Annotated in this window: 52 protein-coding genes (2 of these 52 running past the window's edge); 26 read left to right on the forward strand and 26 right to left on the reverse strand. The window is 34.8% G+C overall.

The features are described 5' to 3' along the window. From BW932_RS07915 to BW932_RS07935, 5 genes are all read right to left on the reverse strand, one after another. On the reverse strand, nucleotides 1–1,700 hold the 5' portion of the coding sequence (locus BW932_RS07915) for a glycoside hydrolase family 97 protein (RefSeq protein ID WP_076386950.1). Its footprint begins 457 nt before the window's first position; the window shows 1,700 of its 2,157 coding nt (coding positions 1–1,700); its start codon is at nucleotides 1,698–1,700; its stop codon lies beyond the left edge, outside the window. A gap of 78 nt (nucleotides 1,701–1,778) precedes the next feature. Continuing rightward, entirely contained in the window at nucleotides 1,779–3,212 is a 1,434-nt protein-coding gene (locus BW932_RS07920; RefSeq protein WP_076386951.1) for a SusE domain-containing protein, read from the reverse strand. A 17-nt stretch (nucleotides 3,213–3,229) separates the two neighbouring features. Next, the gene (locus BW932_RS07925; protein WP_076387026.1) at nucleotides 3,230–4,342 is read right to left on the reverse strand and encodes a SusE domain-containing protein; all 1,113 of its coding nucleotides are present in this window, start codon (nucleotides 4,340–4,342) and stop codon (nucleotides 3,230–3,232) included. 27 nt (nucleotides 4,343–4,369) lie between these two features. After that, nucleotides 4,370–5,971 carry a RagB/SusD family nutrient uptake outer membrane protein gene (locus tag BW932_RS07930; RefSeq protein WP_076386952.1) on the reverse strand — a complete coding sequence of 534 codons (1,602 nt, stop codon included), beginning with the start codon at nucleotides 5,969–5,971 and terminating at the stop codon, nucleotides 4,370–4,372. 10 nt (nucleotides 5,972–5,981) lie between these two features. Next, nucleotides 5,982–8,711, reverse strand: coding sequence for a SusC/RagA family TonB-linked outer membrane protein (locus BW932_RS07935; protein ID WP_076386953.1), 2,730 nt, complete (start codon nucleotides 8,709–8,711; stop codon nucleotides 5,982–5,984). A gap of 478 nt (nucleotides 8,712–9,189) precedes the next feature. On the opposite strand from BW932_RS07935, the gene BW932_RS07940 reads away from it, so the two are divergent. Both BW932_RS07940 and metG read left to right on the forward strand, forming a co-directional pair. Beyond that, on the forward strand, nucleotides 9,190–9,396 hold the full coding sequence (locus tag BW932_RS07940; RefSeq protein ID WP_143745530.1) for a hypothetical protein: 207 nt from the start codon (nucleotides 9,190–9,192) through the stop codon (nucleotides 9,394–9,396). A gap of 68 nt (nucleotides 9,397–9,464) precedes the next feature. Beyond that, complete coding sequence (metG, locus tag BW932_RS07945; RefSeq protein WP_076386955.1) at nucleotides 9,465–11,498, forward strand: methionine--tRNA ligase; 2,034 nt, start codon at nucleotides 9,465–9,467, stop codon at nucleotides 11,496–11,498. 37 nt (nucleotides 11,499–11,535) lie between these two features. Here the strand turns inward: metG and BW932_RS07950 are convergent, their stop codons facing one another. After that, nucleotides 11,536–12,249 carry a class I SAM-dependent methyltransferase gene (locus BW932_RS07950; protein WP_076386956.1) on the reverse strand — a complete coding sequence of 238 codons (714 nt, stop codon included), beginning with the start codon at nucleotides 12,247–12,249 and terminating at the stop codon, nucleotides 11,536–11,538. A 104-nt stretch (nucleotides 12,250–12,353) separates the two neighbouring features. Between BW932_RS07950 and BW932_RS07955 the strand changes: the two genes are divergently transcribed. Both BW932_RS07955 and BW932_RS07960 read left to right on the forward strand, forming a co-directional pair. Next, nucleotides 12,354–12,827: an Mpo1 family 2-hydroxy fatty acid dioxygenase gene (locus BW932_RS07955; RefSeq protein WP_076386957.1), complete on the forward strand. Its 474-nt coding sequence runs from the start codon at nucleotides 12,354–12,356 to the stop codon at nucleotides 12,825–12,827. A gap of 9 nt (nucleotides 12,828–12,836) precedes the next feature. Then, nucleotides 12,837–13,694, forward strand: coding sequence for a DUF4349 domain-containing protein (locus BW932_RS07960; RefSeq protein ID WP_076386958.1), 858 nt, complete (start codon nucleotides 12,837–12,839; stop codon nucleotides 13,692–13,694). A 56-nt stretch (nucleotides 13,695–13,750) separates the two neighbouring features. On the opposite strand, the gene BW932_RS07965 is transcribed toward BW932_RS07960, so the two are convergent. The 4 genes from BW932_RS07965 to dnaA all read right to left on the reverse strand — a co-directional run bounded on the left by BW932_RS07965 (nucleotide 13,751) and on the right by dnaA (nucleotide 17,035). Then, the gene (locus BW932_RS07965) at nucleotides 13,751–14,128 is read right to left on the reverse strand and encodes a hypothetical protein (protein WP_076386959.1); all 378 of its coding nucleotides are present in this window, start codon (nucleotides 14,126–14,128) and stop codon (nucleotides 13,751–13,753) included. Between the two features lie 64 nt (nucleotides 14,129–14,192). Continuing rightward, on the reverse strand, nucleotides 14,193–14,891 hold the full coding sequence (locus BW932_RS07970; protein WP_076386960.1) for an SAM-dependent methyltransferase: 699 nt from the start codon (nucleotides 14,889–14,891) through the stop codon (nucleotides 14,193–14,195). An 83-nt stretch (nucleotides 14,892–14,974) separates the two neighbouring features. Continuing rightward, complete coding sequence (locus tag BW932_RS07975) at nucleotides 14,975–15,421, reverse strand: low molecular weight protein-tyrosine-phosphatase (protein WP_076386961.1); 447 nt, start codon at nucleotides 15,419–15,421, stop codon at nucleotides 14,975–14,977. 159 nt (nucleotides 15,422–15,580) lie between these two features. Continuing rightward, nucleotides 15,581–17,035, reverse strand: coding sequence for a chromosomal replication initiator protein DnaA (gene dnaA / locus BW932_RS07980; RefSeq protein ID WP_076386962.1), 1,455 nt, complete (start codon nucleotides 17,033–17,035; stop codon nucleotides 15,581–15,583). A gap of 133 nt (nucleotides 17,036–17,168) precedes the next feature. On the opposite strand from dnaA, the gene BW932_RS07985 reads away from it, so the two are divergent. Beyond that, nucleotides 17,169–17,579, forward strand: a complete 411-nt coding sequence (locus BW932_RS07985) for an acyl-CoA thioesterase (RefSeq protein WP_076386963.1) — start codon at nucleotides 17,169–17,171, stop codon at nucleotides 17,577–17,579. Nucleotide 17,580: 1 nt separating this feature from the next. On the opposite strand, the gene pepE is transcribed toward BW932_RS07985, so the two are convergent. After that, nucleotides 17,581–18,273, reverse strand: coding sequence for a dipeptidase PepE (gene pepE, locus BW932_RS07990; protein ID WP_076386964.1), 693 nt, complete (start codon nucleotides 18,271–18,273; stop codon nucleotides 17,581–17,583). A gap of 231 nt (nucleotides 18,274–18,504) precedes the next feature. On the opposite strand from pepE, the gene BW932_RS07995 reads away from it, so the two are divergent. Next, complete coding sequence (locus tag BW932_RS07995) at nucleotides 18,505–18,942, forward strand: hypothetical protein (protein ID WP_076386965.1); 438 nt, start codon at nucleotides 18,505–18,507, stop codon at nucleotides 18,940–18,942. A gap of 173 nt (nucleotides 18,943–19,115) precedes the next feature. After that, a complete protein-coding gene (pheA, locus tag BW932_RS08000; RefSeq protein WP_076386966.1) occupies nucleotides 19,116–19,955 on the forward strand; it encodes a prephenate dehydratase in 840 nt (279 codons plus the stop codon). Between the two features lie 166 nt (nucleotides 19,956–20,121). Here the strand turns inward: pheA and BW932_RS08005 are convergent, their stop codons facing one another. Further along, entirely contained in the window at nucleotides 20,122–21,399 is a 1,278-nt protein-coding gene (locus BW932_RS08005) for a replication-associated recombination protein A (protein ID WP_076386967.1), read from the reverse strand. Between the two features lie 101 nt (nucleotides 21,400–21,500). Between BW932_RS08005 and yidD the strand changes: the two genes are divergently transcribed. Together yidD and lgt are read left to right on the forward strand one after the other, a co-directional pair. Continuing rightward, nucleotides 21,501–21,737 carry a membrane protein insertion efficiency factor YidD gene (yidD, locus tag BW932_RS08010; RefSeq protein ID WP_076386968.1) on the forward strand — a complete coding sequence of 79 codons (237 nt, stop codon included), beginning with the start codon at nucleotides 21,501–21,503 and terminating at the stop codon, nucleotides 21,735–21,737. Between the two features lie 86 nt (nucleotides 21,738–21,823). Beyond that, nucleotides 21,824–22,693, forward strand: a complete 870-nt coding sequence (gene lgt, locus BW932_RS08015) for a prolipoprotein diacylglyceryl transferase (protein ID WP_076386969.1) — start codon at nucleotides 21,824–21,826, stop codon at nucleotides 22,691–22,693. A gap of 48 nt (nucleotides 22,694–22,741) precedes the next feature. On the opposite strand, the gene BW932_RS08020 is transcribed toward lgt, so the two are convergent. Beyond that, complete coding sequence (locus BW932_RS08020) at nucleotides 22,742–24,235, reverse strand: NAD(P)H-hydrate dehydratase (RefSeq protein WP_076386970.1); 1,494 nt, start codon at nucleotides 24,233–24,235, stop codon at nucleotides 22,742–22,744. Between the two features lie 312 nt (nucleotides 24,236–24,547). Here BW932_RS08020 and mscL point away from each other — a divergent pair, with 312 nt between their 5' ends. Then, on the forward strand, nucleotides 24,548–24,916 hold the full coding sequence (mscL, locus tag BW932_RS08025; RefSeq protein ID WP_076386971.1) for a large conductance mechanosensitive channel protein MscL: 369 nt from the start codon (nucleotides 24,548–24,550) through the stop codon (nucleotides 24,914–24,916). A 120-nt stretch (nucleotides 24,917–25,036) separates the two neighbouring features. On the opposite strand, the gene BW932_RS08030 is transcribed toward mscL, so the two are convergent. Beyond that, nucleotides 25,037–25,996: a D-2-hydroxyacid dehydrogenase gene (locus tag BW932_RS08030; protein WP_076386972.1), complete on the reverse strand. Its 960-nt coding sequence runs from the start codon at nucleotides 25,994–25,996 to the stop codon at nucleotides 25,037–25,039. Between the two features lie 3 nt (nucleotides 25,997–25,999). Next, nucleotides 26,000–26,401: an LNS2 domain-containing protein gene (locus BW932_RS08035; protein WP_076386973.1), complete on the reverse strand. Its 402-nt coding sequence runs from the start codon at nucleotides 26,399–26,401 to the stop codon at nucleotides 26,000–26,002. Nucleotides 26,402–26,703: 302 nt separating this feature from the next. Here BW932_RS08035 and idi point away from each other — a divergent pair, with 302 nt between their 5' ends. Beyond that, on the forward strand, nucleotides 26,704–27,213 hold the full coding sequence (idi, locus tag BW932_RS08040; RefSeq protein ID WP_076386974.1) for an isopentenyl-diphosphate Delta-isomerase: 510 nt from the start codon (nucleotides 26,704–26,706) through the stop codon (nucleotides 27,211–27,213). Nucleotides 27,214–27,395: 182 nt separating this feature from the next. After that, the gene (gene gcvT / locus BW932_RS08045) at nucleotides 27,396–28,475 is read left to right on the forward strand and encodes a glycine cleavage system aminomethyltransferase GcvT (RefSeq protein ID WP_076386975.1); all 1,080 of its coding nucleotides are present in this window, start codon (nucleotides 27,396–27,398) and stop codon (nucleotides 28,473–28,475) included. Nucleotides 28,476–28,737: 262 nt separating this feature from the next. Here gcvT and BW932_RS08050 read toward each other — a convergent pair whose 3' ends face one another. Further along, nucleotides 28,738–29,085: an arsenate reductase family protein gene (locus BW932_RS08050; RefSeq protein WP_076386976.1), complete on the reverse strand. Its 348-nt coding sequence runs from the start codon at nucleotides 29,083–29,085 to the stop codon at nucleotides 28,738–28,740. Nucleotides 29,086–29,154: 69 nt separating this feature from the next. Here BW932_RS08050 and BW932_RS08055 point away from each other — a divergent pair, with 69 nt between their 5' ends. After that, nucleotides 29,155–29,619 carry an acyl-CoA thioesterase gene (locus BW932_RS08055; RefSeq protein ID WP_076386977.1) on the forward strand — a complete coding sequence of 155 codons (465 nt, stop codon included), beginning with the start codon at nucleotides 29,155–29,157 and terminating at the stop codon, nucleotides 29,617–29,619. A 112-nt stretch (nucleotides 29,620–29,731) separates the two neighbouring features. Here the strand turns inward: BW932_RS08055 and BW932_RS08060 are convergent, their stop codons facing one another. The 7 genes from BW932_RS08060 to BW932_RS08090 all read right to left on the reverse strand — a co-directional run bounded on the left by BW932_RS08060 (nucleotide 29,732) and on the right by BW932_RS08090 (nucleotide 37,241). After that, nucleotides 29,732–32,230, reverse strand: a complete 2,499-nt coding sequence (locus BW932_RS08060) for a cation-translocating P-type ATPase (RefSeq protein ID WP_076386978.1) — start codon at nucleotides 32,228–32,230, stop codon at nucleotides 29,732–29,734. Nucleotides 32,231–32,516: 286 nt separating this feature from the next. Then, nucleotides 32,517–34,088 (reverse strand): ribonuclease Y, encoded by a 1,572-nt coding sequence (gene rny / locus BW932_RS08065; RefSeq protein WP_076386979.1) that lies wholly within the window; start codon nucleotides 34,086–34,088, stop codon nucleotides 32,517–32,519. Nucleotides 34,089–34,415: 327 nt separating this feature from the next. Then, nucleotides 34,416–34,703, reverse strand: a complete 288-nt coding sequence (locus BW932_RS08070) for a cell division protein ZapA (protein WP_076386980.1) — start codon at nucleotides 34,701–34,703, stop codon at nucleotides 34,416–34,418. After that, complete coding sequence (locus BW932_RS08075) at nucleotides 34,703–35,005, reverse strand: hypothetical protein (RefSeq protein ID WP_076386981.1); 303 nt, start codon at nucleotides 35,003–35,005, stop codon at nucleotides 34,703–34,705. The genes BW932_RS08070 and BW932_RS08075 overlap by 1 nt, the downstream gene beginning before the upstream one ends. Before the next feature lie 149 nt (nucleotides 35,006–35,154). Then, nucleotides 35,155–35,940 carry a type IX secretion/gliding motility protein PorT/SprT gene (porT, locus tag BW932_RS08080; protein ID WP_076386982.1) on the reverse strand — a complete coding sequence of 262 codons (786 nt, stop codon included), beginning with the start codon at nucleotides 35,938–35,940 and terminating at the stop codon, nucleotides 35,155–35,157. Nucleotide 35,941: 1 nt separating this feature from the next. Continuing rightward, nucleotides 35,942–36,661 (reverse strand): bifunctional demethylmenaquinone methyltransferase/2-methoxy-6-polyprenyl-1,4-benzoquinol methylase UbiE, encoded by a 720-nt coding sequence (ubiE, locus tag BW932_RS08085; protein ID WP_084566477.1) that lies wholly within the window; start codon nucleotides 36,659–36,661, stop codon nucleotides 35,942–35,944. 10 nt (nucleotides 36,662–36,671) lie between these two features. Continuing rightward, entirely contained in the window at nucleotides 36,672–37,241 is a 570-nt protein-coding gene (locus tag BW932_RS08090; RefSeq protein WP_076386984.1) for a hypothetical protein, read from the reverse strand. 101 nt (nucleotides 37,242–37,342) lie between these two features. Here BW932_RS08090 and BW932_RS08095 point away from each other — a divergent pair, with 101 nt between their 5' ends. The 4 genes from BW932_RS08095 (at nucleotide 37,343) to BW932_RS08110 (ending at nucleotide 40,578) form a co-directional block, all read left to right on the forward strand. Beyond that, nucleotides 37,343–38,410, forward strand: a complete 1,068-nt coding sequence (locus tag BW932_RS08095; protein WP_076386985.1) for a 3-oxoacyl-ACP synthase III family protein — start codon at nucleotides 37,343–37,345, stop codon at nucleotides 38,408–38,410. Between the two features lie 111 nt (nucleotides 38,411–38,521). Further along, entirely contained in the window at nucleotides 38,522–39,733 is a 1,212-nt protein-coding gene (locus BW932_RS08100) for a metallophosphoesterase (RefSeq protein ID WP_394333204.1), read from the forward strand. Nucleotides 39,734–39,751: 18 nt separating this feature from the next. Next, nucleotides 39,752–40,249 (forward strand): GNAT family N-acetyltransferase, encoded by a 498-nt coding sequence (locus BW932_RS08105; RefSeq protein ID WP_076386986.1) that lies wholly within the window; start codon nucleotides 39,752–39,754, stop codon nucleotides 40,247–40,249. Between the two features lie 86 nt (nucleotides 40,250–40,335). Beyond that, nucleotides 40,336–40,578 (forward strand): hypothetical protein, encoded by a 243-nt coding sequence (locus BW932_RS08110; protein WP_076386987.1) that lies wholly within the window; start codon nucleotides 40,336–40,338, stop codon nucleotides 40,576–40,578. Between the two features lie 81 nt (nucleotides 40,579–40,659). Here the strand turns inward: BW932_RS08110 and alaS are convergent, their stop codons facing one another. Then, entirely contained in the window at nucleotides 40,660–43,317 is a 2,658-nt protein-coding gene (alaS, locus tag BW932_RS08115) for an alanine--tRNA ligase (protein ID WP_076386988.1), read from the reverse strand. A 316-nt stretch (nucleotides 43,318–43,633) separates the two neighbouring features. Here alaS and msrA point away from each other — a divergent pair, with 316 nt between their 5' ends. Beyond that, complete coding sequence (msrA, locus tag BW932_RS08120) at nucleotides 43,634–44,290, forward strand: peptide-methionine (S)-S-oxide reductase MsrA (protein WP_084566480.1); 657 nt, start codon at nucleotides 43,634–43,636, stop codon at nucleotides 44,288–44,290. 145 nt (nucleotides 44,291–44,435) lie between these two features. Here msrA and BW932_RS08125 read toward each other — a convergent pair whose 3' ends face one another. Further along, nucleotides 44,436–45,095: a YceI family protein gene (locus tag BW932_RS08125; RefSeq protein WP_076386990.1), complete on the reverse strand. Its 660-nt coding sequence runs from the start codon at nucleotides 45,093–45,095 to the stop codon at nucleotides 44,436–44,438. Nucleotides 45,096–45,173: 78 nt separating this feature from the next. On the opposite strand from BW932_RS08125, the gene BW932_RS08130 reads away from it, so the two are divergent. Then, nucleotides 45,174–46,124, forward strand: a complete 951-nt coding sequence (locus BW932_RS08130) for an ABC transporter ATP-binding protein (protein ID WP_076386991.1) — start codon at nucleotides 45,174–45,176, stop codon at nucleotides 46,122–46,124. Nucleotides 46,125–46,319: 195 nt separating this feature from the next. On the opposite strand, the gene BW932_RS08135 is transcribed toward BW932_RS08130, so the two are convergent. After that, complete coding sequence (locus BW932_RS08135; protein ID WP_076386992.1) at nucleotides 46,320–46,652, reverse strand: zinc ribbon domain-containing protein YjdM; 333 nt, start codon at nucleotides 46,650–46,652, stop codon at nucleotides 46,320–46,322. Nucleotides 46,653–47,017: 365 nt separating this feature from the next. Between BW932_RS08135 and BW932_RS08140 the strand changes: the two genes are divergently transcribed. From BW932_RS08140 to BW932_RS08170, 7 genes are all read left to right on the forward strand, one after another. Beyond that, nucleotides 47,018–48,916 (forward strand): histidine kinase, encoded by a 1,899-nt coding sequence (locus BW932_RS08140; protein WP_159436424.1) that lies wholly within the window; start codon nucleotides 47,018–47,020, stop codon nucleotides 48,914–48,916. Between the two features lie 5 nt (nucleotides 48,917–48,921). Then, the gene (locus tag BW932_RS08145; protein WP_076386994.1) at nucleotides 48,922–49,647 is read left to right on the forward strand and encodes a LytR/AlgR family response regulator transcription factor; all 726 of its coding nucleotides are present in this window, start codon (nucleotides 48,922–48,924) and stop codon (nucleotides 49,645–49,647) included. Between the two features lie 140 nt (nucleotides 49,648–49,787). Further along, on the forward strand, nucleotides 49,788–50,714 hold the full coding sequence (locus BW932_RS08150; protein WP_076386995.1) for a T9SS type A sorting domain-containing protein: 927 nt from the start codon (nucleotides 49,788–49,790) through the stop codon (nucleotides 50,712–50,714). A gap of 140 nt (nucleotides 50,715–50,854) precedes the next feature. Continuing rightward, the gene (locus BW932_RS08155) at nucleotides 50,855–54,166 is read left to right on the forward strand and encodes a BACON domain-containing protein (protein WP_076386996.1); all 3,312 of its coding nucleotides are present in this window, start codon (nucleotides 50,855–50,857) and stop codon (nucleotides 54,164–54,166) included. A gap of 54 nt (nucleotides 54,167–54,220) precedes the next feature. Continuing rightward, complete coding sequence (locus BW932_RS08160; RefSeq protein ID WP_076386997.1) at nucleotides 54,221–55,426, forward strand: RsmB/NOP family class I SAM-dependent RNA methyltransferase; 1,206 nt, start codon at nucleotides 54,221–54,223, stop codon at nucleotides 55,424–55,426. A 373-nt stretch (nucleotides 55,427–55,799) separates the two neighbouring features. Further along, nucleotides 55,800–57,470, forward strand: coding sequence for an asparagine synthase B (gene asnB / locus BW932_RS08165; RefSeq protein ID WP_076386998.1), 1,671 nt, complete (start codon nucleotides 55,800–55,802; stop codon nucleotides 57,468–57,470). Between the two features lie 159 nt (nucleotides 57,471–57,629). Further along, nucleotides 57,630–57,671, forward strand: the 5' end (the start) of a protein-coding gene (locus tag BW932_RS08170; RefSeq protein WP_076386999.1) for an MFS transporter. 1,356 nt of this gene lie beyond the right edge of the window; the window shows 42 of its 1,398 coding nt (coding positions 1–42); its start codon is at nucleotides 57,630–57,632; its stop codon lies beyond the right edge, outside the window.

Consider the following 57,671-nt stretch of genomic DNA (forward strand, 5'->3'; position numbering starts at 1 on the left):
GTGTCTCCAGGAAAGTAATAATCGAGTTTAGTTTGGAAAATTCCTGGAGTATAATCCATCGGTCCACCCATAAATCTGGTAAAAGGTAAAATCGTTTGGTGATCGGGATTATTTCCTCCGAAAGCTTCGAATTCTGTTCCACGAGCTGCTTCTGCACCGATCCAGTTTGGATAAGTACGGCTTAAACCGGTTGGACGAATTGATTCGTGAGAGTTCACCATGATTTTGTAATCGTTGGCTTTTTCTACAATTCTTTGGTAATGATTGATGGTCCACTGGGAAAAATGATGTTCACCACGTGGAATAATATTCCCTACATAACCGGTTTTCACGGATTCATACCCGTATTTATTCATTAATTGAAACGCTGGATCTGCCCATCTTTCGTAATTTGCCGCCGAACCTGAGGTTTCATGATGCATCATCAATTTTATATTTTTGGAATGTGCGTAATCGTTCAACATTTTAAGGTCGAAATCTGGATACGGCGTAATAAAATCAAAAACAAATTCTTTGCTGTGACCGAACCAATCTTCCCAACCGGTGTTCCAACCTTCGATGAGCAAAGCATCGAAACCATTTGCAGAAGCGAAATCGATGTATTCTTTCACTTTCGTGTTGTTCGCAGCGTGTTTTCCATTGGGCGTTAGTTTAGAAAAATCTGTTTTCCCGATGTGCACATTATTCGTGGTGGAATAAGACCAGTTTGATTTTCCGATGATCATTTCCCACCAAACACCCATGTATTTTGTGGGATGAATGTAGGAAGTGTCTTTGTACTGCGTTGGTTCATTTAGATTAAAAATCATCTTCGAAGCTAAAACCTCTTCAGCTTTTGGAGAAACGATAATGGTTCGCCACGGAGAAACGGCGGGAGTTTGGATATACCCTTTTGCGCCTTGTCCATCCGGAGTTAAATGGGTTTTAAATTTAAAATTGGTCGCATCAAGGTCGAGATTTGAAGCTGCGTAATTGATCACGGCAGCTTCTGAAATATTCATATACAGTTGATCTTTCCCTTCTTTTTTCAACATTAAAGGCATTTGCACGCCATTTTTAATTAAAGTTTGGGAGGCATTTCCATCATAAGAAGTGGGCCATTTTGCAGGAACTTCGGAGAGATTGGAAGTTTGGGTTGGATATTCCTCGGAATCATAATCTCCGGCAAGCCACCATGCTTTCATATCGGTCGGCAAATCGATCTCGGAATCTTCCTCTTTAATGATAAAATAATTGAGATTTTTCTGTTCAGGAAATTCATATCTAAAACCCAAACCATCATTAAACAAACGGAATTTCACGACAATATACCGATCGTTTGCTTTTTGGTTTAAAGTTACTGCCAATTCATTATAATGATTAATATAGGATTTTTTTTCGCCCATTATTGGATTCCAAGTTTCATCTTTGGTATCAAATTTTTCAGCAGTTTTGGTGAAACCGTTGTCTAAATTTTTGCCTTTTTGATCTTTATTTTCAATTTCTGAGGCAAATTGAATATTTCCATCTTTTAAAAGCCTTAAACCTAACTTAGAGTCTTCAACCACTGTTTTTCCCTCATATTTTAAGTTATAGTAAGGGACTCCTGTTTTCAATTGAAAATTCATTTCAAATTTACCATCGGGAGATTTTAAAGATTGAGCATTAGAAAGAAAAGTTCCTAATAAAAGAAAAAACACAGAAGTTTTCAAATTTTTCATCGTACAAATTTAAGATTCATTAAAAATAAAAAAACTGCTGCTATAAAGCAACAGTTTCTTTGGATTATAACGCTTTTTTTATAGTGGCGTAAGTTTATAAGTTCCCAATTTAACGTTTGCTGTAATTTTATACATATTACCACCACCATTAAACTTGATATTGTCATTATCTCCTTTTGGTCCTAAGAACCCAGAGTTTCCACCAGTGTGAATATTTCCCCAATCTAGTTCTCCCCAAGATTGCTGACCAATAAATTTGAATTCAGAATTATCTGGAATTGCGATGGAATATTCATAAAGACCATCTCCTACTTGGTTCATAGGGATCGCTGTAGTTGGGTTCCAACCTTGTATAGAACCTACCAAATAAAGATCAGTTGGTAAAGTTGGGATCGCAGAAGGAGTTACAGTAATGTTTCTTGAATTTTGATCAATCGTTATTTTGTACATTCCAGAATCGCCAGTAAATTTAATATTTTCATTTCCCGAAGCTTGTAAATTACTAGACCAAGTTGTGAAATACTTGTAGCTATCATTAATACCTGAAGCATTTAAACTGTAGTTAATTGGATTCCAAGCTTGTTGACCAAGAAATCTAAATAAGCCATCATTTTGCAAATAGGTATAAATTTCTGAAATATTATTGTTATTTTTCAACAATTGCGCTTTTGTATCGCTCCAACCAACAGCTGTTCCATCACCAACTAAATAGAAATCTACGTAAGCTGGTTGATAAGGAGTTACTTTGAATAGAACAATTTCAGAAGTTTTTGAAATATTTCCACCTGCAGAAGTTGTTGCTGCTGTTACACGAACCTGAACTTCACTTGCAACGCCCACTGCTAAACCTAATTTTAAAGCAGCATCATTGAGTTGAAAGTTAGTCCATATCAATTCTTTCACATCTGTAGTTGTTCCACCGGAAACAAATGAAGTAGAATTTTTTGGAGCAATTTCTACGTTATAGGTTACTGGTACTCCATAATCATAATCAGTCCATTTTACGGTAGCTGCATTTACGTTAGGATTTGCAGCATCTAAAACAATTGCTTGACCAACTGTTGGACTTGTAATTACAGGAATTGCAACAGGATAAGGAGTAATTCCCACTGAAATCATGTTGGAAACATTGGTTCCCGAAATTACTCTAATGTAAAGTAAAGTTTGTGTATACGGCGAAAATCCTTGTTGTAAAAGCGCAGTGTTTAAAGCACTAATGGTACTTGTGTATGCATTTTTTGTGGTAGTTGCAAAAGTTACAGGTGTTTTGAAATCTGCGGTTTTAGAAAATTGTACCGTATAAGTTCCAGTTGCACCATTTGCTGCATCCCAAGTTAAACGGAAACTGTTTCCATCCATTGTAGGATAAAGGGTGTTGCTGCTCAAAGTTGTATTATACAATTTTATTGAACTTTCTGTGCTGGTCCAGTTTTTATCAGCTTCATCTCTACATGAGTTTAGAAGAAGTAATGGTAAAAACAATACCATTAAAATTTTAAATATATTTTTCATGTTAAATCTTCTTATTATTATTCAATAGTATATGTTCCTGCTTTCAGGTTCACGGTAATTTTGTAAGAACCACCATTTCCATTAAAAACGATATTTGAATTATCCTCTTTAGGACCTAAAAAACCAGAATTTCCGTTGTTGTTTTTTAGGATATTTCCCCATTCTAAGCTTGCGAATGCTTGTTGACCTAAAAATTTCATTTCCGTATTTGCACCTAAAGTAGTGGTCAATTCGAAAACGCCTTCTGATTTTCTAGTCATTGGAATTGCGTTTGCAGCATTCCATCCGTTCAAACTTCCTACTACATATAGATTCGGATATTCAAAACCTAGTGGAGAAGCGGTTGCATTGAGTGACTGTACTGCTCCATCAGCATTAATTTCTATTTTATAGATTCCAGCTGCGCCCGTAAATTTCATATTTTCACGATCAGAAAAAACGATGTTTGCGGAAGTTTGTTTAAAGTATCTACTTGCAGCATCTGTTCCAGGATTATCAATACTATAATTAATAGGACTCCAAGCTTGTTGACCTAAAAATCTGAAACTTTCTTGAGATAAGTAAGTGTAGATATAAGAAAAATTATCCATTTTGTATAAAGCTTGTGCCACTCCCGAATTCCAACCAACGTAAGAAGCTGCTCCTACGAGGAAGAAGTTTGGATATTCTAATGCATAAGGAGTAACATTTACAGTAGTTACATTGGAAACTGCCTTAATTTGATTAGCTCCTAAAGCAGAAATTACTCTTAAAAACATTTTTCCTTCAATGTTTTTTGTCAAACCAATCGTTTGTGCAGCCGTATTAAGCTGACTTACTGTATAAGTTGCCGTTCTAAGGGATTGTGCTACTGTTCCTAAAACATAAGGAGTTTTAAAATCCTTGTCTTTCGAAGCTTCAATTTTGTAATTCACTTCTACAGGTACCGTGTATGCAGCTTGAGTCCAAGAAACGTTAAGCGCAGGATTATCTGGATAATTTTTATCTAAAAAAATATGTTCTGCAGATAGATCCATTGCGATTGGTGCAGCACTATTGTCTACTTGTACTAATTCTCGGTTGTCACATGAAGTTAAGCCGATCATCAGAAGTAATGCAGCAAATGCATTAATGATATATTTATTTTTCATTTTGTAAAAAGTCATTTAAAATTAAAATTAATAACCCGTGTTTTGAACTAAGTTCGGATTAGCAATAATATCTTTTGCCGGAATTGGGTAAAGATTTCTGTAGTCTTCTACCGCTTGACCATCTTTTACACCTCCTTTCCAAGGCCATAAATAAGCTGCAGTAGTAAATTTGCCATATCGAACAAGATCTGTTCTTCTGGTCATTTCCCAACCTAATTCTCTACCTCTTTCATCAAGAATAAAGTTTAAATTAAGAGAAGCAACTGGTAATGCACCTGCTCTAGTTCTTAAAGCATTTACATATCCTAATGCAGTTGCCGCACTTCCACCACCTCCTCTGAGGTTTGCTTCAGCGTACATCAGATAAATATCTGCTAATCTGAACATTGGAATATCGGTATCTACAAAATTCCCAGAACCTTTAGTTGGTCCATCTTGTCCTTCTGCTCCTGTACTGGTAACATTTTTAAATTTCACGAACGGATATCCATTAGAAAAATTACCTAAATCTTCAATCTCCAAAGTTTGTTTATTGGTATAGAAATTTCCACGCAAATCGCTTGATCCGGCTCCACCGAAAAGGTTGACATACGCTTTAGTAGTTCTTAAACCAGACCAACCACCGTTGATTCCAAAAGATTTTGCATCCATTGTTCCACCTACTGAAGCATGTACCAAATAAGTACTACCACCGTATGATTGAGCTTTCAAACCATCAAAAACAATTGGGAAAATAACTTCTGGATTGTTTTTTTCGTTGTCTGCAAGGAATAAATCTTCGTATTTAGTTTTCAAACCATATCCACCACCAATTACTTTTTCGCAATAAGTGATACAGTCTTTACTTCTATCAACTCCGGTATACACTTTAGCATTCAAATAAAGTCTTGCTAAAAGTGACCATGCTGCAGCTTTATCTGCTCTTCCATAAGAAGATTTCGGAGCTTTAAGTTCATTTGAACAAGCTAATAATTCAGCTTCTACATATTTAAATAGATCTGCTCTCAAAATTCTTGGCGGAGGAGTAGATGATCCAACCGGCATATTGGTTTCTGTTGGAAAAGGTACATTTCCGAATAAATCTAAGGCATGATAATAAGCTAAAGCTCTTAAATATCTTGCTTCAGTTCTCATGGATTTTGCTTCGATCAAATTTGCTCCAGTAATATTATTAGCCGCTAATTTCTCATCGGTTGTATTACGGATAAAATCATTACAGAAAGCGATCTCTGTAAAAACTCTATAATAAAATGCACTTACATATTCGCTGGAAGCATCCCAATTCATTTTGTGAATGGATTGCAAAGTACCATCATTCCACGCAATTACTGCTTCGTCTGTTGACAAAACCTGCATGGTGAAAAGCTGTCTTGTATACTGTGAAAAGTTGGCATCAATACCATTGATATCGGGATTTCCGCCGCCGCCATCTTGACCACCATGAGCAAAACCACCATATAATTTTGCCAAAGCATTTGGATAATTGGCAAAATTCCCATAAACTACTTGTGCTGTATCATTTGAAATTGAAGTTTGTTCCAAATCTCTTACACATGAGGTCGTAGAAAATAAAGCAACCACAGAAGCTGCTGCTATTATTGTTTTAATTCTTTTTGAATAAATTTTCATTTTCTTTTAATTAAAAATTAAAGTTAAGTCCTAATGAATACACTCTTGGCATTTGATAATAACCATTGTCAATACCACCGAAAACCTCTGGATCAACTCCAGTGTATTTCGTAATTACTAGTACGTTCTGTGCCATTCCATAAACTCTTAAAGAAGAACCTGTAGAAAGTACATCACGGAAAGTATAACCTAAATTTACATTATCTAAACGGAAGAAAGAAGCATTTTCAATGAATAGATCTGAGAAATACTGTGGTGTAGCAAATTGATTGTTTACCGCAGTTGAGTACACGTTTTGCAAATATTCATTGGTTGCTGCAGATTGCAAAGAACTGTTAGAAGCTGCATTATTATATACATAATTTCCAATTACGGCTCTTGCGCTGAAACCGGCATCCCAATTTTTATGAGAAAATTTAGTACTGAAACCTAAAATCGCATCTGGTTGTGTAGATTTATAATAATATTTATCAGAATTATTAATTTTTCCGTCTCCATTTCGATCTACAAAAACGCCATCTAATGGGTTCCCTGCATTGTCGTAAACTTGTTGGTATACGTAAAATGCGTAAGGTTGATAACCAACTGCATGTGCTTGAATGGTATTACCTACTCCACCTGCAATATCTCCAACTGTTAAGAAAAAAGAATCATCTGCACCTTGAGAAAGTTCTTTAATTGTAGAATCGTAATGCGTTGCGTTGAAAGAAAGCTCCAAGGTCGTATCTTCTGTTTTGATAGGAACTACGGTAATTGAACCTTCAATACCTTTAGAATCCATCACCCCAACATTCAAATTATTGTTGTTAGATACATCTCCTGCTGCGATTGGTGCACCGCTTACTAAAAGTTTATCGGCCGTTTTTTGAAACAAGTCAATTGATCCAAAAATTCTGTTCTTCGCGAAACCATAATCTAAACCAACGTTTTTGGTAGTAGTAATTTCCCAAGTTAAATTTGGATTAAAAATATTTGGACGATACATTTGATAAAAAGAGTCCCCTAAATAATATTGAGCACCACCATTACTCAGGTTGTATGAACCAGAAGCTGCATAATCATTATCTGAAAGTTCCTGATTACCGGTTTTACCCCAACCAGCTCTTAATTTTAAAGTATTGATTCCTTTTCCTTTTAAGAAACTCTCTTCATTAAGCTTCCAACCTACAGAAACTCCTGGGAAATTTCCCCAAACGTTATCTTTGGTGCCATTGTAGAATCTAGAAGAACCATCTCTTCTAATCGAAGCAGAAATAATATATTTATTAGCAATGGTAAAAATACCACGACCATAAAAAGATAAAAGAACATTTCTGGTTGCGAAATCTCTTCCAACTGGTGGTGCTACATTATTACCATTATAAGTTGGGGCATAAGGATCTGCTCTGTAGAAATTTTGATAAGCATAACCTCCCACTAAATCTACATTGGTATTAATAGAAGAAATCGTTTTGGTATAACTCAAATACGTTTCTAGCAATTTATTTTCCTTTTCCTGAGAGTAAGCTCTTGAACGTCCTTTATCCGCAAATGCAGTTTTGTACAAGCCACTTTCTCTTTTTGAACCGTTGGCTTTTGTATAATCATAACCTGCGTTTACATTGAAATGTAAGTCTGGTAAAAAATGGAACTTATAATCCAACTGAATATTCCCTAAACCTCTCCAAATAGAAGAAATATCTCGGGTTGCATCTAATTGAGCCAGTGGATTTGGATTTCCGTTCACATTCAAACCTCCATTCAGTAACCATTCATAATATCCTCCATAATTAGAGTTTCCTGAATAAACCGGTTGTGTAGGATCAAAATAAGTGGCATTTCTAATCACTCCATCTGCAGCAAATCTGTTATCTGTAAAAGTACCTTTTGCATTTACAGTCACGGATAAGTGATTATCAAAAAATTTCGGAGTCAAATTTAAACCTACCGAAGTTCTTTTAAAAGAGTTGGTTCTCACAATACCATTTTGTTCGTTGTACCCGATGGATAAACGATATGGTAAAACTTTAATCCCTCCAGACAAGGCGATATTATTATCGCTTCCTACTGCAGTTTGATAAATTAAATCTTGCCAATTGGTGTTTGCAGTTCCCAATTTAGCTTGATAAGCAGCTGAAGCATTGGCTTTTACAAAAGCTCTAAACTCATCCGCAGATAATACATCGGTATTTTTCATTTTTGTGGAAACCGACGCTAAAGTAGAGAAATTCACTTTAAATTTCCCAGAAGAACCTCTTTTAGTTGTTACCAAAATAACTCCATTGGAAGCTCTGTTACCATAAATTGCCGTTGCAGATGCATCTTTCAAAATATCGAAAGTTTCGATATCATTTGGATTAATTAAAGAAAGTGGATCAGCTGCACCAGAAATTTTACTAAAATCTTGAGGTACCCCATCAATTACAATAAGTGGTGCTTGCGAACCACCTAGTGAACCAATCCCACGAATTCTAATGGAAGAACCAGAACCTGGCGCACCACTATTTCCTGTAATAGAAACTCCAGGAGTTTTTCCTTGGATCAATTGTGCAGGTGAAGTCGCTCCACCATTAAAGTCCTTCGACGAAATAGAAGAGATCGATCCCGTAACATCGGTTTTCTTCTGTTTCCCATAACCAATCAGAACAACCTGTTCGATATCAGCAGTTTTAACTGAATCTTTGGTTTGTGCGTGTAACATTGTTCCGGCAAATAATAAGAAGGCCGGTGCAATTTTTAAAACTGTAGTATAGTTTCTCACAAAAATAAAATTTAAGGATTAATATTCAATACATAACTGCTTCCCTTGGTAAAGCATTGCAATTTAAACAAAAAATCAATTATTATTAAATTTTTATTAAAATTGTTAATTATTTCTGATTATAATCATATCTTTAAAACGACGCAATTAACTAATCACCTGTAAACAAATATATTAACAACTCAATCTCTCATTTTGAGACTTTATGAAATTAACAAATAGTTAAACATTTGTTTAGCAAATTAGTAATCTCAGCTCCAGATTTAGTACGGTAACTGTACATTTTTTGTACAATTTAACACATGACCACCCATTTCTTGGCTTACTCTAAACAATTGTTTAACAATAAAAAAAATATACAGCAGTATTTTAACCAAAGTGATCTTTTATTTAAACATTTCCATTTTTCGAATTTAAAATTAATATGCTTCAAATTCTTTTCAAAAAAGGGTTAGTTACTGCACGATCCTTTAGAAATATGATCTTAAATTTCAATAAAAACGATGTAAATACTATTCTCCTGAAAAATTTAATAAACCCTAAATCTATTGGAACACAAAAAGGAAGTGCAGTACTGCAAAAACAAGCAAGTTTTACAGAAGAATTTATAAAGATCATCGTTCTATTCGACACCGAAAACGGTAAAAATTACAAGAATCAAATAGCGAATTCCAAAAAAAAATGATTCAGAAAATATTGATTTTTAATTATCTCTTATAACCCTTATCTTTGCAAAAAATTAGAAAGAAAAAAATGTCGGATAGAAAATTAATTACCGCAGCTTTGCCTTATGCAAATGGTCCGGTTCATATAGGTCATTTGGCGGGAGTTTATATTCCGGCAGATGTTTATGCACGATTCAACAGAAGATTGGGAAAAGACGTGGCTTTCATTTGTGGCTCCGATGAACACGGGATTCCTATCACCATTCGCGCAAAAAAAGAAGGCGTAACTCCACAAGATATCGTCGATCAATACCACGAAATCATTAAAAAATCTTTTCAGGATTTAGGAATATCATTTGATGAATATTCCCGAACGACTTCTCCAAAACACAAAGAAGTAAGTCAGGATTTTTTCACAACATTATATAATAAGGATAAATTCATCGAAGAAACTTCTGAACAATATTTCGATGAACAAGCCAATGAATTTCTCGCAGACCGATATATCGTAGGAACCTGCCCGAATTGTGGCAACGATACTGCTTACGGCGATCAGTGCGAAAAATGCGGTTCTACCCTTTCTCCCTCAGAATTGATCAATCCAAAATCTATGCTGAGCGGAAATGTTCCTATTTTAAAGGAAACCAAAAACTGGTATCTTCCTTTGAATGATTATGAAGATTTCCTCAACGAATGGATCATCGAAGGACATAAAAACGACTGGAAACCCAATGTTTACGGACAAGTTAAATCCTGGTTAACCGACGGTTTGAAACCACGTGCAATGACGAGAGATTTGAATTGGGGCGTTCCTGTTCCACTTCCAAATGCAGAAGGAAAAGTCCTTTATGTTTGGTTTGATGCACCGATTGGCTATATTTCTTTCACTCAGGAATGGGCAGAAAATAACGGAAAAGACTGGAAAGACTATTGGCAAAATGACAACGCTGATTTGGTGCATTTCATTGGAAAGGACAATATCGTTTTCCACTGTATTATTTTCCCAGCGATGATGAAAGCGCATGGCGATTACAAAATGCCAACAAATGTTCCCGCTTTTGAATTTTTAAATTTAGAAAACGACAAGATCTCAACCTCCCGTAATTGGGCAGTTTGGGCACATGAATATGTTGAAGAATTCCCGGGACAACAAGATGTTTTGCGTTATTCTCTTCTGTCTTCCGCTCCAGAAACGAAGGATAATAATTTCACGTGGAAAGATTTCCAGACCAAAAACAATTCAGAATTAGTAGGAATTTTCGGAAATTTCATTAATCGTGTTGCGGTTTTGATACATAAATATTATGACGGAATTGTTCCGGCTGGAAATGAAAGTGCAGAAGAATTAAATGAAATTACCAAAGCTTCAACCGAAGTTGAAAATTTCTTGGAACATTATGAATTTAGAAATGCTTTAACCGCGATGATGAATTTGGCGCGTTTCGGAAATCAGTATCTTCAAATTGAAGAACCGTGGAAAACCATTAAAACCGATCCGGAAAAAGCGGCGAATTCTTTATTTATTGCCGCACAAATCGCAGTTGGTTTGGCGCAGATTTGCGAACCGTTTTTACCTTTCAGTGCAGAGAAATTACAGAAAATGTTTAATGTTTCTCAATTGAGTTGGAGCGAAATTAAAGAAGAAAAAGTTTTAATTAAAACCGGACATCAAATCAACGAAGCTTCTCTTCTTTTCTCCAAAATTGAAGATGAAACCATTGAATTTCAGATTCAAAAATTAGAAAACACGAAAGAATCCAACAAAAAAACCAATCCAAAAGCCAATCCAATGAAAGACGAAATTCAATTTGATGATTTCACGAAAATAGATCTTAGAACTGCAACAATTTTGACCGCAGAAAAAGTAGAAAAAGCAGATAAATTGTTGAAATTCTCTGTAGATACAGGAGTTGACGTAAGAACGGTTGTTTCCGGAGTTGCTGAAAGTTTTACACCGGAAGAATGTGTGGGAAAACAGGTGATGATTTTATTGAATTTGGCTCCACGTAAAATCCGTGGAATTGAATCTCAGGGAATGTTGCTTTTGACGAATAATGCAGAAGGAAAACTGGTTTTTGTAACGCCGACTGAAACGGTGGAAAATGGGATTGAGATTGGATAAAAATTTCTAAAACATTAAAAATAAGAAGACCTGAAAATTAATTCAGGTCTTTTTTTGTCAATCTCGCCAGATAAGAATCCTCTTCTTGAAGAATTTTTTCAATTTCAAATCCATTATTTTCCGCAACTCTTTTAAAGGTTTCGAAATCCAAATAAAGCCATTTCGTAGGATTTTCTGTATCTAATTGATAGTGGATAAAATAATCGACTTCACCATAATAACGATCCGCAGGAACCATTACTCCGCCGTCTTCATCGCGATCGTACATGTAGAGAATATCCGTACTGTCGATGAGAATCTGCCCTTTTTCATTTAAAAGCGATTGCAATTTTTCCAGATAAAAATCAATTTTATCCAGGCTTTCAAAAATTCCTGTTCCATTCATTAAAAGCAAAATCGTATCAAAAGTCTGGACCGGAAAATCCAAAATATCCGAACACCAAACATTTTTCACGCCTCTTAATCGGCAAACTTCAACGGATTTTGGGGAATTATCTAAGGCAAAAACCTCTAATTTTTTTTCATTTTGAAGGTATAAACTGTGAGATCCAGCTCCGGCTCCAATATCCAGAATTTTTCCTGTAGAAAGTTCCAACGCTTTCTGTTCCAGCGAATTCATCTCATCAAAATCCCGAAAAAAATACTCCACCGGAAGTTCATCGATTTCTGAAATGGAAGTTTCTGTTAGCAAATCATCTGCACTTTTATTTTGATAAAAATCCCAAATCGCCTTACCCATTAAATCTTTCATTTCTAATATTTTTTCAAAAATAAGCAAATAGCATTCAACTTAAAAATTAGCAATACTGTAATTTATTTAAAAGTTTCTTACATTCGTCTTGAAAAAATAAAATAATGCGCAAAATAGATATCCTTTTTAAGGAATATGCCGAAAGTCACCAAAACAGAAAGAATAAATTAATTCACTGGATTTGTGTTCCGCTGATTTTTTGGTCTATTTTAGGATTTATTTCGCTCATTCCTGCTCCTCATTTTTTCATTCAGTATTTCGGTGCGATCAGTATTGTTTCCCTGATCGCAATTGCTTTGGTCACAGTTTACTATTTCAGTTTATCCTGGAGAATTGCCGTGATAATGCTATTCGTGATGCTTTTAATGGAACATTTGATCTATTTTGTTAATGTAAAATTACAACACCAATCCTGGATTTTATTTGTTGCAGTTTTCGTTTTATCCTGGATCGGACAATTCTACGGTCACAAAATAGAAGGAAAAAAACCGAGTTTTCTGAAAGATTTACAATTTCTGCTGATCGGACCGATTTGGTTGCTGCATTTTGTTTTAAAGAAATTGGGGTTTAAATATTAAAAAATTCTTATGATGTTAAAAAAGACTATTTTTTCTCTGTTTCTTTTAGTGTTTCTGAATTGCACAAAAACCGACAAATATTCTACCGTGAATGCCAGTTTAATAGATGTAATTCCTGAATCACCATCTAAAATGGAAACGCCACCTCCACCGATGGAAGTCGCAAAAAACGAAGTTCCTGGTGAAGTAATATCACCAAAAAAAACAGATACCATTTCCAAAAAAATCATTAAAAATGGAGATATGGAAATTGCAGTTCCCAATTTATTGGACGCGAAAAAAAAGGTTTCAGAAATTATCAAAAACAACAAAGCTTACCTCCAAAGCGAAACTTTTCGCAATTCCGATCGATCTGAAAATATCAATTTAGTAATTCGGGTTCCTCATCAGAATTTCGATGCCATTATCAATTCTTTTTCCGACGGAATTGGTGCAGTAGAGGCAAAAACCGTTAAAGCCGAAGATGTAACGGAAGAATATACCGATGTATCCATCAAGCTAGAAAATAAGAGAATCTACCTAGAAAAATACCGCGAAATGCTGAAAAATGCTGCTTCAACGAAAGACATGTTGGAAATTCAGGAAAATATTCGCGCCTTGGAAGATGAAATAGATGTTGCCGAAGGAAGATTACGCTTTATCGATGACCGCGTTAATTACAGCACTTTGGAATTGCTTTTATTTAAAGAAAAAGCGCGGACTTCTGCCACTTCAAAAATAGGATTTGGTAGCAGATTCGGTGATTCAATCGCGGAAGGTTGGAATTCTTTTGTCAGTTTTTTACTCGGATTAATTTCATTTTGGCCCTTTTTTATTATCATTCCCCTCTTGATTTTCGCTTGGAAAAAATGGCGACGTAAAAAATAAAACACAAAAAATCCGGAAAAATAATTTCCGGATTTTCTATTTTGCAAAATTTTTATCTAAGCGTTGTAATGCTTTTTTACTTCTTCTAAAAACTGTTCATCACTCATTTTTTGATCAGTTCCCAACTTCACTTTTAAGTTTTTAAACTGTGCTGTTTCTTCCAAGTGCTTTTTCAGTTCTTCCTGCATGGTTCCGGGACCAGTAATATAGACTTCTTCTGAGTTTGTTAAAAGATGTTCTACTTCTTTGAAGAATTTTGCTTTATTTGTCTGCTCTGCATTGTTACCTGCATTTTCACTTGAATTTCCATGCTGAATCACTGCTTTTACTGGCGAACACAGGAAAAATTTAAAGGCATTTTGAGCATCATGATTTTTTACAACGACTGCTTTAGTTTGATCGATCCAAAGTCCAGCTAATTTTTTTTCTGACATAATAATTTATTTTCCAGGTAAGAGACAACAATGATGCAAAAGAGCTGTTAATAGATGTTAAACTTTATTTGCCCAGCACAAAAATTGCCGGAATTTTATGCAGTTCGGGCTTGGATTTTTGCCATTCTTTAATAGTTAGGGTTTTAATGAATTCATTTTCCGGATCATTGATATTTGCAGCGATGCATAATTTAATTTGAGGCGAAAGCGTCTTGCAAAGGTCTTCAAACAAAGGATTATTTCGGTACGGAGTTTCCATGAAAATCTGTGAATATCCCGTAGAATTTACCTGATTTTCTAGCCATTTTATCTTTGCTTTTTTTTCCGATTTATCGATCGGCAAATACCCATGAAAAGTAAATTCCTGCCCATTAAATCCACTTGAAATCAAGGCTAAAATTATCGAAGAAGGTCCATTAATAGGAATTACTTTTACCGAATTTTCGTGACACCATTTCACCATTAAATTTCCTGGATCTGCAATACAAGGAAGTCCAGCTTCCGAAAGCAAGCCAAAATCTTGACCATTTTTCATTAAAAGTTGCGCCTCTTGCAAATCTTTTCGTTCTGAATATTTATCGAGAAGAAACAATTTTAAATCCGCCTGTTTTTTTTCGGGAGCAAAAAATTTAATGACTTTTCGAGCGGTTTTTTCATTTTCCACAAAGAAATAATCGGTCTTTAAAATATATTCTTTAATGGAAGGTGCGAAATAATCGAGGGGTGAATTTTCTGATAGATAAGCGGGAATGAGGAATAGCATAATTTGATGATTTGATGATGTGGTGATGTGATGATGTGATGATGTGAAAAATGCTCTATTTGTTTTTTTTGAGAAGGCACTTTCTATTTATTAATTGACTCTTTCAAATTTGTTGCAAGTTTCTCGCAAGTTTCATCTAAAAGCTGATATACTTTTTCAAAATCAGCCATTGTTCCCCAATAAGGATCTGGAACTTCCTGATTATTTTCTAAAATTAAAGAAACTTTTTGTCGTTGAAGATCGTTTTCTGCTAATGACAAAACATCTTTCAAATTATTACGATCCATGCAATAAATGCGGTCATACTCTCTAAAATCTTTGGCCGAGAAAGGTCTGGATTTTTGTGCTGAAAGATCAATTTCATATTTTTTCGCAGTAGAAATGGAGCGGTGATCAGGACTTTTTCCTTCGTGCATCGCAATTGTTCCCGCAGAATCAACAACGAAGTTTTCGGGAAGCTTTGATTGTAAAATCCCTTCTGCAAGTGGACTTCTACATATATTTCCAAGACAAACCATAAGGATTTTCATAAGCGATTGTTATAAATAGTTAGCAAATGGTAATTAGCATTTAGCATTTAGCATTTAGCAAAAATAAAGAAAAAAAATTGCGATTTTAAAATTCGACTTTAACAAAAAATGAAGAATATCGCTATTCTTCATTTTTTAAATATTTTATTTTGGGTAAAATTATTGTCTGATTTTTTCGCCCAATTCTTTCACATATTTTTTCAGTTCCTTGTCAATTTTCGAAACATCTTTGATCGTATCACAAGCATACATCACGGTGGAGTGATCTTTTCCACCCATTTCCTCGCCAATTTTGGTGAAGGTCGCGTTGGTCAACTCTTTCGCAAAATACATTGCCAATTGTCGAGGTAAAGCGATTTCTCTTTTTCTGGTTTTGGATAAAAGCTGCTCTCTTTCGATTCCGAAATATTCACAAACAACATCTTGAATATAAGGAATATTAATTACTTTTTTCTGGTTCGCTGCAATTTTATTGATGGTATCTTTCAGCAATTCTAAACTTAATTCAGATTTATAAATCGTAGAATAGGCGATCACCGAATTGATCACGCCAATCAATTCACGAACATTGGTTTTTACTTCCGATGCTAGAAAATCGAGCATGTCTTCGGTTAAAACGATTCCATCTCGGTTCAACTTATCGATGATAATTCTTCTTCTTGTATCAAAATCCGGAGATTTTATTTCCGCAGAAAGTCCCCATTTGAATCGGGAAACAATTCTTTCCTGAATATCTAAAATATCAACAGGAGCTTTATCTGAAGTTAAAATAATCTGTTTTCCGTTTTGGTGCAGATAATCGAAAATATGGAAAAAACTGTCTTGAGTAGATTTCTTCCCAGATAAAAACTGAATATCATCGATGATCAGAACATCGACCATTTGATAAAAATTTGCAAATTCTGTTTGCTTATGCGCTTTCGCTGCGGAAACAAACTGCTGAATAAATTTCTCGGAAGAAAGATAAAGTACCACTTTATCCGGATAAGCATTTTTAACTTCCAAACCTACTGCATGACCTAAATGCGTTTTTCCAACTCCATATCCACCATGCAAAAACAAAGGATTGAAGGCAGTTGCTCCTGGTCTTTTGGCAATCGATTTTGCTACCGTTGCAGCAAATTTGTTGCTTTCGCCTTCTACATAATTATCAAACGAAAAATCAGCTTTCAAATTAGAATCGATATTCACTTTTTTCATTCCTGGAACGACAAAAGGATTAATCAAATTCGCAGAAAATGCGGGTGGTAAAGTTTCCTGCATTTTTGGTGTGGGAATACTTTTTCCTTTAAAGTTAACGGTAATCGGTTTTTCTTGACCTGCAGGTCTGTTTTCCATCACAGAATACCATAATTTTACGCCCTTACCAATATTTTTTTTCAACGCTGCAGAAAGCAAAGACAAATAATTATCTTCGATGTATTCTTTGTAAAAATCACTCGGAACCAAAAGGGTCAGATTATTGCTAACTAAAGAAACTGGCTGCACATTATCGAACAGCAAATCAAAAGAGTTTTCTAGTTTTTTCAGATCCGTATTATCTTCAGCGGCGTTGAGATTATCTCTCATAAACTGAAGACAATTTTCCCAAATGAGAGTTAAATTTTCGTTCATTTTCTTTCAGCAATTTTTCCTGAATTATTTAATTTTGGCAGGACAACAAATATCGAATTTTAAAATTTCTTAAAAAAATTTTTGTGCTATTGGTTATTAAAAAATATATTTGTATGATCAATTTCAAACCACCATGATACACACAACACATTCATTAAGAGTACGTTACGCAGAAACAGATCCCATGAAATACGTGTACTACGGGAACTATGCTCAATACTTTGAAGTGGCGCGTGTTGAGCTATTCCGCAGCTTAGGAATATCTTACGATGAGATTGAAAGTCAGGGAATTTGGCTTCCCGTTTCGGAGTACAACATTAAGTATTTGAAACCTGCATTGTATGATGAAGTTCTCGAAATCCACACCTTTATCAAAAAAATTCCAGGCGTTCGAGTGGAGTTTGAATATGAAATTTACAACAGCTCTAAGCAGAAAATTACCGAAGCCAAAACAACGCTTTTCTTTTTAGATTCGAAAACCAATAAAATTGTAAAATGCCCTTCTTTTTTAATGGAGCTTATCGAAAAAAACTGGCAAGAATGATTTACAGTTCACTTCCCGCTTCTATTTCATAAGGTTGCTTGTCTTTTTCAAAAATCCGAGTGAGTTGATTTCCCTCGACTGTAATTTTGGTACCAACTTTTCGAATCCAGTTCCCTTCTCGAAGTCCAATTACTTTGGTATTATTTTGCGTTAAAAATTCTTTGATCCGCGTCTCTCTGGTTTCGCCGTTATGCTTTAAATCTGGATTAGGATCTAGATAATGCGGATTAATATTGAACGGAACCAATCCCATGGTCTCAAAACTGGGTGGATAAACAATCGGCATATCGTTCGTCGTTTTCATATTAAGACCGCCAATATTGGAACCTGCACTGGAACCAAGATATGGTTTGCCTTTTTCTACATTTTCTTTTAAAAGCGTCATCAGGTTTTCCTCGTGTAAGGTTTTCACCAAGAGAAAAGTATTTCCGCCACCTGTAAAAAAACCTTTGGCTGATTGAATTGCTTCGGCTTTATCTTCAAACTCATGAAGTCCTTTTAATTTAATATTAATTTTTGAAAAAAATATTCTCGCGGTATTGGTGTAATCTTCGTGCGAAATTCCGCCGGGTCTTGCGAACGGGATAAAAACAACCTCATCGATCCCGGTGAAAAGTTCCGTTATTTCCTTTTCTAAATACTCCAAATACTTCCCTCCAAAAAGTGTAGAAGTTGATGCTAAAATAATGTTCATCGTAAAATCTTTATAGAAACAAAGATATTTAATATTTCTTTCAAAAAAGACCGATGATATTCCATTATGAGTACAAAAAATTACCACTTCAGTATTGAAAAAGATTTCAATTATTAAATTCTCAAATTAATACATGATTTTTATCAATTTTATGTTAAATTCTTAAATATTAACTTTTTTCAAACAATATCAAAGTATCTTTGCATAGAAATTATAAACAAAAATATAAAGATGAGTTATACAATAGTAGGTTTATTTCCGAACCAAAAATACGCAAAAGAAATATCAGAAGGAATTGAAAAAACGGGGATTAAAAATGAAGACTATATCATTTACAAAACCCAAAAGAACAAAACAGATAAAAGCAATTTCTGGAAAAAACTCTTAGGCATCGAAAAAGCACCTGCTAAAACTGAGGTTGAAAGCCTTATCACAAGTGTTGCAATTCGAAATGAAGAAGAATTAAACAACATAAAAAAATCATTCAAAAAAAATGATGTGGTGAAAATCTATGAATTTCAGGACATGACTTTAGAGGAAGCAAAAAATTTAGATTACATAAAAAAAATTGTAGAGATAAGAGCAAAATCTCAAATTTATTCAATGCCGCAAATACCAAACGCGAGAGGAAGAATCAGCGAAGGAATCAATACTGAAGTGAAAGCATAGCGCTGAAATATTTTCTAAATTCTAAATCTGTACTTTTTGTGCAGATTTTTTTTGAACCTCAAATCCCTCTTCGTTCCCAAATGGAGTGTTCAGTACTTTTGAAATCATCATTTAATAAAGATTAATCTGCAATAAAGAGGCTTTATCTCAAATACCTTTTTTATTTTTGCTGAATGAAAATTGCTTTCCTCGGTCCTCACGCAAGTTTCACGCAGTTGGCGTGTTCACAAATTTTTCCCAATAATGAATTATTGCCACAGTCGAGCATATTAGATTGCTTCAATGCGGTAAAAAATGGCGAGGCAGAAAAAGCTGTGGTTCCCCTTGAAAATTCTATTGAAGGAACTGTTTCTATGACATTGGATTACCTTTATGATTTCGAAGATATTTTTATTGAAACCGAAGCAGTGATGCCGATTGCGCATCATTTGATGATTCATCCAAACAACCAAAATTTCAATAAAATTATTTCTCATCCGCAAGCTTTGGCGCAAACTTTTCATTTTCGGCAAAATCATTTTAAAGACATTGAAACGCAGGATTTCAGTTCTACCTCAGCGTCGGCAAAGTTAGTGGCAGAAAATCCTCAGGAAAAATGGGCGGCAATCGCAAACTCTTATGCAGCCAAATTGTATGGTTTAAAAATCATTCATTCGGACCTTCAGGATTTTGAACAGAATCACACCAAATTTATCGTCCTCTCCAAAAAGAAAAATATTCTCCATTTAAACATTCCAAAAACTTCAGAAAAAACATCACTCATTGTAACACTTCCGGAAGATCATGCAGGAGGATTGCATCAGGTTTTATCGGTTTTTGCGTGGCGAAACATGAACCTTTCGAAAATCGAAAGCCGCACTTTGAAAACCGGGTTAGGAAATTACTTTTTCTTTATTAATGTTGCGAATGAATGGCATCCTATACTATCGGAAAATGCATTGGAAGAATTAAAATCCATCGGAGCACATGTGAAATTTATCGGACACTACCACGAGTATTTGCTGGAAGGATAAATGAACAAAACCCGCATTTCCCGTATTATTTCCTCGAATATTCTAAATTTTTCCGTCGCTGATTATCTTTAAAAGTTAAAATAGCATTTTACCGGAACGAAGATATGATCGCTAAAAAAATCTGACAATCAAAGAGATAGTTGTTCGATTTTATAAAATTAACACCTTAATATTTTCCGTTCCACTTCTTTTTCAGTTCGGCGGCAATTTTATTTTCGGTCGTATTATTTCCTGGTTCATAGAATTTTGTTCCTTTAATTTCTTCGGGCAGAAATTCTAAATCCACAAAATTTCCTTCGTGTGCATGCGCATAACCGTAATCTTTTCCGTAATTTAAATCTTTCATCAATTTAGTCGGGGCATTTCGCAAGTGTAAAGGAACGGGCAGATTCCCAGTCTTTTTCACGAAAGAGATGGCATCGTTGATCGCGGTGTAAGTTGAATTACTTTTAGGAGAAACCGCCAAATAAACCGCAGTTTCGCTTAAAATTATTCGAGCTTCCGGATTTCCAATAATATTGATCGCCTGAAAGCAATTATTAGCCATGATCAATGCGTTCGGATTTGCCAAACCAATATCTTCCGAAGCTAAGATTAACATTCTTCTCGCAATAAATTTGATATCTTCTCCACCAACCAACATTCGAGCGAGCCAATACACCGTACCATTTGGATCGGAACCGCGCATCGATTTGATGAAGGCGGAAATAATATCATAATGTTGCTCTCCATTTTTATCATAAAGCGCCATTGTTTCCTGTAAAACATCGAGCACATCTTGGTTGGAAATTTCTATTTTATCAGAATTTTTAAATTGATTCAAAACATTCTCAACCGAGTTGATCAACTTTCTCGCGTCACCGCCAGAATATTGAATGAAAGCTTCTTTCTCTATTAGTTTAAAAGCAGTCTTTTCAAATTCGTTGTATTTTTTTAATGTAATCTCCGCCAATTCTTCTAATTTTTCGAAAGTAAGGGATTTCAAAACATACACCTGACTTCTCGAGAGGAGCGCAGAAACTACTTCGAAACTGGGATTTTCTGTAGTTGCACCAATCAACACGATCCAGCCTTTCTCTACTGCATGGAGCAAAGAATCCTGCTGCGATTTATTGAACCGGTGAATTTCATCAATAAATAAAATGGGTGATTTACCAGAAAAAAGATTTTGTTTTTTTGCTTCTTCGATCACTTCCCGTACTTCTTTAACGCCAGAAGAAACCGCGGAAAGTTTAAAAAATTTCCGACGCGATTTTTCAGAAATAATTTCTGCCAAAGTTGTTTTTCCAGTTCCTGGTGGTCCCCAAAGAATTAAAGAACTGAGTGTGTCATTCTCTATCATTTTGCGAATCGTGCCAGTTTTCCCGGTCAAATGTTCTTGTCCCAAAACTTCATCTAAATTTTGTGGGCGCATTTTTTCGGCAAGTGGAATGGTAGAATTCAAAATAAATGGTTGATGTTTTTGGCTGGAAGAAATGGATCCAGAAATAAGTTTAATAAGAAACGTAGAACAAATTTAAACTATTTCGTTATTTTTGCAACTGCATGTTCAATAAAATCATCACATTTCCATTGGTTGTTCTGATAAAAATTTATCAGTGGTTCATCTCACCCTTACTCCCAGATCATTGCCGATATGAACCAACCTGCTCCAGCTACATGGTAGAAGCACTTCGTAATCATGGACCCATCAAAGGTCTTTGGTTAGGTTCAAAGCGAATTTCGAGATGTCATCCGTGGGGAGGTCATGGTTATGATCCAGTTCCGCCGAAAAAAAAATAGCCCGGGATTTTCATTTTAATTAATGAAAAAATGGTTTTTTACATGATACATGCGCTTTTGAATACTAAATTTTTGAATTAAATTATATGCTGACGTTTTTATACTCAACTTGGGATCCTTCCACTGGAATACATTTAGGTCCTGTTACGCTACATTACTACAGTTTGATGTTTATCTTCGCCTTTGGTTTGGGTTACATGATCATGACTAAAATTTATAAGATCGATAACGTCAACGTGAAATATGTAGAACCACTTTTCACCTGGACTTTGATTGGAACTATTCTGGGAGCAAGGATAGGACATGTTGTTTTTTATCAGCCAGAACTTTTCAAGGAAGATTTTTGGTCCGTATTTTTGCCTATTCAAACAAATCCTACCTTTAAATTTACAGGATTTTCTGGATTAGCAAGTCATGGAGCGACGATTGCATTAATTTTCACCACCTTATATTATTCGTTTAAAATCATCCATAAAAATCCTTTTTGGGTGTATGACAGAATTGGGATTGCTGTTGCTTTGGGAGGAGCATTTGTCAGAATTGGGAACTTTTTCAATTCAGAAATTATTGGAAAAGCGGCGCCAGAAAATTCTCCATTTGCGGTTTTGTTTCCACAACAGAGTTCGGAATACGGAGCAATTGTACCAAGATATCCTACTCAACTTTTTGAAGCAACCGGATATTTTTTACTTTTTGTCTTATTGTGGATTTTGTACCGGTACACCAAGAAAAAATACCAACAAGGTTGGCTCTTTGGATTGTTCTTTATAATTTTATGGGCAGTTCGGTTTTTCGTAGAGTATCTAAAAGAACCGCAAGGCGATGAATTTATTCAATTTGCAGGTTTAAATACGGGACAAATCCTTTCAATACCATTTATGATTGCAGGATTTGTGATCATGTTTACGTCAAAAAACCGAATGATTTCAGAAGAAGAAAACGAAAAACCCGATTAATTTTTAAAAAAATCATTTAATCCTTTCAATCATTTTGAAAGGATTTTTTTATGCCAAAGATTTAAAAACCATTCCCAATTCATTGATTAAATCAGTTGGAAGCATGGCTTCTTTAGAAAATTTCTCTGCTGCCAAATCACCTGCTTTTCCGTGCAACCAAACGCCAAAAATTGCGGCATCTTTAGAGGAATAATTTTGAGCTAAAAGTGAAGTGATGATTCCCAGCAAAGCATCGCCACTTCCTCCTTTTGCCATTCCTGAGTTTCCGGTAATATTGTAGAAAACGTCTTTTTCAGGCGTGATAATTTGGGTATGATGGTCTTTTAAAACAATATAAATACCAAGTTCAGCCGCTTTTTCTCTGGCTAATTCAACTCTATCAAAAGAGTTTTCTGTTATACCAAAAAGTCGTTCAAACTCTTTTGGGTGTGGTGTGATGATAGAGTTTTCGGGAATTCTCGCTAAAAACTGAGAATGCCTCGAAATAATATTGAGGGCATCTGCATCTAGAACCATTGGTTGATCGCAACTTTTTAAAAAATCCAAAAAAGCAGATTCTGTATCGGTATTGATTCCCAAACTAGGACCTATTCCTACAACCGTATCATGATCAATCTGGAAACGATCATGATGGTTTTCGCCTCCATATAAATAGATCGCTTCTGGACAAGAAGTCTGCAAAATTTCATAGCCACATTTCGGAGCATGAACAAAAGTAAGCCCACTTCCCGTTTTCAGTGCAGCTTTCACTGCCAAAACCGCCGCTCCTACTCTACCAAAACTTCCTGCGATTATGGTAGTTTTGCCAAAATTTCCTTTATGGGAAAACTCACTTCTAGTCTTATAAATACGGTGAATCAATAGATCATCGATCACATAATCACTTGTAATTTCATCCTGGATAAATTCCTCACTCAACGAAATATCTAAAATATGAACTTTGCCACAGTAAATACCTGTTTCAGGATGTAGAAACGTTTTTTTCCAAAACTGAAAACTTAAGGTTTCATCTGCTTTAAAAATGACTGTTTGATCAGTGATCATTTGATCCGCCAATAATCCTGATGGCATATCGATGGACACTTTAGGAAGTTTCACACCATTAAGAAAAGTAATGAGATCAACTTCTTTCTTATTGGTTCTCCGGTTTAGGCCGGTTCCGAAAACCGCATCAATAATAACGGCATTTTCTTTAAAATTAAAAGTTGCAGCATCATTAAAATCAAATATGTCTATTCCTGAAATCTGCTTAATTTTCTTAAGGTTGCTTGCAGCATCTTTAGAAAAGTTTTCATTTTCGTTTAAGAAAACAGTAATATCAAATCCATTGTGATACATTATTTTAGCCAAGGCAAAACCGCCACCACCATTATTTCCGTTTCCACAAAAAATATAGAAATTCTCTTTTTCTTTAAATTTATTTGAAATCCAGTTGACACAGGAATCAGCTACTCTCTGCATCAAATTCAGAGAATAGATCGGTTCGTTCTTAATTGTGAACGAATCACAATTCTTAATTTGTTGTGCTGAAAATATTTTCACTTGATAAAATCACTTGTGTTGTTATAAAAATACGATGAGAAAATTACTTTTTTTAATTAAAAATACAACTATGTAGCTGAATATCAATCCAATAAAAAAACCTAATCAATTCTCGTTAAAAATACGAAATTAGTTTAAAATTTCAAGAAAAAATAACATTATCGCAAAAATAAAAAATAACCGTATGAAAACACTTTTGCTTAAATGTTGATTTGCGGTTAAATTCAGTTAAATCATTTCATTTCAGCGAGTAAAGTACTCTATTTAATTAAAATTTCATATTTTTACCGAACAATAAAAAAAATTAATATTATGGGACTAGTACAAGAATTTAAAGATTTTGCAATCAAAGGAAATGTGGTTGAATTAGCAGTTGCGGTAATTATTGGTAAAGCTTTTGGCGATATCGTTAATTCGTTAGTGGCAGATGTTATCACGCCACTTTTACTTAATCCAGCAATGAAAGTTGCAGGAGCCGAAAACATCAAGGAATTAGCTTGGAATGGCGTAACTTATGGGAATTTCATCTCCTCAATTATTAACTTCTTATGCATTGCGATTGTGCTTTTCTTAATGATTAAAGGAATTAACAAAATGAAAAAACCAGCAGAAGCTGCACCAGCAGGACCTTCTTCTACAGATGCATTATTAATGGAAATTAGAGATTCATTAAAAAAATAAGTCATAAAAATTTCTCGAAAAACAGTAAAACCCGAAAAAATTTTTCGGGTTTTTTCGTGAAATGACCTAAAAAAAAGAACGAATCTTTCGAAGCGTTCCTTTTTTTATATCAATTCATTTCTAATGAACTTGCAGAATACTGCAAATTTGTTCTGCTAAAGAAAGTCCGATTCGATCTTGCGCTTCCAAAGTTGAAGCTCCTGTATGTGGAGTCATTGAAATTTTAGCGTGGTTCAAAATTTCTTTTGAAGGAGTGGGTTCGTTGATAAAAACATCTAAACCTGCGAAAGCAACTTTCCCTGAATTTAAAGAGGAGACCAAAGCTTTTTCGTCAATTACACCACCTCTGGAGCAGTTCACGATGGCAACTCCATTTTTCATCATTTCAAATTCTTTTTCCCCAATCATGTATCCTTCTTTCTGCGCCGGAACGTGAAGCGTGATAAAGTCTGCATGTTTCAAAACACCTTCAATCGGTTCTGTTTCGATATCAACATTGATGAATTGGTTGTTATAAAATTTCACTTTGATGCTTGCTCTTCCGACATTGCTGTCGGCTGCGATTACTCTCATTCCCAAACCTAGTGCAATTCTCGCAACTTCTTGTCCGATTCTTCCCATCCCAACAATTCCGATGGTTTTCCCACGAAGTTCCATTCCTTTTTCGTACGATTTTTTCAATTTTGCGAATTCAGAATCACCGAAAAGTGGCATTTTTCTATTTGAATCCTGCAAAAATCTTGCGCCAGAAAATAAATGAGCAAAAACAAGTTCAGCCACAGATTCTGAAGAAGCTGAAGGAGTATTGATGACATGAATATTTTTTGAACGTGCATAATCAACGTCAATATTATCCATTCCTACTCCACCTCTACCGATAATTTCTAAGGATGGACAAGCATCAATCAAGTCTTTTCTTACTGTAGTTGCACTTCTTACAAGAACCGTCTTAATTTTGTTTTCATTGATGTAGTCAATCAAAAATTCCTGTGGAACTTTATTGGTAATCACCTCAAATCCTTTTGCAGTTAAGGCATCAATTCCAGATTGGTCTAAACCGTCGTTTGCTAATACTTTCATAAACTAATCTTCAAAAACTTCTATTGTTACCTGTTTTTCTACCATATCGGTGAATTTTCCTTTGTATCTGGTTGCTTTTACCAAGTGATTATCAATCCAGTGGTAATTTCCACCTCTAGGTTTTCCACAAAGAACACTGTGATATTTAAAGCCGTGTTTATCGAGCCAATCTATCGTAATTTGTTTTAAATTTTCCGTACGGGAAGTAAAATAACAAATAATATGACCTTGATCGTACCATCTGTTAATGGTTTCCAAAGCATCCGGATATGGAATACAATCAACCATTCTTTCCGGTTCTTCATTCGGAACATCATCGGTAATTGTGCCATCAATATCAATCAAATAATTCTTTATATCACCCTTTAACATGGGACTTAAGTGATCTTTATATTCTAATTCCATCGTTTAAAATTTAAGTTGCAAAATTACAACTTTTCATTGGTTTGCAGCGTATTATATTGGATTTCTAAAAATATTTGAGACAATGCATCTCTACTGCGAACTTCTCTTCACTTCAATCCAACTTTATATTTCAATACCTGATTGCATTTCCCGTAATTAATACTTTACGAAATCCCGGAATTCCAGTTCAATGTCATTTATAGCGCACTAAAAAATCAAAAACTTACCTAATTTTTTTTTTCTACGATAAATTTATCTTAAAAATTTTACCACCTTACTTATTAAACTTATTTTTGTGTGATATGGAAGAACATGTAGTTTTAATTAACGAAAATGACGAAATTTTAGGTCTAATGGAAAAAATGCAGGCTCATGAAAATGGGATTCTGCATCGGGCTTTTTCGGTTTTTTTGTTTAATGAAAAAGGCGAAATGCTTTTGCAAAAAAGATCGGCCAACAAATACCATTCTCCGAATCAATGGACCAATGCAGTGTGCTCTCACCCAAGAATAAATGAAACTTATCTGGAAGGTGCTCAACGAAGATTGCAGGAAGAACTAGGATTAGAAGCTGAATTGTCGCCAAAATTTCATTTTATTTACAAAGCTGATGTAGGTCAGAATTTGTGGGAACATGAGTTGGATCACGTATTTACAGGCAGTTTCAATGGTGAGGTTCAACTGAATCCACAAGAAGTTTCCGAAGTTCGCTCCATCTCCATGGAAAATTTAGAGAAAGAAATGATCGAGCATCCCCAAAATTTCACAGAATGGTTTAAGATTATTTTGAAGGAATACAAGGAGCATTTATAACAATTACCGCCTCAAAAGCAATTTTCGGGAAAGAAAACAAAATGAATTTTTAGCCCCGATTGCAGCGGCATCCTTTTCTGATGAGGCACGAAGAGGAAAAGATAGAGCGGAAAGCGGGTCGAGTTTTGGAAAAAAGCGCGAACTGACTGCTCCTAAAAAATAAAATTTAATAAAAATATACGATGAACAAGACGGCTTTGTACGATAAACACGTTTCTTTGGGTGCTAAAATAGTGCCTTTTGCAGGTTTTGATATGCCTGTACAATATTCCGGAGTTACTGAAGAGCATTTTGCGGTTCGGGAAAAAGTAGGGATTTTTGATGTTTCACACATGGGTCAGTTTTTTGTGGAAGGTCCTTCTGCAAAGGATTTGTTGCAATTTGTTGGAACGAATAATGTTGATTCCCTCGAAAATGGAAAAGCACAATACACGTGTTTACCAAACGGAAATGGCGGAATTGTAGATGATTTAATCGTTTATAAAATGGCCGACGAAAAATATTTTGTGGTTGTAAATGCCTCGAATATTGAAAAAGATTGGAATCATATTTCAAAACACAACGAGAAATTTGGTGCAAAATTAACCAACGCTTCCGATGAAATGTCATTGATCGCCATTCAAGGTCCGAAAGCGACGGAAACTTTGCAAAAATTAACCGAAACGAATCTTTCTGAGATTCCTTATTATCACTTCACAGAAGGTAAAATTGCAGGTTTTGACGATGTAATAATTTCCAACACAGGTTATACTGGAAGTGGCGGTTTTGAAATTTATTTTAAAAATGAAAACGCTGTAAAAATTTGGGAGGCGATCACTGAAGCTGGTGAAGAATTTGGTTTAATTCCTTGCGGATTAGCTTCCAGAGACACTTTACGCTTAGAAAAAGGATTCTGTTTATACGGAAATGATATTGACGATTCCACTTCTCCACTTGAAGCAGGATTGGGTTGGATTACAAAATTTGAGAAAGATTTTGTTGATAAAGAGCTTTTGGCCAAACAAAAAGAAGAAGGAATTACCCGAAAGTTAGTCGGTTTTGAAATGCAGGAAAAAGCAATTCCAAGACATGATTATTTGGTGGTTGATGCAGAAGGAAACGAAATTGGAAAAGTAACTTCCGGAACGATGAGTCCGATGAAGAAAATTGGAATTGGTTTGGCTTACGTGGCGAAACCACATTTCAAAATTGATTCTGAAATTTTTATTCAGATTAGAAATAAAAATATTCCAGCGAAAGTGGTGAAATTGCCATTTGTATAAAAAAATTTGATTAAAATAATAGGAAGCGTCTGAATTTTCGGGCGCTTTTTTTTGAAGAACAACGAAGAAATTTAAGTGTTTTTTTTGAGGAGCTACAAGATTCCCGCAACTCAGAAGACTCGTCCTGCTCTACACTATATCTTTTTTGTCATTGCGAACAAAGTGAAGTGATCTGTTGAAAGAGATCGATATCGCAATAACAAAAAAGGATGCCGTTTCGATCAGGGCTAAAACTTCAGATATTTTGTCAATTTGCTTTTTTTCAGTTAAAAAAAGTTTCTAAATCTTCTAAATTTTTCTTCTCATTTCCTACGAAAATTTCTTTGTCAGTAAGGAAAACCGGTCGTTTCAAAAAAGAATAATGTTCTAAAATTAGTTTTTTGAAATCATCTGCTTTTAAAGATTTCACATCGATGTTTTGCGCTTTAATTTGCGTTGATCGTCTGCTGAAAAGCGCTTCGTACGATTTTATTTTTTCAAACATTTCCGACAATTCTTCTTCCGAAATCGGTTCGCTTTTAATTTCCCGAAATTCCCAATCGGAAAGATCAAATTGCTTCAAAATTTTGGTACAAGTTCCGCAGGACTTTAGATAAAAGACTTTTTTCATGATTCAAATCTACCAATAAATTAAAGATTTCAAAAATTAATGAATATCTTTATTTATTAATAAGAATTTATGCAAAATAAAACAGTTTTTCAGTTTATATCCGAACCGAGCGATGTCAATTATGGCGGGAATGTTCATGGCGGAAGTGTAATGAAATGGATCGATCAAGCGGGATATGCGTGTGCAAGTTCTTGGGCGTCGAGTTATTGTGTGACGGTTTATGTGGGTGGAATCCGGTTTTATTCGCCTATCAAAATTGGACATATCGTAAAAGTGGAAGCAGAAGTCATTTACACCGGAAATACAAGTATGCATATTGCAATCAATGTTTTTTCGCGCAATATCAAAAGAAAGGATTTCGAAAAGAAAACGCATTGCATTATCGTTTTTGTAGCGGTTGATGATGAAGGAAATTCTGTAGAAGTTCCGAAATTTCTTCCGACCACCGATCAAGAAAAACAAATGGAACAATACGCGATCAAACTCATGGATCTACGGAAAAAAATTGAGGATGAAATGAAACCTTTTATGTAAAACCCGCGATATTTAACGAGAATTGACTCTCAAATAACTAAAAAAATCTCTTTCTAAATTTATCGAAACAGATTTTTTTTGATCAAAACCCCGGAAAATTTTCAATTTATTTTCAACAGTATCTTTTAATCAGTTTATAAATTTCAAACCACATTACAGAAAGAATCGCAGCAGATGTTGCTGTCAAAAGTTGTTCTACATTAAGAGCAGTCATCTTGAAAAAATTTGAAACTGGAGCGACATAAAGGATTACGCCCAGAATAAATAAGGTTAAAGAAGTGATGATCACCAAAAGAATATTTTTATTCCTAAAACTTTCAAACATCGAATAGTAAAAAGAGCGGTTCGCAAAACTCAGCAAAATATTGGCAAATATTAAGGTCGTGAATACCATTGTTCGCGTCATTTCTTCATTTCCTCCATGGAGGAAAGTCATTTGATAAACAAACAAAACGGCGGCTGCAATTACCAATCCTTGAATGATGCTTACAATTAATTCGCGCCAAGTAAGAAAGGTTTCAGTAATCGGTCGTGGTTTTTGCAACATGGTGTTTTTTTCCATAGGTTCGCTTTCGTACACGATTGAACAAGTTGGACCCATCACCAATTCTAGAAAAATAACGTGAACTGGCGTAAAAATTTGAGGGAAAACCCAACCCAAAAACAAGGGCAGAGAAACCGTCAGAATAATCGGAATGTGAATGGAAATAATATATTGAACCGCTTTTTTAATATTCGTATAAATTCTACGTCCTGCAGCAATTGCGATGACGAGTTTTCCCAAATCATCGTTGGTTAAAATAACCGAAGCCGCAGTTTTCGCAATTTCAGTACCTTTTTCACCCATTGCAACTCCGATGTGTGCAGCTTTCAAGGCAGGTCCATCATTCACACCATCACCAATCATCGCCACAATCTCGCCGTTTTTTTTCAAAGCTTCTACCAATCGTAATTTAGTTTCAGGAAACATTCTCGTAAAGAGTACTTTTTCTTGTGCGATTTTCCTCAATTCCGCCTCCGGAAGGTTTGTTATTTCATCGCCATTCACGGGAACTGATTTATTTGGAATTCCGGCCTGTAAAGCAATGCTTTCGGTGGTTTGAGCATTATCTCCGGTAATGACTTTAATTTTTATTCCAGCTTCAGCGATTTGTCGGAAAACATTTTGAATATCTTTTTTCGGTGGATCATAGAAAACGACAAGACCTAAAAACTCAAATTGTATTTCCTGCTGTTTCAAAGGAAATTGCTCACCTTTAAAATTAGATTTTGCCACGCCTAAAAGTCGGTATCCTTTTTTGCCATAAAAATCCATCTGTTTCCGGATTGCATTTTTTTGATCTTCAGAAAGGTCGCATTCATTAATTATGGCTTCTGGAGCTCCTTTCGCCGCAATAATTCGGTCAGCTTTATCATTTTCAAAAATATGAGTCATCATTGGTGGTTTGCCTTCCAACGGATATTCATGAAACATTTTAAAATAAGGCCGTAAATCTTTCGGTTGAGTTTTCGAATAAATTTCGTGGAGTGTTTTTTCCATTGGATCAAATGGTACCGGTTCGCTGCTCCACATTGCATATTGTAAAATTTCTGAAATTACCGCCTCAGAAAATTCGGCTTCATTATAACTGCGGTCACTTTTAAAATCATAAACCGCTTTTAAATGCATGGAATTTTCAGTAATCGTTCCGGTTTTATCCGTACAAATCACGGTTGTACTTCCTAAAGTTTCTACAATACTGCTTTTCTTGATGATGATTCCTTGCTGCATTAATTTCCATGCTCCAAGTGCCATAAAAGTGGTAAAAGCGACGGGAATTTCTTCAGGAAGAATCGACATCGCCAAAGTGAGACCATTTAATAATGAATCCACAACATTTCTCGTATGATAATAATTTACAGCACAAACTGAAATAAAGACGATAATTCCTATAATCGCCATATACTTCAAAAAACGCTCGATCTGAATTTGAAGCGGTGATTTTTCAACTTTAATCGAAAGAATTGATTCCCCGATTTTACCCAGCTTTGTTTCCTTTCCTATTTTCTGTACCTCGAAAACAGCCAATCCTGAAACCGTAGAAGTTCCGCTGTAAACTTGTTTATCGCTCGACTTATTATCTTTGAATACAGAAAAACTTTCGCCTGTAAGCGATGATTCATTGACTGAGAAATCATTGCTGTGAAGGATGATTCCGTCTGCATTGATCATTTTTCCTTCCTCCGTAACGCATAAATCTCCCACTGCAATTTCATGGGTAGGAATTTCTAAAATCTTATTATCCCGAATGACTTTGCTTAAAGGTTCATTGAGTTTTTCTAAAGCTTCCAACGCTTTTTTACTTCGGTTATCCTGAAAAAAAGAAATTCCTGAAACCACAACAATCGCCAGTAACATAAAAAGTGACTCACCAAAATTGCCAACCACGAAATAAATAATCGCAATGATGATCAATAAAATTAACATCGGTTCCCGAAAAATATCAAGCAGGAGTTTGAGCCAACTTGTTTTTTCTGTTTTGTTCAATTGATTGTACCCAAATTTTTCACGGGAAATTTGAATTTCAGCTTCTGTAAGACCTTTGAAATTTTTCGGAACATTGAAATCCATAATCGTAATTTTACGTAATAAAGGTAGTGAAAATGTAGCGGGAGACTTGACCTTTTTCGCAGAAATAATTGCGCGCCATCATTTAAATTTGTTGCGATTTTAAAGATATTTCAAACACTTTATTTCTATATAAAATTTAATAATTGAAGAAATTCCACCTTCACCTTTGAATCTATTTTTAAAACAGAACGTTCTCAAAAAAATAAGAATTTAAACGCATTGTTTTTCCCACAAAAAAACTCCTTTCATGACTGAAAGGAGTTTGCTTTATTAATGTTTTGCAATTTTATCTCGCAATATTCACCGATCTCGTTTCGCGAATTACGGTAACACGAACTTGACCTGGATAGGTTAATTCATTTTGAATTTTTTCTGAAATATCGTAAGAAAGTTGCGCAGATTTGTCATCGCTCACTTTTCCGCTTTCTACCATTACCCGAAGTTCTCTTCCTGCCTGAATTGCATAAGCGCTGGAAACTCCGTCGAAACTTAGTGCAGCAGCTTCCAGATCTTTTAATCTTTGGATATAGGATTCTAAAACCTGTCTTCTTGCTCCTGGTCTTGCTCCTGAAATCGCATCTGCAACCTGAATAATTGGGGAAAGCAAGCCAGTCATTTCTATTTCATCGTGGTGCGCTCCGATCGCATTGATCACTTCTGGACTTTCGCCATATTTTTCCGCCCACTGCATTCCTAAAAGTGCGTGTGGAAGTTCGGATTCCTGCTCTGGAACTTTACCGATATCATGCAGCAAACCGGCTCTTTTTGCCAATTTTACATTCAATCCTAATTCTGCAGCCATGGTTGCGGCAATGTTGGCAACTTCTCTGGAGTGTTGCAATAAGTTCTGGCCATAAGAAGAACGGAATTTCATTCGTCCTACGATTTTTACCAATTCTGGGTGAAGTCCGTGCACACCAAGATCAATCACTGTTCTTTTACCAACTTCGGTAATTTCTTCTTCGATTTGTTTTTTGGTTTTTTCTACAACTTCTTCGATTCTTGCTGGGTGAATTCTACCGTCGGTTACCAATCGATGCAGGGAAAGTCTTGCGATTTCTCGTCTTACAGGATCGAAACATGAAAGCAAAATTGCTTCGGGAGTATCATCAACAATGATTTCTACGCCAGTTGCTGCTTCCAAGGCACGAATATTACGACCTTCTCTACCAATAATTCTCCCTTTAACCTCATCAGATTCAATATTAAAAACAGATACCGAATTTTCGATAGCTTGTTCTGTACCAATTCTTTGAATGGTTTGAATGACGATTTTTTTGGCTTCTTGTTTCGCATTTAGTTGCGCTTCTGCCATAATATTTTGCACATGAGACTGAGCTCTTGTTTTCGCTTCAGCTTTCAAAGCTTCTACCAATTCACTTTTTGCATCATCTGCAGAATAGCCAGAAATTCTTTCTAACATTTCCACTTTTTGTGCAGTTACCGAGTCTAGTTCCTGCTGTTTTTTCTCTAAAACATCTTCCTTTTTTGCATAATCTCCCATTTGGCGTTCTAGGTCTTTTTCTAGTTTACCTGTTTTGCTGAGATCATCATTGAGTTTCTGTTCTTTGTCTTTGATTCTTTTTTCTGAATCCTGCATTTTACGTTCTCGGAGCTGAATATCGGCATCATGCTGAGATTTCAGTTCCATAAATTTTTCTTTGGCTTGCAAATGCTTTTCTTTTTTAATGGATTCTGCTTGTACAGTAGCTTTTTCCAAAAGGTTATCGGCATTTTTCTTTGCATCTTCTACAATGAATTTTGCTTTAGCATTCAGGGAGCTTTTGGAAAATAACATTCCGATTACTGCTCCTAAAATGAGGCAAACAACGCCTATTATAATTGCTGTTGGTGTCATATATGTTTAGTTTTATAGTTCATAATAGTATTTTTATTTTACGGAGTGTTTTAAATTTTGTAGCACTCTCGTTTTATTTTAAGTTTAATTACTTTTAAAGGATGATCAATGCGAAAAAGTTAATTATCAGTCCAAAAAAAAGCCCACAACAGTTCAAGATATAGAGTAAACTCCTTATCAACACGATTTGAACTTTTTTTTATTTTCTGTAATCCGAGCAAGTCGGCGCGCCATTAAATAAACATTCGTTCGGCAATTGTATAGCGTTGAGTTTACCTGTAATGTGTTAGAACTATTGTAGGCAGTTGTTGTCTGGAAAAGAAAAATCTACTTTTCCAGCTCCTCCAACATTTGATTAATCTGTATTAATCTTTCGTTGGAAGCATTTATATTTTTTTCGTTCGTGATGTGTGAAACTTCCGCATTGGTTCCTAATTTTAAGGCACACATTGCTAAAGCATCTTGTTTATCTCTCACGTCAAAATTCTGTTCAAAATCTTTAATCATCGCTTCAATTGTTTTACCAACTTTCCGAAGCGTTTCTTCTTCTGCGGCGGGTACATTCAGCGGGTAATTTCTTCCGGCAATGTTGATGGTAATTCTTCTTACTTCCATTACAAACCGCTGTTTTGAAGCTCTGCAATACAATGATCCACTTCTTTGATTAACTTGTTGATATGATTCTTCATCAATCGGTTATGGTCGGGATTTCCTGATATTGCTGAATAAAGTTTAATATTTTTATGTTCTTCTGCTAAAACCTGATTGTTTTTTTTTTCCTCTTCGTATTTCTTCTTCAGTTCAGCATGCTCTTGGGATAATTCTACAAACGCTTCGGTAAGATTTTGGTAGTTTTTTGTTACATTCAAAATCCTCTTCTCTAAAACCGAAAAATTGTTATCTAAATCTTTGAGCATTTTCAGGCTTAATTAATTCTAACTAATGAGCAAAAATATAAAATTTTAATTTGAATTGATGGATTATTCGGCAATAATTTCCGAATTTGTTGAAATAAAAAAAGAGAAAGCGCTGTTCACCTTCTCTTTTGTAAATATTTGGAGAGTAATTACTCGAATTTGAGGACAAACATAAAGGCACGGGTTTTTGCGCTCGAGATTGCAGCCGTCCAATAAGGAGGTGTCTCGGAGTTATCTCCCACCATTTCATCATTCATCATAAAGGTTCCACGGAATCCTGGAGTTAATTTAAATCTGCTGAAATAAAACTGAATTCCAATTTCTGCAGACCACGCAAAATTACTTGTTGTAGTACGAAATAAACCTTGCGAATTATCATCCGGTGCAGAACTGTTTGATTGAAGATTCATCATCCAGTTGATTCCTGCAGCAGCATACGGACGGGAATTGTACCATCGATCGCCATGAACTTCGACCAAAAGCGGGAAATCTACATACGTTGATTTTACTGTTCTTAATTGATCAGCGTCGGTAAGAGTTCTTGGTGTAAAAGGAGCATTTGCAGGAGTTCCTGCAGCAAATTGACTGTTGGTTTGGGTATCGAAAAACACTTCACGTTCTACGAACTGCAATCCTGGTTCTAACCTCAAATCGAAATTATCATTTAACCGAAATTTCCCGATAAGTCCTGCGCCAAAACTATACGAAGATTTGGTTTGTACGAGGCTTTTTTGCCCACTCATTCCAAACCGTGGGTCGAGAACTAATTTGTAGTCAAAATTATTTGCAGCAAGATAAAAACCATAACTGAATTTCTGATTATCGAATCCCTCCAAATTATCCATTCGGTCTTTGGTACGAAAAAGCTGAGCATTCACAATTGTTGCAAAACCAATTGCTACAATGATATTCGTTTTCAATACTATTTTCCACATATTATTTGGTTGCCTTATAAATTGTCGCGATGCCGAAACTTAATTTTTTAAATTCTACGCTTTTAAAACCAATATTCAAAAGGATATTTTTCATTTTATCTCCATAAGGAAACGCATTCACCGAATCTGGAAGGTAGGTATAAGCTCTGTTATCTTTAGAAACTAACCTGCCGATTTGGGGCAAAATATTTTTAAAATAAAATTGATAAAATGGCCCTAAAAACCCTTCAACTTTTGAAAATTCAAGAATATAGACGCTTTTATTTTCCTTTACCACTCTTCTTAATTCTGCTAATCCTGCTTCAAGATTTTCAAAATTGCGAACTCCAAATGCAACGCAAACCGAATCAAATTTATTGCTTTCGAAGCGCAAATTTTCAGCATCTCCTTTTTCCATGCTGATTTGGTCGTCTAATTTAAGTTTTTTAATTTTATCAATACCTACGTTGAGCATAAGCTGCGACAAATCAAGACCAATCACTTTCGCACCGGTTTCTTTCTGCACTGCAATCGCTAAGTCAGCGGTTCCTGTAGCAACATCGAGAACTTCTTTCGGTTCGTCTTTGTTCATCCATTTAACCAAAGTATTTCTCCAAAGCACATCGATTTTCATTGAAAGAACGTGGTTCAACAGATCATATTTCGGAGCGATATTATCGAACATCTCCTCTACTTCTTTCTTTTTACCGGCTTCGGTATTGTAAGGGGTAACTTGATTCAAAATACTTTATTTAAAATTTATAATATTCTTTATAGTAAGCTAAAAAATCCTGTTTGCGGAAGATTTTACTTCTTGATTCTACTTTCTGCACATTTTTTATCACCTTATCATAATCTTCATTCGTGTTATAATAAAAATCATCAGTGTAGAGTTGATTAAAAAGTTTGGGTGCATTCACGTAATTTTTACCGTCGATTTCAGTGGCTTTTCTTGACGTAATCAGCGAATCCTTATTTAAATTGTAGCCATAAAACTGCTCATTAATATAATAATCCTGATGTGCAATATTGATTAATCCCCTGATTTTATTGACTTGAAAAGCCGAATCATACAGTAATTTCTTCTGTGCATCGAAGACTTTGATTTGGTTTTTACCTTTTTCAAGATCAACTTCTACAGTTTGTCCAGCCGCAATAATCCCTTCCTTACCCTCATTAATTTTAAAATAAAAAGTATTTGAGGAAGGATTATCTACTAAAAAAGTATTTTTTTTCGCCAAAAACAAAAAGTAAATTCCAAAAGCAGCAATTACGGTGAAGAGGGAAATTAATAAACCTTTTGTGGATGCACTGATTTTCATAAAGTTGTTCTAAAAAAACTTTTGCAAATTTAATAATAATTTTGTTTAAAGAGCATACCATATTAATTCTTAACTTTGCCTTAAATTTTTCAAATTAAAACATGCCCAATACAATCATTATAGGTTCCGGAAGTTATCTTCCGAGTACAATCATCGGCAGAGAATATTTCAAAGACTCTGTTTTCTACACTGATGAAGGTGAAAAAATCGACAAGCCTAATGAGGAAGTTATTCAAAAGTTCGTAGAAATTACAGAAATTGAAAACCGACGTTATCTTGAAGACGATGAATTTAATTCTGATTTAGGTTTTCGTGCCGCAGAAGAAGCCATTATCGATGCCAAAATCAACCGGGAAGATCTGGAATACATTATTTACGCCAGTAATTTCGGGGAAGTAAACAAAGATGGTATGACGAATTTTATGCCTTCGATGTCTGCAAGAGTAAAAAACAAACTCGGAATTAAGAACAGAAAATGCGTGAATTACGACATGATTTTTGGTTGTCCAGGTTGGGTTGAAGCCATGATTTTAGCAGATACCTTAATCAAAGCAAAAAAAGCAAAATTAATATTGGTCGTTGGTTCAGAAACACTAAGCAGAGTTACGGATCCTTTTGACCGAAACAGAATGATTTTTGCGGACGGAGCCGGAGCAGTTGTTGTACAAGCTACAGACGATGAAACGGTTGGAATTATTGCCGATTCTACCATTTGTGACAATGATACTGAACTCAATTTCCTTGAAAATTCGCCTTCATTGAAAAAAGATGAAGACCGAACCAAACTTTATATTAGAATGCATGGTAGAAAAATCTATGAATATGCATTGAAAAACGTTCCAGACGCCATCAAAGAAACGATTGATAAAGCAGGATTGACTTTAGACGATATCGACAAAGTTCTTATTCACCAAGCGAATGCAAAAATGGATTACGCGATGATTTCCAGATTGCACAAATTATACGGAAAATCAGATTACGACCATGCCATTTCTCCCATGACGATTCAGGAATTGGGTAATTCATCGGTGGCAACGATTCCTACCTTGTTTGACCTCATTCGCAAAGGTAAAATGGAAGGACATTCTTTTAAGGAAAAAGGAAATATCGTTTTTACTTCTGTAGGCGCCGGAATGAACATCAATGCGATGGTTTACAGGTTTCCCTAAATCCCATCATTAAAATAGACAAAAGCACAAAAGATCATTTTGTGCTTTTTTAATTTAGCTCTATTTTTGGCCTTTACAAAAACATTTCAAAAGTTTTTTCTCCACGGTAATATGAATATACAAAGAAATTTTCTCATTTTCACAGGACTTATTTTCCTTCTGGAATTTTACATTTATCAAGCTTTTAAAACCATCACCTCCAATTCAGCATTGCGCATCGGATATTGGCTAATAACGGTTTTGGTCTATGGTTTTTTTATTTATGAACTGCTAACTTTTAAAAAATCAGACCGCGATCATCATCGGATTCAAATTGTTACTTCCGTATTTTTAATTTTCATCCTGCCAAAATTCTTTGTTTTATTTTTTTTATTGGCAGAAGATTTTTTCAGAATATTGCGATATGGCTTATCTTCTTTTACGCCAGAAGTCAATCACTTTCCGGAACGAAGAAAATTTTTGAGTCTAATCGGTTTAGGGAGTGCTGCAATCTTGGGCGTCCTTTTTATTGATGGAATTATTTTCGGAAAGTACCGACACCGCATCAGAAGAGTGAAACTAAAAATCGCGGGATTGCCCGCAAGTTTCAAAGGATATAAAATTATTCAGATTTCAGATGTTCATAGCGGAAGTTTTTTCGATCCAGAAAAATTGCAGAAAGCCATCAATTTAATGAATGAGCAAAACGCTGATATCGTTTTATTCACGGGAGATATGGTCAATAATTACGCAGAAGAATTTAAACCTTTTGTCCCCTTATTTTCTACCATTCAATCAAAAGACGGAAAATTTTCTATCCTCGGAAATCACGATTACGGCGATTATGGAGACTGGAAATCGCCCGCAGAAAAAGCACAAAACATTCCCAATCTGATTGCTTTGCAAAAAGAGGCAGGCTTCGAAATGTTAAGAAACGAGCATCGAATTATCGAAAGAAACGGTGAAAAACTCTATATTTTGGGGGTTGAAAACTGGGGCGAAAAACCTTTTCCCCAATATGGAGATTTAGACAAAGCTGCAGACGGAGTTCCCGCAAATGCCGCAAAAATCTTGATGAGCCACGATCCAACTCATTTCGATGAGATCGTAAAAAAACATCCTTCAAACGTACAACTTACGCTTTCTGGACATACTCATGGAATGCAATTTGGCCTCGATTTGAAAAATGTTCGTTGGTCACCCGTTCAGTTCAGGTACAAAAAATGGGCAGATTTGTACGAAAGTGAAGGGAAAAACCTCTATGTAAATCGCGGTTTTGGCGTTATTGCATATCCTGGAAGAGTCGGAATGGATCCCGAAATTACCTTAATTGAACTGATTTAATTTAACACTTTAGAAGCAATGACCACTTTTAGAAAAGCTAAGGTAAATGACATTCAGTTGATTCGCGATTTGGCTGAAAAATCTTGGAAAAAAGCGTATCTCAACATTATTTCTTTGTCACAAGTTGAGTATATGTTAGAAAAAATGTACTCTACCCAAGAAATTTCTTCGCATTTAGCGAATCCTAATTATCACTATTTCATTGTTGAGCAAGATTCCACTCCTGCTGGTTTTATCGGTTTTGAATATCAATATGAAGAAAACACGACCAAACTTCACCGCATTTATCTTTTGGAAGAATTTAAAGGAAAAGGATTGGGCAAAAAAGCACTTCATTTTTTGAAAGAAAAGGTAGCAGAATCTCGTGACCATCGAATTATTTTAAATGTGAATATAAAAAATCCTGCAATAAAAATATACGAATCCCAAGGTTTCGTAATATTTCACAAAGAAGCCTTCGATATTGGAAACGGTTATGTGATGGATGATTATCTAATGGAATTTATTCTTGATTAGTAAGTCGGTCAGCTAAAAAATTCAATTTGCATTTTTTTTGGTACGGTTTTAGGTAAGTTCAAGCTATAACTTAAAAATTTATAGAGATGACACGTACTAATTTACTTTCGAAGATTCAGTTTCTTGCTTTAGCAGTAGTTGCAAATTTCACCATAGTTCTTATAAAAGCTCAGGAAAAAACACCCGATTTAAAAGTTGATGTAAATGTAAACAAAGGGGAAAGTATGATGGGTGGAGACTTGATGAGTAATCCACTGGTTTGGATCATCGGAGCTTTGGTTTTAATCCTCATGATTGCATTGGTTGCAAGAGGAGGTGGAAATAAATAAAAAATTTTTCAGTACATAAAAAAGACCCGGAAAAATCTTCCAGGTCTATCTTTTTATCATGAAGTTAAAGTACGTTTAACTTTATAGTGATTGTGCTTTTTGGTACGCGTTTTCTATTCCAGCTAAATTTTTACCGCCCGCTGTTGCAAATCCGGGATTTCCGCCACCGCCGCCTTGGATTTCTTTTGCTAACTCTTTTACGATATTTCCAGCGTGGAATTGCGTTTCTAAATCAGCAGAAACTCCAACAGTGATCATCGGTTTTTCGTCGGCGTCAGAAATGATTACGATGACAGAATTCTGAACATCTTTCTTTAATTGGAATACAATATCTTTTACACTTCCCGCATCTAATGAAACTTTTTTCACTAGCAAATTTTTACCGTTCTGCTCGATAAAATCATTTTTCCAGTTTGCGGTTTCGCCTTTCGCTTTTTCTTTTTTGAGAGACTCTACTTCAGCTTTCAAAGCGGTATTTTCATCCATCAGTTTTTGCACAGACTTGGACAAATCTTTCGTTTTTAACAAAACAGAAATTTCCTTCATCTGGCTTTCTAGAGTAGCAAAATATTCTGAAGATTTATCGCCAGAAATTGCTTCAATTCTACGGATTCCGGCTGCAGTTGAGCTTTCATTCTGAATTTTAAAATGACCGATTTCTCCAGTTGATTTCACGTGAGTTCCGCCACACAATTCTTTGGAAGAACCGAACTGAATCATTCTCACTTTGTCGCCATATTTCTCACCAAAAAGTGCCATTGCTCCTTTCTCAATGGCTTCTTTCATTGGAATGTCGCGAAACTCCTGAAGTGCAATATTTTCTTTAATTTTTTGATTGACTTTATCTTCCACCAATTTCAAATCTTCCTCATTAATTTTAGAGAAATGAGAGAAATCGAAACGCAAATATTCCGGACTCACAAAAGAGCCTTTTTGTTCCACATGCGTTCCTAAAACCTCTCTTAAAGCTTCGTGCAACAAATGCGTTACTGAGTGATTGGCTTGAGAATTTCTTCTTTCAGACGCGTTTACTTTTGCATAAAAAACTGCACCTGCATCTTTCGGCAAATCTTTAATTAAAGAAACAATCAGATTATTTTCTTTTCTGGTTTCTAAAACTTCGATGATTTCTGTGCAATCTTTAATGTCAAAAACACTTGGTTTCGATAGATCAAAACCTTCCGTATAACTTGGAATTAAAATTCCTTTATCACCAATTTGTCCACCACCTTCTGGATAGAAAGGAGATTTAGACAAAACGATTTGGTAAAATTCGCCATCTTTATTTTCAACTTTTCGGTATCTTGTGATGTAAGTTTCAGTTTCTAATTGGTCGTAACCTACGAAAGATTCTGTTTTTTCTTCGAGAACAACCCAGTCGTATACTTTCTGCGCTGAAGATTTTTTGGAACGCTGTTTTTGCTTTTCCATTTCTTCATCAAATCCTTTTTCATCTACAGTTAACTGTTTTTCTTCTGCAATAATTCGCGATAAATCCGCTGGAAATCCATAAGTATCATACAATTCGAACACCGCAGCTCCGGGAAGTGATTTTTCGTTTTTAGAAAGGGTTTCGTTGATAATCAGATCGATTCTTTTCAAACCGTGTTCAATGGTTTTGAGGAAAGAAGTTTCTTCTTCTTTGATCACTTCTGTTACCAGTTTTTCTTGCTTCACCAATTCTGGAAAAAAGTCGCCCATTTCATTTCTAAGAACAGCAACCAATTCAAAAAGGAAAGGTTCTTTAATTCCTAGAAAACGATAAGAATAGGAAATTGCTCTTCTCAAAATCCGACGGATTACATAGCCTGCTCCACCGTTGGAAGGCAACTGTCCATCGGCAATCGCAAAAGAAACCGCTCGAATATGATCGACCAAAACACGGATTGCAATGTCTTTTTCGTCTTCTAAAAAGCCGGTATATTTTTTTCCTGAGAGTTCTTCTACTTTAGCAATTAAAGGCGTGAAAACATCAGTATCATAATTGGAACTTTTTCCTTGTAAAGCCATACATAAACGTTCGAAACCCATTCCGGTATCAACATGTCGTGCTGGTAATTTTTCTAAGCTTCCATCGGCTTTTCTGTTGAATTCCATGAAAACCAAATTCCAAACTTCCACCACTTGCGGATGATCGTTATTGACCAAATCTAAACCAGAAACTTTGGCTTTTTCTTCCGCTGATCTAATATCGACATGAATTTCTGAACACGGACCACATGGTCCACTCTCCCCCATTTCCCAGAAATTATCTTTTTTATTTCCGTTGATAATGCGGTCTTCCGAGATATGAGCTTTCCAGAAGTTATAAGCTTCGGAATCACGATCCAAATTTTCAGAAGCATCACCTTCAAAAATAGTGACGTATAAATTTTCTTTCGGGATTTTATACACTTCGGTCAACAATTCCCACGCAAAGTCAATGGCTTCTTTCTTAAAATAATCGCCGAACGACCAATTACCAAGCATTTCAAACATGGTGTGATGATACGTATCACGACCTACATCATCCAAATCATTATGTTTCCCGGAAACTCTCAAACATTTTTGCGTGTCTGCAATTCTGGATGCTTTCGGATCTTTATAGCCTAAAAAATAGTCTTTAAACTGCGTCATTCCAGAGTTAGAGAACATCAATGTTGGGTCATCTTTCAAAACAATTGGTGCGGAAGGAACAATGAGGTGTCCTTTTTCTTTAAAAAAATCGAGAAACTGTTTTCTTATTTGTTGTGAGGTCATCATAGATTGGGCTTTTTTGCGATTGGCTATAGCTTTATTAGAAGTTCGCAAATTTAATGATTTTGAAATGATTATGAAATATTGATTTGGGCAATTATTCAATATTCACTGATAAACTTTGTTCCCCAATATCGATTGGCAAAATAAAACCCAATTCATTGCAATCTCGTATATAAAAACGCAAGTATTTCTGACCGAAATTATAAGATGACCTTGATAGAAAATTACTTTTGGGTTCTTCTGATTTCAGCCTGATATTTGCATTTCGAAACTAAATTGAGTTCAAATAATTATGAATAAAAATAATAAGAAAAAAATGAAAAATATTTTAACACTCTTCGCATTTATCTTTGGAGTTAGTGTTTTCGCAGTGACTACTTTATCCTGCAACAAAGCTAAAATACAGACTGCCAAAGAAAATAATACAAAAGAAACGAATATGGAAGGTAAGAACATTAAAGAGATTTATTTCGCAGGCGGATGTTTTTGGGGAACCGAACATTTGTTCCAATTAATTAGAGGCGTTGTTGCCACCGAAGTTGGATACGCGAATGGAAAAATTAAAAACCCAACTTATGAGCAGGTAATCAGTCATACGACTGGGTTTACAGAAGCGGTAAAAGTAAAATATGATGCAGATCAGGTAGATCTACCACTCTTGATCAATATATTTTTTAAATCCATTGATCCTACAACGATTGATAGACAGGGAAATGACAGAGGAGACAATTACAGAAGTGGAATTTATTCTACCGATCCCGAGACGGAAACCATTGTAAAAACCGAGGTCGCGAAATTGGCAAAAAATTACAAAAAGCCGGTTGTCGTGGAAACAATTCCTTTGAAAAATTTCTACAAAGCTGAAGATTATCACCAAGATTATTTGGAAAAAAATCCAGGTGGATATTGCCACATTCCGCTTTCCGTGTTTGAAGAAGCAAAAAATGCAAATCCGCTTCCAAAAGCAAAATAACACATTCAAGGTTGTCGAAAGGCAGCCTTTTTTATTGAAAATATCCTGCTGATTTCGCATGGAGTAAAGAAGATCACCTTGAAATTCAGCACAAAAAAATCCGTCTCAAACAGAATACGGATTTTTTGGAATACGAAATGTATTTTTATTTTTTTTCTAATGCTTTAATTAAAATCTGAATATTCACCTCATCTTTAATTAATCCATTTGCAAGTGGCATTTGGAATTTCACACCGAAATCTTCACGCATAATATCTTTCGGTTCCGTGGCAATACTTATTTCGCCTTCTTTAACCAAAACATTCGCATTAAATTGCACCGGTTTTGTAATTCCTTTTATGGTTAAATTACCATCGAGTAAGGTGTTGTAATCTCCTTGGGAATTTGGCGTTACTTTCGTAATTTCATAGGAAGCTGTAGGAAATTTATTGGTCTCAAAAAAATCGTCACTTTTCAGATGTCCATTGAATTTATTTAAATTTTCTGCATCATCTTTTAAATCAACAGAAGTCAAAGTGCTCATATCGGCTACGAAATTTCCGCTTTCTAGTTTCCCGTCTTTTACCGTAACATCACCACTTTCGAATTTAATCGTTCCAAAATGACTGGTGTTTTCGGTTTTCAAAACTTTAAAACCTTTCCATTCGATTCTACTGTTCAATGTATCCAACTCAAAAATGCTTCCTTCAGTAGTGATGGTAGATTCATTAGCTTGACTCGACAATGGTTTATCTTTCCCACAAGAAACCACGATCATTCCGGCACAAAACGCACCTATAATTAATAATTGAACTGCTTTTTTCATTAAAAATCTTACTTTTTTATTGTTTGGCTAAAATAATAAAAATATTCCTATTTAAGACAAATATGTTATTTTTGCAGGATGCTACTGGAAATAAACAATTTATTTTTCTCTCACTCTCCTGAAAACAATCTTTTCCGCAATTTCAACCTTAAAGTTGAAGAAGGAAAAACGATCGCGTTGGCTGGAGAAAGTGGTTGCGGAAAATCTACCTTATTAAATTTAATCTACGGTTTACTCGATTCGGATAAGGGTGAAATTATTTTTCAAGGCAAACCAATTTTAGGACCAAAAAAAAATCTTGTTCCCGGAGAAGATGACATGAAATTGGTGGCACAAAACTATGATCTAATGCCTTACTCAACTGTTGCAGAGAATGTGGGCAAGTTTATTTCTAATATAAACTTAGAAGCAAAAAAGGAAAAAGTTCAGGAACTTCTTACCGTCGTTGGATTAGAAGAGTACGCCTCTATTTTGCCCAAATATTTGAGCGGTGGTCAACAGCAGCGTGTTTCTATTGCACGAGCACTTTCGGTAATGCCCAAACTTCTTTTGCTGGATGAACCATTTAGTAATCTTGATTTTTCGCGAAAAATAGAACTGCGCGAAAGATTGTTCAGATACGTCAAGGAAAAAAATATTTCATTGCTCATCTCTACACACGAAATTCAGGAAGTGATTCCGTGGTTGGATCAGATCATTGTGTTACAGGAAGGAAGGCTCATTCAAAACAACAACGCAGAAGAAACGTATAATACACCTTATAATGCGTATGTTGCGAAACTTTTCGGCGAAGTCAATATTTTTTCTGAGGATGAAAAATCGATTTTTGATCTTTCTAAAAATTTTTGGTATCCGCATGAAATCAAAATTTCAACTACTGGGAAAGAAGCGAAAGTTGTAGAAAGCCGTTTTGCGGGAAGCCATTTCTGGAATAAAATTTCTGTAGAGGACAAAAACCTGATCATGTACACGCCAGAAAAAATAGAAGGTTCTATTCACATTGAATTTGAAAAGAAAAAAGAAAAGTAAGCATCATCCGATCGTGGGAATGAACACTTTACTTTTCTTTACACTTTTTTATTGAGCAAATATTTCTTAACTTTGATAGAGAAAAAGTAAGGAAATTTTTGGTTAATTCTCTTTCTACCCCAAAGACGAAATTAGTATGATTGATTCATACAATGAGTCTTCGAAACGGAACCCTGTCCAAATTTTTCCTTTTTTTTATGCTTTTTTCACAAATTCCGATTTCAAGGCCATTGAGCCAAATCCATCAATTTTGCAGTCGATATTGTGATCAGAATCAGGGCGCAATCTGATGTTTTTTACTTTTGTTCCTGCTTTTACAGGTTTCGGTGCTCCTTTTACGGGTAAATCTTTCATCACGATTACCGAATCTCCGTTTTGCAATTCGTTACCATTCATATCTAAAATGTTGTTGGAATTACTTTCCTCTTTTGGATCCCATTCGTTGAAACATTGAGAACAAACTTGTAAATTGTCTTGTTCGTAGGTGAATTCTGATTGGCATTTTGGGCAGATGATTGGGTCGGTCATGGGATTTATTTAATTTTTCAAATTTACGATTTTATATTTACGATTTGTGAATTACGATTTACGTATTCAATTATACTATTTTGAATGAAAATATATGATTTCTGTTGTGATTTGCGAAAAAATATTCTAATTTCCGCGAAACATTGTTGCATTTTTATTAATTTTAAAGGCAAATAGCTGTTATTTATTTATAAAAAAGTCTTTTACTCAACAGATAATTGATTTGAAATAAAAAACAGCATGATTGACTTAGAAAAAAAACACAATAACACTAAATTCTGATGATGAGAAAAATTTTATTCTTTGTTTTACTAAGCTGCTTTGCTTTTGGGCAAGATAAGAGGATTGATAGTTTGAGGAATAAATTGAAAAATTCAAAAAATAAACATTTTGAGTTATTAAATTTACTGGCGTGGGAATATACCGCCATCAATCCGGACTCTGTTGTTCATTATAATGAGCTTTCAAAAAAACATATCAAAAACGAAAAAGAACGCGGACAATATTTTGTTCTTAATGCTACGACCAAATTTTTAACAGGAAGTCTTGCAGAAGCAGAAGCAGAAGCCAACCGAAGTTTACAGATTAGCACAAAAGAGAAAGATTATGGCTCTATCGGAGCCTCCTACAACATATTAGCAAAAATTAAAAGTATGGAAGGGGATTTTAAAAAAGCAGAAGATTTTTCAGAAAAATCTTTTGTGAACACTTCCAAAACAAAAAATAAAGAAAGGATATTACGAAGTCTTATTAATTATGGCTCTTCTTTGCTTCAAAACGGAAAAACAAAAGAAGGCATCGATATTTATAAATCTGCAGAGAAATATTTTTACAAAGGCAGTGAATTTGAACAAGGGCATATATATTTTAATTTAGGTCGTATTTTCCTTGATAAAAACGATTTTCAAAGTGCAATTTCTTATTTAGAGAAAGCTGAAACGAAACACAAGCAGATAAATTTTACTCAAAATTTATTCGATATTTATTTTACTTATGCAGAAATTTACACAGACTTAAAAAACCAACAAAAAGCACAACTTTATCTTAAAAAAGCTAAAGTTGTTACTCGAAACGATTTGGACGAATCTGACTTGCACTTCATTACAGCACAATTAAATTATAATTTTGGTAAACTAGATATTGCGAAAATGCACTTGGAAAAAGCAATTTTCATTAATCAAAATGAGCAAGATTATTCACGACTCGGAGAAGACTATTTATTAATGGCACAAACGCTGAATGCCGGTAAAGATTTTTCAAACGCTGATGATTATTTAAAAAAGGCAATTGCACTATTTAAAGAAAATAATGAATCTGAAAATTTACGTCAATCGTATGAGAAGATTATTCCTAATTATTTTCAGAAAAACAATCAGAATGAATATGCAACTTATTTTTCTGAATATCAGAAATTAAACAGTGAGCATCAAAAAAAAGAGAAAACACAGGCATTATATGATTTGGATAAAAAATACCAAACAGCCGAAAAAGAGGCTCAAATAAAATCCCAGCAATTAGAATTAGAAAAAGAAAAAACCAACAGAAATTTTGCGATTTCTGGAGTCGCATTCTTGCTATTACTTTCAAGTGGAGGATTTTTATTTCTAAGAAACCGCCAAAAACAAAAAGAACTTCAAAATCAAAATACTTTGCTCAGTTTGCAACAAAACCTCAACGCGATGGAACTTCAAAGCCTGAATAAACAATTGGATCCTCACGAAATCAAAAATTTGTTGGCAAGTATTTCACCAGAAATTCAGGAAAAAGCGCCAGAGTCTTATCGGAAAATGTTGAAATTATTTAACATCACAAAAGCGAGTTTGAACAACCATTCTTTAACGGAAAGTATCGAAATACAAATCCAGCAAATTGAAGATTTCTTGAGTTTGGAAAAAATGATGCTTTCTGAAAATTTTGAATATTCTGTCGAAAATAAAATTGAAAATAAAGAATTGCAAATCCCAAGATTGATGCTAAAAAATTTGGTAGAAAACTCCATAAAACACGGCATCAAAGGAAACGGCGGATTGGTAAATGTTTCGATTCTTGAAAAAAATAATTTTATTACTATCATTGTCGATGATTCCGGAAAAGGGAGAAAACACGCGATTTCATTGGACAGCGGAATCGGAACTTCAACGTATCAAAATTTGTTTGCCACACTTAATCAAAAAAATAAAGAAAACGCCACATTTGAAATCATCGATAAGGAACAAGGGACGAAAGTGGAGGTGAAAATTCCGATTGATTATAAATACAACTAAAAACTATGAATTATAATTACATTATCGTAGAAGACAATCTCGGCAGTCTTCAAAATCTACAAGTGTCTTTGAAATCTTATAAAAATTTTAAAGAAATTGGCATTGCAAATACTTTGTCTCAAGGGATTTCTTTGGTGCTTTCTGCAAAACCTCATATTGTTTTTCTGGATGTGCAATTGGGAGATGAAAATGGGTTTGATTTGATTAAGGAAATCCGACAATTTACTTCCGAAATGCCATTTATTATTATGACTACCGATTTTGATAAATATGCAAAAAAAGCGGTCAACCACGATGTTCTTTATTTTCTAGACAAGCCAATTGACCCAGACGAATTGGTGATTGCGCTTCATAAATTTGAAAAGAGATTTTTGGAATTGCAAAATCATATCACAATAAAAAACACGGAAGGTCATTTTTTCATGCAATTGGAAGATATCAACTACATACAATCGGATAATAATTGTTGCAGGATTTTCAAAAAAGAAAATACCCAAATGTTTGTTACAAAGACTTTAAAAGAAATTGAAAGTATTTTGCCATTTCCTTTTATCAGAATCCACAAAAGTTATATCGTGAATGCGAAACACATTCAAATGCTAAACACCGCAAAAAAGATGTTAAAATTAAACACTTTCAATACGGTAACTAATGAATTTATAGAGCTTCCGATCAGCGATTTGTATATGGAAAACGTAAAACAGACCTTACTTACCGCAAAGACCAACTAAATATTTTTGGCAACTCACTCAATAAATTGCCTAGCTGAGTATAAAGACTTTATAACTCACTATTTTTAGTGTAATCCTCTGTTTTTCAGGGGGTTTTTTGTTATATTTTTGTTAAAATTAATTAACTATTAAAAAAAATTATGAAAAAAAAGATACAAATTTTATTTTTTGCTGTATTTGCAGTATTTCAAGTTGAGGGACAAATTGAAAAAATTTCATTTGAAAATTCAGAAGGATATGTAATTGGAAATATTAATACACAAAATCAATGGGTAGAATCTTCCTCACAAAACACAAATTACAATAGTTCAAAAATTACAAACTCTCGATCGTCAGAAGGAAGTAATTCTTTACAGTTTAAATATTCAAGCACAGATCATGGTGGTTTTATTCCAACATCTTATGTATATAAACAACTAAGCAATAGCTACAGTAAATCAAGATTCTCTATTGACTTTTATCTTTCGAGTACATCTGCTAAGAATATGCACATTGGTTTGTTTACTTCTAACGGTAGTTTAGTTGCAGATTTCTTCTTTTCAGATTTTAGCAATTTTATTGGAGTGTATAATCCTGAACATGGTCAATGGTATTCAATAGGAAATCAACCAATCCTTAGAAATCAATGGGTAAAATTAGCTTTTGAAATAGATAAAGTAAATAAAAAAGTGAAATATTTTGTAAATGGTCAACAAATATATATTACTGCCAATTTAGTAGCTACTGAATTTAGTAGACTCGATATAGATTTTACTGACACTTCTTCTCTGAATTTCTTTGTTGATAACATAATGCATGAAAATTTAGTTGCAATGTCAGTTGATAATGATGCTAAAAATCAATTACAATTTTACCCAAATCCCACAAAGGATTTCATCTCCATAAAAAATGACAGAACAGAAAGTTTTGCTTATCAAATTATAGATGCATCAGGAAAAATTGTAAAAAAGGGAAAAGCAAAGACTGAGGAGAGAATTGATGTGCGGGGATTGGTGAAGGGGAATTATGTGTTGCAGATGGAGATTGAGAGTGGGGAGAAGCTAAGCCTGAAATTGATAAAAAACTAAATGTTTTTTTTAAAACAAATAATGAAAACACTTATTAAATATATCAATATTCTAAAGATAAAACTTAAAAAACACTTATTAATTAAAGGACAAATTTAAAAATTCAACCAAGAATTTTTCACTATTAAAAACTAATACTTATGAAAAAAACTTTATTTTTTGTATTTGGGCTACTTTTTAGTCTTTTACTCAAAGCGCAGGAAACACCACCAGAAGTTTCCAGATTTTTGCAAGTAAACACTTATAACGGCGGGCATTTGTCGCATCTTCTTTCTGACCAAAGTAACAATTCTTATATGACAGGAATTGCAAATGGAACAAATTTTAGTTTTGATGGCTATAATATAAAACCTATTGGGAATGATGATATGTTTGTTATCAAAACAAATGCAACCGGACAAAATCAATGGCTAAAAACCGTGAACGCGGGTAGCAAAGGAATTGTCACACCCTACAAAAGTTATCTAAACTTTTCAGGAGAATTGTATGTCTCTGGATTTTTTAAAGGAACTATAAATTTTGCGGGAAAAACCATAACTTCAGACATTGGAGAAAACTTTGTCACAAAATATGGAACCGATGGTTCTGAAAAATGGATTTTTAAAACATCAGCTTTTGTAGGCGATGTGGCCTTTTCTGCGAATGACACTTTTGTTGCATCTATTTATGATTTATTCAAAATTGATGATACCGACGGTACGATAACAGCAAGTCGAAGTTTTCAAAATCAGCAATTTAAAATTAATTCCATAACAGCGAATGTTCTGAATGAGGAAATTTACATAGGTGGTCTCTCGTTTATTACCGGAACAATTGACGGTATTCCTGTGGATGCTAACAAAGGTGTACTTTTGCGAGGGAACTATTATAATTTAACTTTTTCACAGTCTGCTCAATTTCCTGTTATAGGATGGTCTGGTGTTTCAGAAGTGTTCGACATTAGAAGATTGTCCGACGCTTCACTTGCGGTAGTTGGCTTAAGCAGCAACCAAATAAATTTTAAAAATAACGCTGGAATAATTTTCCCGACTAATAATCCTGAAAATTATAGTGGAGATGGGCAATATCTATTTGTAGCAAAAATATCACCTGGCTTTAGTTCTTTAGATTGGTTCAGAACAAGTTCTAAAATAGATGGATTGAGATATACCAATAGTAATTCTGTAGATGTCTTAGAAATTTATAATTTTGATGTATTTCCAAATGTTGCAACCAACTTTAGAGTTTTATTTAAAAGGACTAATGAAAGCGCAAAGACTTACAAATTACCAAGTGGGTATGAAACAGTAGACGAAGGTCGCCCCCTGCTTTTTAATTGTGAATATTCAAACGGTCTTCATAATGCGGATGTTAATATCTGGAGTGATTATCCATTGAAAAATGGGTATTTGACTTATAATGGAAGTGATGTTCGAAGATATGATAAAACCCCACTTTTTACCATTGTTGGCGGCGGATTAAATAAACGTAAAACTGAGACTGAGTTTGGCTCACTTTCTTCAAATTACATCAAGCATACAGGAATCGATGGAAGCCTCATTAGTTACACCTACCAATGTGGAAAAACAAATTACTTCGGGAATGAGATTAATAATTTCATATTGCCACCATTAAATCCTCAAATCGTTTGTTCTGATATTCTCTCCAAAATAGCGCCCAACGGAAAACCAATTTGGAAATCGCAAATCATCGGAACCACACAAACTGCCACTAATCCAAGCTGGACTGCTAAGCTTGCAGACACTAATGTCTCTGGAGAAAACGTTGTACTAAGCCAATTTACAAACCAAGCTCAGTTTTTGGACAACAACAATGTGCCAACCAACTTTTCAAGACAAATTTCTACCATTTCCAATCACCTCACCTTGATTACTAATACCAACGCAGATGGAACCTTAAAATGGGCAAAAAAACTGGAACCGACAACCGAAGCAAAAAAAATCACCTACTCAAGTGTTACTTATGATAATAATGGAAATGTAATACTTGCAGGAACTACAGATGATACGTTTTTATTAGATGATGTTGCTTATAATTTTAACAAAAATAAGGTGTTGTTTTTGATGAAATTTGATGCTAATACAGGTAATATTTTATTCGCAAAACAATTCATTGATATGGACGCATTTATGTTACATTTGGACACTGACAATGAAAATAATATTTATCTGTCTTTTGAACCGATTCCTGAAAATTGGGGAATAACATCTTATAATTTCGGAAGCGTACAAGTACCTTTTTCAGAATCTGCAAATCATTTGTTTTTAAAATTTGATAGCAACGGAAACACATTGTTAGGGAAAAATTTCTATGCAAATAATTCATCTTCAGACTATAATTATTCTTGGCCACATTCATTGAAATTTGACGGAACAGATTTTATTATTTCCGGCGAGATCTATTCCGGAGACAGAATATCTTACAAAGGAATTGACGGACAGATTTATACACATCCTTATCCTACATCTACCACAACTAATGTAAATGATTTTATCGCAAAAGTAGATAAATCCGGAAATGTAATTTGGCATAAACCAATCTTTGCAACAAACCGTATTCATCAAAACAAAGCAGATGTAGATGAAACGGGGAATGTATATTACTACATTAACGCATTCAATAAAATTAATATTGATGGAAATGAAATGCAATTTCCAATTGACGGCAGACATTCAGCTATAGTAAAACTCTCCACTGCAGATGGTACATTAAAATATATGAAAGATTTAGGAGTCCACTCCAACACAATCTACAATAGTTCTCTGAGTGTTCTGCAAAATGACGTATTGAGTATTAGCGGAAATATTTCCAATCAAGACCGTTTTTTATATCCAATTAATGATCATAATAGTTCGAACTATTACATCGCAACTTTAGGAAAATTACCTACACCATATTTAACACCAGAAAGTGATTACCTCTTGGTAACCAATATCGAAGTTCCTAATAATATTACAGATAACAATGGCGAGTTCGATCTCATCACCAACGTAGATTGGACGGCGACTAGCAACCAAAACTGGTTAACACTTAGTTCTGAAAAGTACACCCTTAAAAATCAAACTACCACAAACATCAACGGTTCTGGCGATCATAAAATTATTTTAAATGCATCACAAAATCTTACTGGAAACGAAAGGTTTGCAATCATCACCATTAACGGAAACGGTGTTGCAAGCAAGGAGATTATTGTTACCCAATCAGCTAATTTAGGAATAACCAATATCTCAGAAAAAACATTTTCAATTTATCCAAATCCTACATCAGATTACATTAATTTCTCCGAGCAAATTCAAGATTTAAAAATATTTGATATTTCCGGAAAATTAGTTAAATCTACATCAGAAAAAGTAAATAAAATTGACATCACTTATTTACAAAAAGGAACTTATATCATTCAAATTGTTGACAAGGATGGTATAAAAAGAATACAGAAAATCATAAAGAAATAACCCCCAAATAATCCTTACCTTTGCAAAGTCGCATAAAAGCGGCTTTGTATTTTTATGGAACTCATACACAGAAATTTACTCATCGGTATTCACGATGCTTTGCAGGAAACTTTTTTCGAAGATAGAAAATACGCAGACAAAGTTATAGAAAGGCTTTTGAAAGGCCACAGACAATGGGGAAGCGAAGACCGAAGAGTCGTTGCACAAATTTTTTACGATATTATTCGCTGGAAAAAACGCCTCGAATATTATATGGGAGAAGGCGTGAAACCGCACAATATTTACAAATTAATTTTGGCATATTGTCTATGGACAAAAACGCATTACAAAAAATTTGAGGAATTCGATGGGGTGAAAACTGCCGATATCATTAATAAACTAAAGAAAAATACGGTTCCAACAAAAGCAGTTGAATATTCGATTCCGGAATGGTTGGCTGAAACTTTGGAAAAAGAATTGGGACCAAGTTGGGAAAAAGAAATGATGGCGCTGAATGAACAAGCTCCCACAATTCTTCGTGTAAATACATTGAAAACAACGGCGAAAGAGTTGATTTCTGACCTGAAAGTGGAAGGTGTGGATAGTTTCCAAATCAAAAATTATCCGGATGCAGTGCAATTGGATGTGAAGAAAAATGTGTTTTTAACGACCGCTTTCAAAGACGGTTTGTTCGAAGTTCAGGATGCTTCTTCCCAAAAAATTGGGCAACTTCTGGATGTTCAAGAAGGAATGAGAGTGGTTGATGTTTGCGCAGGTGCGGGTGGAAAAACTTTGCATTTAGCGGCTTTGATGAAAAATAAAGGTCAAATTATCGCTCTAGATATTTACGAATGGAAATTAGCAGAACTGAAACGCCGCGCAAAAAGAGCTGGAGCACACAATATCGAAACACGTGTTATCGAAGATAATAAAGTCATCAAAAGACTGCACGAAAAAGCCGACCGATTGCTCATCGATTCGCCATGTTCAGGTTTGGGAGTTTTGAAAAGAAACCCAGATTCTAAATGGAAAATCGATCAGGAATTTATCGATCGAATCAAAAAAGAGCAAGAGAAAATTCTACAGGATTATGCTAAAATCTTGAAAAAAGGTGGAAAAATGATCTACGCAACGTGTTCTATTTTGCCAAGTGAAAACAATGAGCAAGTTGAAATTTTCTTGAAAAACAATGAAGGTTATTCTTTAATCAAAGAAGAAAAAGTAATGCCAAGCGAAGGTTTCGATGGTTTTTACATGGCGTTGATCGAGAGAAAAGCTTAAAACTTATGACGATATAAAAAAAGCCATTTCAGATTTTGAAATGGCTTTTTTTCTGAGGAGCTAGAAAATTTTCGCTCCTTACAATATTCGGTCCCGCTCTACACTAAATCTTTTTTTTCCTTCCTGAAACCAGCCTCAAAAAAAAAGGATACCGTTTCGATCGGGGCTAAAATAAAATTCAGTTTTCCTTTCGAAATTTTTTCAACCAAATAAGGCAGAAACCAATCTTTAACTTAATTTTTTCCTATTTAAAAATTAAGTTAAGAAAATTTTTAACTTATAAGCAATTTCATTTTTAATTCATAAACATTTATACTATGTTTGCGACAGAATTTTAATCAATTATCAATAATCTCTTATCAATTATATAAAAATGTGTGGAATTGTATGCTTGTTTGACGCCAAACAAAAAACTGAAATTTTAAGACCTCAAGTTTTAGAAATGTCTAAAAAAATTCGTCATCGCGGTCCCGATTGGAGTGGCGTTTTTCAAAATGAAAAAGTGATTTTTTCTCACGAAAGATTGGCAATCGTAGATCCAACTTCCGGGAAACAGCCTTTGTTTTCAAAAGACAAAAAAATCGTTTTGGCGGTGAATGGCGAGATTTATAACCACCGTGAATTGCGACAAGAATTCCCGGAATATGATTTTCAAACCGAATCTGATTGTGAAGTCATAATTCCTTTATTTCAAAAATATGGAAAAGATTTTGTGGATCAACTGAATGGTATTTTCGCTTTCGCAATCTATGACACCGAAAACGATATTTATTTCGTTGCACGCGATCACATGGGAATTTGCCCGCTTTACCAAGGTTGGGACAAAAACGGAAATTACTATGTTGCCTCCGAATTAAAAGCGTTGGAAGGCGTTTGCAAAACCATCGAAAATTTTTTACCAGGACATTTTTTATACAGTTTAGATGGCTACGAATTGCAACAATGGTACAAAAGAGATTGGGAAGATTTCGAAAATGTAAAAGACAATTCCACCGATATTGCAGACCTCAGAAAAGCTTTAGAAGAAGCCGTTCACCGACAATTAATGAGCGATGTTCCTTATGGAGTTTTACTTTCTGGTGGTTTAGATTCTTCTATTATTTCTGCAATTACCGCGAAATATTCCCGCAACCGAATTGAAAGTGGCGACACGCAAGAAGCTTGGTATCCAAGATTGCACAGTTTTGCCGTTGGTTTAGAAGGAAGTCCGGATTTAATTGCGGCACAAAAAGCGGCAGAACATATCGGTTCCATTCATCACGAAGTTCATTTCACGGTTCAAGAAGGTTTAGACGCGGTTCGAGATGTCATTTATCACTTGGAAACGTATGATGTAACCACCGTTCGTGCATCTACGCCGATGTATTTATTGGCAAGAGTCATCAAATCAATGGGAATAAAAATGGTGCTTTCTGGGGAAGGAGCAGATGAACTTTTTGGCGGATATTTATATTTCCACAAAGCGCCAAATGCGAAAGAATTTCATGAAGAAAATGTGAGAAAGCTCAACAAACTTCACCTTTATGATTGTTTACGTGCCAACAAATCCTTGATGAGTTGGGGAATTGAAGGCAGAGTTCCGTTTTTGGATAAAGAATTTATGGATGTGGCGATGAGAATTAATCCAAAAGATAAAATGGTCACTGCACATGAACCAAAAATCGAAAAATGGGTTCTTCGAAAAGCTTTTGAAGATTTATTGCCAGAAAATATCACGTGGCGACAAAAAGAACAGTTTTCTGACGGAGTAGGTTATTCCTGGATTGATTCTTTGAAAGAAGTTGCCAAAAAAGAAGTGACCGATGAAATGATGACGAATGCGAAATTCCGTTTCCCTTTAAATACGCCTCAAAATAAAGAGGAATATCGATACCGAACTATTTTTGAGGAACATTTCCCTAGTGAAACTGCCGCTGCAACAGTTCCTTCTGTTCCTTCCGTAGCTTGTTCTACGCCAATTGCTTTGGAATGGGATGAAGCTTTCAAAAATGCAAATGATCCAAGCGGAAGAGCCGTTTTATCGGTTCATGAGGATTCCTATTAAGCTAAGGAAAATAAATAACACCTTTTCATATATTTTTAACCATTAAATTCTGCGATGTATTTCGCAGAATTTTTTTTTAAAGATTTTATCAATGAACGTTTTTTATAAAGAGTGAGTTGATCGCAATTCCTTTGGTTTGATTTTTTCTAAATTTGTAAGATGGCAACGATCCAGGATAATCCTACCAAGAAATATCTTCCT

Source organism: Kaistella chaponensis (genome assembly GCF_900156725.1).
GTDB lineage: Bacteria > Bacteroidota > Bacteroidia > Flavobacteriales > Weeksellaceae > Kaistella > Kaistella chaponensis.

Excerpts from the sequence above, each read along its gene's own strand:
- BW932_RS08135 (WP_076386992.1), bottom strand. The coding sequence starts at position 46,652 with ATGACCGACCCAATCATCTGCCCAAAATGCCAATCAGAATTCACCTAC.
- BW932_RS07950 (WP_076386956.1), bottom strand. The coding sequence starts at position 12,249 with ATGAAAGATTTAATGGGTAAGGCGATTTGGGATTTTTATCAAAATAAA.
- gcvT (WP_076386975.1), top strand. The coding sequence starts at position 27,396 with ATGAACAAGACGGCTTTGTACGATAAACACGTTTCTTTGGGTGCTAAA.
- BW932_RS08090 (WP_076386984.1), bottom strand. The coding sequence starts at position 37,241 with ATGAAAATCAGTGCATCCACAAAAGGTTTATTAATTTCCCTCTTCACC.
- BW932_RS07970 (WP_076386960.1), bottom strand. The coding sequence starts at position 14,891 with ATGCTATTCCTCATTCCCGCTTATCTATCAGAAAATTCACCCCTCGAT.
- rny (WP_076386979.1), bottom strand. The coding sequence starts at position 34,088 with ATGACACCAACAGCAATTATAATAGGCGTTGTTTGCCTCATTTTAGGA.
- BW932_RS07960 (WP_076386958.1), top strand. The coding sequence starts at position 12,837 with ATGATGTTAAAAAAGACTATTTTTTCTCTGTTTCTTTTAGTGTTTCTG.
- BW932_RS08155 (WP_076386996.1), top strand. The coding sequence starts at position 50,855 with ATGAAAAAAACTTTATTTTTTGTATTTGGGCTACTTTTTAGTCTTTTA.
- pepE (WP_076386964.1), bottom strand. The coding sequence starts at position 18,273 with ATGAACATTATTTTAGCATCAACTTCTACACTTTTTGGAGGGAAGTAT.
- BW932_RS07925 (WP_076387026.1), bottom strand. The coding sequence starts at position 4,342 with ATGAAAAATAAATATATCATTAATGCATTTGCTGCATTACTTCTGATG.
- BW932_RS07985 (WP_076386963.1), top strand. The coding sequence starts at position 17,169 with ATGATACACACAACACATTCATTAAGAGTACGTTACGCAGAAACAGAT.
- BW932_RS08145 (WP_076386994.1), top strand. The coding sequence starts at position 48,922 with ATGAATTATAATTACATTATCGTAGAAGACAATCTCGGCAGTCTTCAA.
- dnaA (WP_076386962.1), bottom strand. The coding sequence starts at position 17,035 with ATGAACGAAAATTTAACTCTCATTTGGGAAAATTGTCTTCAGTTTATG.
- BW932_RS08105 (WP_076386986.1), top strand. The coding sequence starts at position 39,752 with ATGACCACTTTTAGAAAAGCTAAGGTAAATGACATTCAGTTGATTCGC.
- pheA (WP_076386966.1), top strand. The coding sequence starts at position 19,116 with ATGAAAATTGCTTTCCTCGGTCCTCACGCAAGTTTCACGCAGTTGGCG.
- asnB (WP_076386998.1), top strand. The coding sequence starts at position 55,800 with ATGTGTGGAATTGTATGCTTGTTTGACGCCAAACAAAAAACTGAAATT.
- BW932_RS07930 (WP_076386952.1), bottom strand. The coding sequence starts at position 5,971 with ATGAAAATTTATTCAAAAAGAATTAAAACAATAATAGCAGCAGCTTCT.
- BW932_RS07995 (WP_076386965.1), top strand. The coding sequence starts at position 18,505 with ATGAGTTATACAATAGTAGGTTTATTTCCGAACCAAAAATACGCAAAA.
- BW932_RS08125 (WP_076386990.1), bottom strand. The coding sequence starts at position 45,095 with ATGAAAAAAGCAGTTCAATTATTAATTATAGGTGCGTTTTGTGCCGGA.
- BW932_RS07975 (WP_076386961.1), bottom strand. The coding sequence starts at position 15,421 with ATGAAAATCCTTATGGTTTGTCTTGGAAATATATGTAGAAGTCCACTT.
- mscL (WP_076386971.1), top strand. The coding sequence starts at position 24,548 with ATGGGACTAGTACAAGAATTTAAAGATTTTGCAATCAAAGGAAATGTG.
- BW932_RS07940 (WP_143745530.1), top strand. The coding sequence starts at position 9,190 with ATGATCTTAAATTTCAATAAAAACGATGTAAATACTATTCTCCTGAAA.
- BW932_RS08160 (WP_076386997.1), top strand. The coding sequence starts at position 54,221 with ATGGAACTCATACACAGAAATTTACTCATCGGTATTCACGATGCTTTG.
- BW932_RS08035 (WP_076386973.1), bottom strand. The coding sequence starts at position 26,401 with ATGGAATTAGAATATAAAGATCACTTAAGTCCCATGTTAAAGGGTGAT.
- BW932_RS07965 (WP_076386959.1), bottom strand. The coding sequence starts at position 14,128 with ATGTCAGAAAAAAAATTAGCTGGACTTTGGATCGATCAAACTAAAGCA.
- BW932_RS07920 (WP_076386951.1), bottom strand. The coding sequence starts at position 3,212 with ATGAAAAATATATTTAAAATTTTAATGGTATTGTTTTTACCATTACTT.
- msrA (WP_084566480.1), top strand. The coding sequence starts at position 43,634 with ATGAAAAATATTTTAACACTCTTCGCATTTATCTTTGGAGTTAGTGTT.
- BW932_RS08095 (WP_076386985.1), top strand. The coding sequence starts at position 37,343 with ATGCCCAATACAATCATTATAGGTTCCGGAAGTTATCTTCCGAGTACA.
- metG (WP_076386955.1), top strand. The coding sequence starts at position 9,465 with ATGTCGGATAGAAAATTAATTACCGCAGCTTTGCCTTATGCAAATGGT.
- BW932_RS08060 (WP_076386978.1), bottom strand. The coding sequence starts at position 32,230 with ATGGATTTCAATGTTCCGAAAAATTTCAAAGGTCTTACAGAAGCTGAA.
- lgt (WP_076386969.1), top strand. The coding sequence starts at position 21,824 with ATGCTGACGTTTTTATACTCAACTTGGGATCCTTCCACTGGAATACAT.
- BW932_RS08150 (WP_076386995.1), top strand. The coding sequence starts at position 49,788 with ATGAAAAAAAAGATACAAATTTTATTTTTTGCTGTATTTGCAGTATTT.
- idi (WP_076386974.1), top strand. The coding sequence starts at position 26,704 with ATGGAAGAACATGTAGTTTTAATTAACGAAAATGACGAAATTTTAGGT.
- BW932_RS08050 (WP_076386976.1), bottom strand. The coding sequence starts at position 29,085 with ATGAAAAAAGTCTTTTATCTAAAGTCCTGCGGAACTTGTACCAAAATT.
- BW932_RS08030 (WP_076386972.1), bottom strand. The coding sequence starts at position 25,996 with ATGAAAGTATTAGCAAACGACGGTTTAGACCAATCTGGAATTGATGCC.
- BW932_RS08075 (WP_076386981.1), bottom strand. The coding sequence starts at position 35,005 with ATGCTCAAAGATTTAGATAACAATTTTTCGGTTTTAGAGAAGAGGATT.
- BW932_RS08100 (WP_394333204.1), top strand. The coding sequence starts at position 38,522 with ATGAATATACAAAGAAATTTTCTCATTTTCACAGGACTTATTTTCCTT.
- BW932_RS08110 (WP_076386987.1), top strand. The coding sequence starts at position 40,336 with ATGACACGTACTAATTTACTTTCGAAGATTCAGTTTCTTGCTTTAGCA.
- yidD (WP_076386968.1), top strand. The coding sequence starts at position 21,501 with ATGTTCAATAAAATCATCACATTTCCATTGGTTGTTCTGATAAAAATT.
- BW932_RS08055 (WP_076386977.1), top strand. The coding sequence starts at position 29,155 with ATGCAAAATAAAACAGTTTTTCAGTTTATATCCGAACCGAGCGATGTC.
- BW932_RS08070 (WP_076386980.1), bottom strand. The coding sequence starts at position 34,703 with ATGGAAGTAAGAAGAATTACCATCAACATTGCCGGAAGAAATTACCCG.
- BW932_RS08130 (WP_076386991.1), top strand. The coding sequence starts at position 45,174 with ATGCTACTGGAAATAAACAATTTATTTTTCTCTCACTCTCCTGAAAAC.
- alaS (WP_076386988.1), bottom strand. The coding sequence starts at position 43,317 with ATGACCTCACAACAAATAAGAAAACAGTTTCTCGATTTTTTTAAAGAA.
- BW932_RS07955 (WP_076386957.1), top strand. The coding sequence starts at position 12,354 with ATGCGCAAAATAGATATCCTTTTTAAGGAATATGCCGAAAGTCACCAA.
- porT (WP_076386982.1), bottom strand. The coding sequence starts at position 35,940 with ATGTGGAAAATAGTATTGAAAACGAATATCATTGTAGCAATTGGTTTT.